67 protein-coding genes and 1 tRNA gene (2 of these 68 only partly in view) are annotated in these 56140 nt (G+C 40.4%); 40 read left to right on the top strand and 28 right to left on the bottom strand.

The window, feature by feature from the left end:
* The 4 genes in view from OFO00_RS05090 to OFO00_RS05075 are tightly spaced (each overlapping or abutting the next) and all read right to left on the bottom strand, a layout consistent with a single transcriptional unit that may run on beyond the window.
* Positions 1-1345 carry the 5' portion of a tetratricopeptide repeat protein gene (locus tag OFO00_RS05090; protein WP_270865143.1) on the bottom strand. It extends 89 nt beyond the left edge of the window, so the window shows 1345 of its 1434 coding nt (coding positions 1-1345); its start codon is at positions 1343-1345; its stop codon lies beyond the left edge, outside the window.
* Positions 1324-1683, bottom strand: a complete 360-nt coding sequence (locus OFO00_RS05085) for a YkgJ family cysteine cluster protein (RefSeq protein WP_442867908.1) — start codon at positions 1681-1683, stop codon at positions 1324-1326. Before OFO00_RS05085 ends, OFO00_RS05090 begins: the two co-directional genes overlap by 22 nt.
* On the bottom strand, positions 1676-2386 hold the full coding sequence (locus OFO00_RS05080) for a tRNA1(Val) (adenine(37)-N6)-methyltransferase (RefSeq protein ID WP_270865141.1): 711 nt from the start codon (positions 2384-2386) through the stop codon (positions 1676-1678). The genes OFO00_RS05085 and OFO00_RS05080 overlap by 8 nt, the downstream gene beginning before the upstream one ends.
* A complete protein-coding gene (locus OFO00_RS05075; RefSeq protein WP_270865140.1) occupies positions 2383-3333 on the bottom strand; it encodes an NAD(P)-binding domain-containing protein in 951 nt (316 codons plus the stop codon). Before OFO00_RS05075 ends, OFO00_RS05080 begins: the two co-directional genes overlap by 4 nt.
* A 162-nt stretch (positions 3334-3495) precedes the next feature.
* Between OFO00_RS05075 and tsaD the strand changes: the two genes are divergently transcribed.
* Positions 3496-4503 (top strand): tRNA (adenosine(37)-N6)-threonylcarbamoyltransferase complex transferase subunit TsaD, encoded by a 1008-nt coding sequence (gene tsaD / locus OFO00_RS05070; RefSeq protein WP_270865139.1) that lies wholly within the window; start codon positions 3496-3498, stop codon positions 4501-4503.
* A gap of 190 nt (positions 4504-4693) precedes the next feature.
* On the opposite strand, the gene OFO00_RS05065 is transcribed toward tsaD, so the two are convergent.
* The 3 genes from OFO00_RS05065 to gltX are packed head-to-tail and all read right to left on the bottom strand — an operon-like array spanning position 4694 to position 7930.
* A complete protein-coding gene (locus OFO00_RS05065; protein ID WP_270865138.1) occupies positions 4694-6352 on the bottom strand; it encodes a transglycosylase SLT domain-containing protein in 1659 nt (552 codons plus the stop codon).
* Positions 6349-6636: a YggT family protein gene (locus OFO00_RS05060; protein WP_270865137.1), complete on the bottom strand. Its 288-nt coding sequence runs from the start codon at positions 6634-6636 to the stop codon at positions 6349-6351. Before OFO00_RS05060 ends, OFO00_RS05065 begins: the two co-directional genes overlap by 4 nt.
* Entirely contained in the window at positions 6623-7930 is a 1308-nt protein-coding gene (gltX, locus tag OFO00_RS05055; RefSeq protein WP_270865136.1) for a glutamate--tRNA ligase, read from the bottom strand. The genes OFO00_RS05060 and gltX overlap by 14 nt, the downstream gene beginning before the upstream one ends.
* Positions 7931-8054: 124 nt before the next feature.
* Between gltX and mscL the strand changes: the two genes are divergently transcribed.
* From mscL to OFO00_RS05025, 6 genes are all read left to right on the top strand, one after another.
* A complete protein-coding gene (gene mscL, locus OFO00_RS05050; RefSeq protein ID WP_270858204.1) occupies positions 8055-8453 on the top strand; it encodes a large-conductance mechanosensitive channel protein MscL in 399 nt (132 codons plus the stop codon).
* 1 nt (position 8454) lies between these two features.
* On the top strand, positions 8455-9093 hold the full coding sequence (locus OFO00_RS05045; RefSeq protein ID WP_270865135.1) for a Crp/Fnr family transcriptional regulator: 639 nt from the start codon (positions 8455-8457) through the stop codon (positions 9091-9093).
* Positions 9094-9105: 12 nt separating this feature from the next.
* Positions 9106-10230, top strand: coding sequence for a metallophosphoesterase (locus tag OFO00_RS05040; protein WP_270865134.1), 1125 nt, complete (start codon positions 9106-9108; stop codon positions 10228-10230).
* Positions 10230-11135: an archaetidylserine decarboxylase gene (gene asd / locus OFO00_RS05035; protein ID WP_270865133.1), complete on the top strand. Its 906-nt coding sequence runs from the start codon at positions 10230-10232 to the stop codon at positions 11133-11135. Before OFO00_RS05040 ends, asd begins: the two co-directional genes overlap by 1 nt.
* 63 nt (positions 11136-11198) lie before the next feature.
* Positions 11199-11645 (top strand): type II secretion system protein, encoded by a 447-nt coding sequence (locus OFO00_RS05030; RefSeq protein WP_270865132.1) that lies wholly within the window; start codon positions 11199-11201, stop codon positions 11643-11645.
* Positions 11633-13507 carry a primosomal protein N' gene (locus OFO00_RS05025; RefSeq protein WP_442867909.1) on the top strand — a complete coding sequence of 625 codons (1875 nt, stop codon included), beginning with the start codon at positions 11633-11635 and terminating at the stop codon, positions 13505-13507. Before OFO00_RS05030 ends, OFO00_RS05025 begins: the two co-directional genes overlap by 13 nt.
* Here the strand turns inward: OFO00_RS05025 and ybeY are convergent.
* Positions 13504-13923 (bottom strand): rRNA maturation RNase YbeY, encoded by a 420-nt coding sequence (gene ybeY, locus OFO00_RS05020; RefSeq protein ID WP_270865130.1) that lies wholly within the window; start codon positions 13921-13923, stop codon positions 13504-13506. The genes OFO00_RS05025 and ybeY overlap by 4 nt on opposite strands.
* Positions 13924-13978: 55 nt before the next feature.
* Here ybeY and queC point away from each other — a divergent pair, with 55 nt between their 5' ends.
* Positions 13979-14656 (top strand): 7-cyano-7-deazaguanine synthase QueC, encoded by a 678-nt coding sequence (queC, locus tag OFO00_RS05015; protein ID WP_270865129.1) that lies wholly within the window; start codon positions 13979-13981, stop codon positions 14654-14656.
* Between the two features lie 45 nt (positions 14657-14701).
* Here queC and ypfJ read toward each other — a convergent pair whose 3' ends face one another.
* Positions 14702-15583, bottom strand: a complete 882-nt coding sequence (ypfJ, locus tag OFO00_RS05010) for a KPN_02809 family neutral zinc metallopeptidase (RefSeq protein ID WP_270865128.1) — start codon at positions 15581-15583, stop codon at positions 14702-14704.
* Between the two features lie 71 nt (positions 15584-15654).
* Positions 15655-16173, bottom strand: coding sequence for a hypothetical protein (locus OFO00_RS05005; protein WP_270865127.1), 519 nt, complete (start codon positions 16171-16173; stop codon positions 15655-15657).
* A 90-nt stretch (positions 16174-16263) separates the two neighbouring features.
* Between OFO00_RS05005 and mobB the strand changes: the two genes are divergently transcribed.
* The 4 genes from mobB to OFO00_RS04985 are packed head-to-tail and all read left to right on the top strand — an operon-like array spanning position 16264 to position 18454.
* Positions 16264-16752 carry a molybdopterin-guanine dinucleotide biosynthesis protein B gene (gene mobB, locus OFO00_RS05000; protein ID WP_270865126.1) on the top strand — a complete coding sequence of 163 codons (489 nt, stop codon included), beginning with the start codon at positions 16264-16266 and terminating at the stop codon, positions 16750-16752.
* Between the two features lie 12 nt (positions 16753-16764).
* A complete protein-coding gene (locus OFO00_RS04995; protein ID WP_270865125.1) occupies positions 16765-17616 on the top strand; it encodes a class 1 fructose-bisphosphatase in 852 nt (283 codons plus the stop codon).
* Positions 17616-17819 (top strand): hypothetical protein, encoded by a 204-nt coding sequence (locus tag OFO00_RS04990; protein ID WP_270858212.1) that lies wholly within the window; start codon positions 17616-17618, stop codon positions 17817-17819. The genes OFO00_RS04995 and OFO00_RS04990 overlap by 1 nt, the downstream gene beginning before the upstream one ends.
* A gap of 35 nt (positions 17820-17854) precedes the next feature.
* Positions 17855-18454: a LysE family translocator gene (locus OFO00_RS04985; RefSeq protein ID WP_270865124.1), complete on the top strand. Its 600-nt coding sequence runs from the start codon at positions 17855-17857 to the stop codon at positions 18452-18454.
* 26 nt (positions 18455-18480) lie between these two features.
* Here OFO00_RS04985 and OFO00_RS04980 read toward each other — a convergent pair whose 3' ends face one another.
* Entirely contained in the window at positions 18481-19359 is an 879-nt protein-coding gene (locus OFO00_RS04980; RefSeq protein WP_270862003.1) for a hypothetical protein, read from the bottom strand.
* Complete coding sequence (locus OFO00_RS04975) at positions 19352-20164, bottom strand: M23 family metallopeptidase (RefSeq protein ID WP_270865123.1); 813 nt, start codon at positions 20162-20164, stop codon at positions 19352-19354. The genes OFO00_RS04980 and OFO00_RS04975 overlap by 8 nt, the downstream gene beginning before the upstream one ends.
* Positions 20165-20274: 110 nt before the next feature.
* Between OFO00_RS04975 and OFO00_RS04970 the strand changes: the two genes are divergently transcribed.
* The 4 genes from OFO00_RS04970 to OFO00_RS04955 all read left to right on the top strand — a co-directional run bounded on the left by OFO00_RS04970 (position 20275) and on the right by OFO00_RS04955 (position 23470).
* Positions 20275-21084, top strand: a complete 810-nt coding sequence (locus OFO00_RS04970) for a lipid-binding SYLF domain-containing protein (protein WP_270865122.1) — start codon at positions 20275-20277, stop codon at positions 21082-21084.
* 165 nt (positions 21085-21249) lie between these two features.
* A tRNA-Lys gene (locus OFO00_RS04965) sits at positions 21250-21325 on the top strand.
* A gap of 198 nt (positions 21326-21523) precedes the next feature.
* Positions 21524-22243, top strand: a complete 720-nt coding sequence (locus OFO00_RS04960; protein ID WP_270865121.1) for a metallophosphoesterase family protein — start codon at positions 21524-21526, stop codon at positions 22241-22243.
* A 177-nt stretch (positions 22244-22420) separates the two neighbouring features.
* Complete coding sequence (locus tag OFO00_RS04955) at positions 22421-23470, top strand: cytochrome-c peroxidase (RefSeq protein ID WP_270858218.1); 1050 nt, start codon at positions 22421-22423, stop codon at positions 23468-23470.
* A 120-nt stretch (positions 23471-23590) separates the two neighbouring features.
* On the opposite strand, the gene OFO00_RS04950 is transcribed toward OFO00_RS04955, so the two are convergent.
* The 13 genes from OFO00_RS04950 to OFO00_RS04890 form a co-directional block, all read right to left on the bottom strand.
* Positions 23591-24229, bottom strand: coding sequence for a YiiX/YebB-like N1pC/P60 family cysteine hydrolase (locus tag OFO00_RS04950; protein ID WP_270865120.1), 639 nt, complete (start codon positions 24227-24229; stop codon positions 23591-23593).
* Between the two features lie 3 nt (positions 24230-24232).
* Positions 24233-24625 carry a DUF4878 domain-containing protein gene (locus tag OFO00_RS04945; protein ID WP_270865119.1) on the bottom strand — a complete coding sequence of 131 codons (393 nt, stop codon included), beginning with the start codon at positions 24623-24625 and terminating at the stop codon, positions 24233-24235.
* Between the two features lie 19 nt (positions 24626-24644).
* Positions 24645-25034, bottom strand: a complete 390-nt coding sequence (locus tag OFO00_RS04940; RefSeq protein WP_270865118.1) for a DUF4878 domain-containing protein — start codon at positions 25032-25034, stop codon at positions 24645-24647.
* A gap of 20 nt (positions 25035-25054) precedes the next feature.
* The gene (glyS, locus tag OFO00_RS04935; protein WP_270865117.1) at positions 25055-27076 is read right to left on the bottom strand and encodes a glycine--tRNA ligase subunit beta; all 2022 of its coding nucleotides are present in this window, start codon (positions 27074-27076) and stop codon (positions 25055-25057) included.
* Positions 27060-27194 carry a hypothetical protein gene (locus OFO00_RS04930; protein WP_270858223.1) on the bottom strand — a complete coding sequence of 45 codons (135 nt, stop codon included), beginning with the start codon at positions 27192-27194 and terminating at the stop codon, positions 27060-27062. The genes glyS and OFO00_RS04930 overlap by 17 nt, the downstream gene beginning before the upstream one ends.
* Positions 27191-28537, bottom strand: a complete 1347-nt coding sequence (locus OFO00_RS04925; protein WP_270865116.1) for an endonuclease/exonuclease/phosphatase family protein — start codon at positions 28535-28537, stop codon at positions 27191-27193. The genes OFO00_RS04930 and OFO00_RS04925 overlap by 4 nt, the downstream gene beginning before the upstream one ends.
* A complete protein-coding gene (locus tag OFO00_RS04920; RefSeq protein WP_270865115.1) occupies positions 28525-29013 on the bottom strand; it encodes a tRNA (cytidine(34)-2'-O)-methyltransferase in 489 nt (162 codons plus the stop codon). Before OFO00_RS04920 ends, OFO00_RS04925 begins: the two co-directional genes overlap by 13 nt.
* Positions 29014-29291: 278 nt before the next feature.
* Positions 29292-30287, bottom strand: a complete 996-nt coding sequence (locus tag OFO00_RS04915; RefSeq protein WP_270865114.1) for a hypothetical protein — start codon at positions 30285-30287, stop codon at positions 29292-29294.
* Positions 30288-30388: 101 nt separating this feature from the next.
* Positions 30389-31492, bottom strand: a complete 1104-nt coding sequence (locus OFO00_RS04910) for a CCA tRNA nucleotidyltransferase (protein WP_270865113.1) — start codon at positions 31490-31492, stop codon at positions 30389-30391.
* The gene (locus OFO00_RS04905) at positions 31473-31883 is read right to left on the bottom strand and encodes a CiaD-like domain-containing protein (protein ID WP_270865112.1); all 411 of its coding nucleotides are present in this window, start codon (positions 31881-31883) and stop codon (positions 31473-31475) included. Before OFO00_RS04905 ends, OFO00_RS04910 begins: the two co-directional genes overlap by 20 nt.
* On the bottom strand, positions 31873-32118 hold the full coding sequence (locus OFO00_RS04900; RefSeq protein WP_270858229.1) for a hypothetical protein: 246 nt from the start codon (positions 32116-32118) through the stop codon (positions 31873-31875). The genes OFO00_RS04905 and OFO00_RS04900 overlap by 11 nt, the downstream gene beginning before the upstream one ends.
* 12 nt (positions 32119-32130) lie before the next feature.
* Positions 32131-33201, bottom strand: coding sequence for a 3-isopropylmalate dehydrogenase (gene leuB, locus OFO00_RS04895; protein WP_270862017.1), 1071 nt, complete (start codon positions 33199-33201; stop codon positions 32131-32133).
* A gap of 12 nt (positions 33202-33213) precedes the next feature.
* Positions 33214-33693 carry a 3-isopropylmalate dehydratase small subunit gene (locus OFO00_RS04890; protein WP_270858231.1) on the bottom strand — a complete coding sequence of 160 codons (480 nt, stop codon included), beginning with the start codon at positions 33691-33693 and terminating at the stop codon, positions 33214-33216.
* A gap of 231 nt (positions 33694-33924) precedes the next feature.
* Here OFO00_RS04890 and rpoD point away from each other — a divergent pair, with 231 nt between their 5' ends.
* The 10 genes from rpoD (at position 33925) to OFO00_RS04840 (ending at position 44339) form a co-directional block, all read left to right on the top strand.
* On the top strand, positions 33925-35802 hold the full coding sequence (gene rpoD, locus OFO00_RS04885; protein WP_270865111.1) for an RNA polymerase sigma factor RpoD: 1878 nt from the start codon (positions 33925-33927) through the stop codon (positions 35800-35802).
* A 43-nt stretch (positions 35803-35845) separates the two neighbouring features.
* Positions 35846-36553 (top strand): AzlC family ABC transporter permease, encoded by a 708-nt coding sequence (locus OFO00_RS04880; protein WP_270858233.1) that lies wholly within the window; start codon positions 35846-35848, stop codon positions 36551-36553.
* Between the two features lie 2 nt (positions 36554-36555).
* Positions 36556-36894, top strand: a complete 339-nt coding sequence (locus tag OFO00_RS04875) for an AzlD domain-containing protein (protein WP_270865110.1) — start codon at positions 36556-36558, stop codon at positions 36892-36894.
* A gap of 64 nt (positions 36895-36958) precedes the next feature.
* The gene (locus OFO00_RS04870; RefSeq protein ID WP_270865109.1) at positions 36959-38293 is read left to right on the top strand and encodes a coproporphyrinogen III oxidase family protein; all 1335 of its coding nucleotides are present in this window, start codon (positions 36959-36961) and stop codon (positions 38291-38293) included.
* Between the two features lie 78 nt (positions 38294-38371).
* On the top strand, positions 38372-39055 hold the full coding sequence (locus OFO00_RS04865; protein WP_270858236.1) for a F0F1 ATP synthase subunit A: 684 nt from the start codon (positions 38372-38374) through the stop codon (positions 39053-39055).
* Complete coding sequence (locus OFO00_RS04860; protein WP_270865108.1) at positions 39045-39266, top strand: hypothetical protein; 222 nt, start codon at positions 39045-39047, stop codon at positions 39264-39266. Before OFO00_RS04865 ends, OFO00_RS04860 begins: the two co-directional genes overlap by 11 nt.
* A gap of 108 nt (positions 39267-39374) precedes the next feature.
* Positions 39375-40793 (top strand): Asp-tRNA(Asn)/Glu-tRNA(Gln) amidotransferase subunit GatB, encoded by a 1419-nt coding sequence (gene gatB, locus OFO00_RS04855; RefSeq protein ID WP_270865107.1) that lies wholly within the window; start codon positions 39375-39377, stop codon positions 40791-40793.
* 50 nt (positions 40794-40843) lie between these two features.
* Positions 40844-42280 carry an MBOAT family O-acyltransferase gene (locus OFO00_RS04850; protein ID WP_270865106.1) on the top strand — a complete coding sequence of 479 codons (1437 nt, stop codon included), beginning with the start codon at positions 40844-40846 and terminating at the stop codon, positions 42278-42280.
* Positions 42281-42289: 9 nt separating this feature from the next.
* Positions 42290-43405, top strand: coding sequence for a hypothetical protein (locus tag OFO00_RS04845; protein ID WP_270865105.1), 1116 nt, complete (start codon positions 42290-42292; stop codon positions 43403-43405).
* 43 nt (positions 43406-43448) lie between these two features.
* Positions 43449-44339, top strand: a complete 891-nt coding sequence (locus OFO00_RS04840; RefSeq protein WP_270865104.1) for an NAD(P)H-dependent glycerol-3-phosphate dehydrogenase — start codon at positions 43449-43451, stop codon at positions 44337-44339.
* Positions 44340-44510: 171 nt separating this feature from the next.
* On the opposite strand, the gene OFO00_RS04835 is transcribed toward OFO00_RS04840, so the two are convergent.
* The 3 genes from OFO00_RS04835 to OFO00_RS04825 all read right to left on the bottom strand — a co-directional run bounded on the left by OFO00_RS04835 (position 44511) and on the right by OFO00_RS04825 (position 46360).
* Positions 44511-45098, bottom strand: coding sequence for a DUF3137 domain-containing protein (locus OFO00_RS04835; RefSeq protein WP_270865103.1), 588 nt, complete (start codon positions 45096-45098; stop codon positions 44511-44513).
* 122 nt (positions 45099-45220) lie between these two features.
* The gene (locus tag OFO00_RS04830; protein ID WP_270865102.1) at positions 45221-45559 is read right to left on the bottom strand and encodes a hypothetical protein; all 339 of its coding nucleotides are present in this window, start codon (positions 45557-45559) and stop codon (positions 45221-45223) included.
* Between the two features lie 15 nt (positions 45560-45574).
* On the bottom strand, positions 45575-46360 hold the full coding sequence (locus OFO00_RS04825; RefSeq protein ID WP_270865101.1) for a histidinol-phosphatase: 786 nt from the start codon (positions 46358-46360) through the stop codon (positions 45575-45577).
* A gap of 72 nt (positions 46361-46432) precedes the next feature.
* On the opposite strand from OFO00_RS04825, the gene OFO00_RS04820 reads away from it, so the two are divergent.
* The 14 genes from OFO00_RS04820 to OFO00_RS04755 all read left to right on the top strand — a co-directional run.
* Positions 46433-47695: a peptidase U32 family protein gene (locus tag OFO00_RS04820; RefSeq protein ID WP_270865100.1), complete on the top strand. Its 1263-nt coding sequence runs from the start codon at positions 46433-46435 to the stop codon at positions 47693-47695.
* A complete protein-coding gene (purE, locus tag OFO00_RS04815) occupies positions 47692-48186 on the top strand; it encodes a 5-(carboxyamino)imidazole ribonucleotide mutase (RefSeq protein ID WP_270865099.1) in 495 nt (164 codons plus the stop codon). Before OFO00_RS04820 ends, purE begins: the two co-directional genes overlap by 4 nt.
* A 9-nt stretch (positions 48187-48195) precedes the next feature.
* Positions 48196-49068, top strand: coding sequence for a glycine--tRNA ligase subunit alpha (gene glyQ / locus OFO00_RS04810; protein WP_270865098.1), 873 nt, complete (start codon positions 48196-48198; stop codon positions 49066-49068).
* Positions 49065-49787 (top strand): Nif3-like dinuclear metal center hexameric protein, encoded by a 723-nt coding sequence (locus OFO00_RS04805; protein WP_270858247.1) that lies wholly within the window; start codon positions 49065-49067, stop codon positions 49785-49787. The genes glyQ and OFO00_RS04805 overlap by 4 nt, the downstream gene beginning before the upstream one ends.
* A gap of 10 nt (positions 49788-49797) precedes the next feature.
* Positions 49798-50505, top strand: a complete 708-nt coding sequence (locus tag OFO00_RS04800) for a zinc ribbon domain-containing protein (protein WP_270865097.1) — start codon at positions 49798-49800, stop codon at positions 50503-50505.
* The gene (waaA, locus tag OFO00_RS04795) at positions 50502-51665 is read left to right on the top strand and encodes a lipid IV(A) 3-deoxy-D-manno-octulosonic acid transferase (RefSeq protein ID WP_270865096.1); all 1164 of its coding nucleotides are present in this window, start codon (positions 50502-50504) and stop codon (positions 51663-51665) included. Before OFO00_RS04800 ends, waaA begins: the two co-directional genes overlap by 4 nt.
* On the top strand, positions 51646-52401 hold the full coding sequence (locus OFO00_RS04790; RefSeq protein WP_270865095.1) for an RluA family pseudouridine synthase: 756 nt from the start codon (positions 51646-51648) through the stop codon (positions 52399-52401). Before waaA ends, OFO00_RS04790 begins: the two co-directional genes overlap by 20 nt.
* A 61-nt stretch (positions 52402-52462) precedes the next feature.
* Positions 52463-53794: a signal recognition particle protein gene (ffh, locus tag OFO00_RS04785; RefSeq protein WP_270865094.1), complete on the top strand. Its 1332-nt coding sequence runs from the start codon at positions 52463-52465 to the stop codon at positions 53792-53794.
* 80 nt (positions 53795-53874) lie between these two features.
* Positions 53875-54105: a 30S ribosomal protein S16 gene (gene rpsP, locus OFO00_RS04780; protein ID WP_270858252.1), complete on the top strand. Its 231-nt coding sequence runs from the start codon at positions 53875-53877 to the stop codon at positions 54103-54105.
* A gap of 2 nt (positions 54106-54107) precedes the next feature.
* Complete coding sequence (locus OFO00_RS04775; protein ID WP_270858253.1) at positions 54108-54350, top strand: KH domain-containing protein; 243 nt, start codon at positions 54108-54110, stop codon at positions 54348-54350.
* The gene (gene rimM, locus OFO00_RS04770) at positions 54343-54873 is read left to right on the top strand and encodes a ribosome maturation factor RimM (protein WP_270858254.1); all 531 of its coding nucleotides are present in this window, start codon (positions 54343-54345) and stop codon (positions 54871-54873) included. The genes OFO00_RS04775 and rimM overlap by 8 nt, the downstream gene beginning before the upstream one ends.
* Positions 54870-55559 (top strand): tRNA (guanosine(37)-N1)-methyltransferase TrmD, encoded by a 690-nt coding sequence (trmD, locus tag OFO00_RS04765; protein WP_270865093.1) that lies wholly within the window; start codon positions 54870-54872, stop codon positions 55557-55559. The genes rimM and trmD overlap by 4 nt, the downstream gene beginning before the upstream one ends.
* Before the next feature lie 10 nt (positions 55560-55569).
* A complete protein-coding gene (rplS, locus tag OFO00_RS04760) occupies positions 55570-55926 on the top strand; it encodes a 50S ribosomal protein L19 (protein WP_270858256.1) in 357 nt (118 codons plus the stop codon).
* A gap of 186 nt (positions 55927-56112) precedes the next feature.
* On the top strand, positions 56113-56140 hold the beginning of the coding sequence (locus OFO00_RS04755; RefSeq protein WP_270865092.1) for an acyl-CoA dehydratase activase. The gene runs 2912 nt beyond the window's last position; the window shows 28 of its 2940 coding nt (coding positions 1-28); its start codon is at positions 56113-56115; its stop codon lies beyond the right edge, outside the window.

Raw genomic sequence — 56140 nt, 5'->3', positions numbered from 1 at the left:
CCTTGCCCTCGTCGCTAGCGTAAAACTCATCGTCTTTTATCTTGTCCATCCACTCTTTGGCTTTTTCGCACTCGCCAAGTTTGTAAAACCCCCATGCTAGCGAGTCTATGTAATAAACCGAATTTGGCTCGTCTTTTAGGGCGCGCTCGACATAATCAATGCCCTTTTTGATATCCAAATCATGATCGATTAAAATGTATCCGTAGTAATTCAAATGCACCGGATCTTTTAGCTTGCTAGCTATGTTTTCAAATTTCGCCACGACTTCGTTAATCTGAGCAGCTGTTTTTTTATCGCCAAAAGATTCATACAGATAAATCGCCTCGTTCGCCAAATAATCGTAATTTTCGGTTTTCGAAAACTCCTCACGCGCTAATCTCATAGCTGTGGCGAAGTCCTTTTTCTGGGCGTAAGCGTCAATTATGAGATCTTTTTTATAATCGTATTTTTGCAAAATTTCGATGATTTTATCAAATTCCTTCATATAATAATAAATCCCAATCATATCGTCTAAAAATTTCGTATTTTTTTTGCTCTCATACAGCGCCTCATCGAGTTTGGCGACCTCAAAGTATTTTTTTTGCATGCGATACACATCAGCCAAAACCTCGCACACCATACCGCTAGCGCAGCCATAAATTCGCCTATGTGTCTCCATGATACGCACCGCAGCGTCGCTATCACCCAGCTTGTTTAAAAGCACATCGCTAAGGCGGATTAAATTTTCCTCTGATTTTTCCAGCTCATAGGCCTTTTCGAAATACTGCTTGGCTAGGGCGAAATTATCCATAGCATAATATGTCGCGCCCAAAATCGAGTAATTTCGCGAATTTACCTCTAAATTTGCTAAATGAAGCGCGGTAGTGTTGGCTTTGAGTATTTCGCCCTGCCCCATATAATACCCCACTTTTACGCGCAAATACTCGCTATCATCAGCCAAAATTTTATCGCCCAAAGCTAGGTAGCGCGCGGTTGCTTTGCTATCTTTTAAGAAAAACGCAAGCTTTAAGGCTTCTAACAAATACACCTGCGAATTTGTCTTTAAAAAAGCTTTTTCGTAAAGCTTCATCGCGCTTTGCGGGTCTTTGTTGGCTAGTTCTAGCGCAGTTAGCAGATCGAAATTTAGCTCAGCCTCATCATAAGCCTTCATCGCCTCTTTTAGCTTTTGCGGTGTGGTGGCCTTTTGCGCTACATTTTCGCTAGCGTTTTTCTCAGGTACCGGCGCAGTATTTGTGATAACCGAGCTTTTATTCATATCTTTTATCGCGTCGCTTTTGGTTTCACTAGCACCCAAATTTAGGGCACCAAGAGCCAAAAAAGCGGTTAAAATTTTACCCCAATACATTCTTTCTCCAATTCATCTTTATGCTCTTTGAAATAATCCCAAAATGGAAAGGTTCGACATTGATTTGGTCTGTATTCATAAATCCCGCAGTTTCGGTGCTTTTCGTCGAAAAACACACACGCCATACCGTCAAGATATGGTTTTTCTTTTATGCTAAATTTATTCCCAACTCGCTCTAAAAATACGCGGATAAAATTTGCCTTATCTATCCCCATAAATTCGCTGAGTTTCTCGATTTCTGCGTCATTTATCCAAATATATCCGCTCTCGCCCGTGCAACACTTGCCGCCGCAGCTTTCGCAGGCGCTACTATCGAAGGTATAGTCAAACTCACTCAATATCGACACTTTCTAAACCAGCTTTTTCATAAATTTTAGCCGTTATTTTACTTTTTTCACCATTAAGAAATGTATAAATCGGCGCACAAATTTCACAAAGTGAGCGCGAACTTTTTTGCGCCAAAAAAAGTGCGAGTTTAGCGGGCTTGTTTTCGTTTGGATAGACAAAGGCGAGTTTGGTCAAATTTAGCTTATAGCTTTGCAAAATTTCGCAAATTTGCGAGATTTTGCCCGCCTCGTAGCAAAAAATCAGCGCACCTTTTGGCTTTAAATGAGTATTGCTAACACGCACGAAATCGCTAAGGCTTAGGCTTGTGGCGCTTTTGCTTAGCGCGATGTGCAAATTTTGGCTAGTTAGGATTTTTTCCCTATAAAATGGCGGATTTGAAACGATTAAATCAAATCTTTGCTCGCTTTTAAAATTTGCAAAATTTTCGTGCAAAATTTGAGCCTGTAATGAATTTTGTTCGCAATTTTTACGCAAAATTTCTAAATTTTGCTCTTGGATTTCAAGCAAGCTTAAATCTAAATTTGGAAAATCCCGCTTCAACATCAGCCCCAAAATCCCGCATCCTGCCCCAACATCTAAAATTTTAAGAGAATTTGTGGCGCGAGAGTTAAGCCAGTTTTCGCAGATAAAATTCCATAAAAAAATGGTATCGCTGGTGTAGCGATACCCACTTTTTAGCTGGAAAAGTCTCATAAATGCAGATTTTCTACGATTGTGTGAGCGTGGTTGAAGGCTACGACGATTGAACCGCCGTTTCTAGTGATCAAATCTCCACCCACAAAAAGCCCTTTTGTGCTAGTTTCGCATTTTTCATCTACGAACGGCACGCCGTTTTCGTCGAATTCCACGCCACATTTTTTAAGGAAATCCACAGGGCTTGTGCCACCGATTGCATAGATTATGCGATCATAAACTAACTCCATGCCGTTTGTGAATTTCACTAGCACCTTGCCACTTTCGTTTTCTAGCGCTTCGATATCAAGGCCAAGGCGCAGGATAATGTCGCCGTTTCTGGCCTCTTTTTTGATATCTTCTTCGTTGATTTCATTTAGCCTAGTAAAGCTCTCTTTGCGGTAGCATAGGGTAACGGTGTTTGTTTTGCATAGCGAGAGCGCGTATTCGGCGGCTGAGTTGCCACCGCCCACGACTAGGACTTTTTCATTGACGCTACATTTATCGAGGTTGAAATTTACCCTTTGTGTGATTGATGGCGGGATTTTGTAGCTTGGTTTGTTTGGTTTGCCCATACGGCCGATTGAGATGATGACATTGTGTGCGCGAAATCCAGACGAGGCTGTGGTGATATAAAATGGTTCGCCGTCCTTTTTCTCGACCTTTTCGACCTCACTGTTGAAGTAAATATCGATATCGCCGTGATCTAGCAAGCTATCGAAATAATCAAGCACGCTCTCTTTCGTGCCAGTCTCGAAGCTAATCGTGCCTTTTGTTTCGCTATCCATGCCTTTGTATTCTTTATCTACGCGTTTTTTGTCTTTGTAAAATTGTCTGATTGTTTGAGAGTGATTATCGCCTTTTTCTAGCAAAAGCACCTTGGCTACGCCTTTTCTTTTGGCCTCGACCACGGCCGCGATTCCGCAAGGACCGCCACCGATGACAACTACATCATAAACATTTATCATTTTTTTCCTTTGTGTTAAATTTTACAACCTTTGATTATAATCAAAATTTATTTATAAATGGTAAAAATTATTAAAATTTTAAAGATTTAATTAGTCTGTTTTATTTTTACCCAAAACTTAGCCCAAAAATGCTAAATTTAGAAAAAAATTTAAAGGAAAATAATGATTTTAGCCATTGAAAGTAGCTGTGATGACAGCTCGGTAGCGGTTTTAAACAGCTCGAATTTCAAATTAGAATTTTACGAAAAAATCTCCCAAGAACTCGAACACTCCAAATACGGCGGTGTCGTGCCAGAACTAGCCGCGCGTCTTCACACAGAAGCACTGCCTCGCATTTTAGAGCGCGCAAAGCCCTTTTTTGGCTCTCTTAAAGCCGTCGCCGTAACGCACGCACCGGGCCTTAGCGTGAGTTTAATAGGGGGCGTGAATATGGCAAAAACTCTTAGCCTTGCGCTAAATTTGCCACTAATTGGCGTAAATCACCTAATCGGGCATATTTATTCGCTATTTTTGGACAAAGAAGCAGAATTTCCGCTTGGGGTTTTGCTAGTAAGTGGCGGGCACACGATGATTCTTGATATTGACGCCAGAGGCGCAATCAGCGTGCTTGCAAGCACTAGCGATGATAGCTTTGGTGAGACATTTGACAAATGCGCCAAAATGCTAGGACTTGGCTATCCGGGTGGCGCGATAATCGAAAATTTAGCCAAAAATGGCAAGCCAAAATTTAGCTTCCCAGTGCCTTTAAAGGGCGACAAACGCCTACAATACAGCTTCTCAGGCCTTAAAAATGCCGTTCGAGTGCAAATCGAAAAACTATCGCAAAACGGCGAACTAGCAGGGCAAGATAAGTGCGATATCGCCTACGCCTTTCAAAAAAGTGCTTGCGCGCATATCATGGATAAACTCTCGCGGGTCTTTGATGAGCGCAAATTTAAGCGTTTTGGCGTCGTGGGCGGGGCTAGTGCAAATCTCTATTTGAGGCAAAATTTGGCAAATTTATGCGACGCGCACGAGTGCGAACTTTTATTTGCGCCACTAAAATTTTGCTCGGATAATGCCGCGATGATAGCGCGCGCAGGCTTGGAGAAATACCGCAAACAAAACTTTATCGCACCGCAAAATTTGCAAATAATCCCAAGTTTAAATCTAAACTCCGCATTTGAGTGAAATTTAAAATTTAGCCTAAAATTTAAAAATCGTTCAATGCTAAATTTGGATTGAATTTTGAATTTAAATTTCTCTGGATTGCTTCGCTCATTGCACTCGCTCGCAATGACAGCGAATTTACACGCTTTAAATTTTATACTCGTAGATTGCCTCGAAACGGCTTACGCCGTTTCTTGCAATGACAATAAATTTAGCGGATTTTATCACTCTTGCTTGGGATTAAGAGCTTATCTAGCTCATCACGCACGCTTACCTTTGAATTTGGGTTTAAAATATGCGAATAAATCACATAATTTGCCAAAACCTTCTTGCCATAATCCCTACTTTCAGCAAATGTTACTAGCTCCATTGACAAAAATGGCTCGTATTTTCCCCTCTTAAACAAATCCGCTCGTTTTAGAAGTTTGCTCGTAAATCCCAGTCCGCCATTGTATGCATAAGCGATAAAAACAGGGCTAAGTAGCTTGGTTTCGAGTGTGTCAATGTGAATATTGGCGAATTTATAGGCGATTTTTGGATCAAACATCATATCTTGATCCCAGCCCTCGATACTAATTTGCTTTTTGGCGATATCGTTTGCCACAAATGGCATAAACTGCATCATACCAAGCGCATACGAGGTCGAAACAGCGCTTGGGATAAAGCGTGATTCTTGGCGGCCAAGAGCTAAAATCAGCGCTTGGCGGTGCAAATCAGTAGTGCCGATATGTTCCATAAATGGCGTTAGATAGTAATTATCGCGCCCGCCATTAGCCTTATTCATTATATACGCCCACTCGCCAAGGCTCTCTTTGGTGTCGAATTTCTTCGCAAACTCCAAAAGCTCTGCTTTGCCCATTTTATCGGCTTTGGTCTTGGTGCAAACCCAGTTAAATGGGTTTTTGATATCATAGTTTGAAATTTTATCGCGCGCTGGGGTTGGATTTATGATATTTAGGCTTTTATCGCCCAAAATTTCCTTTGCGTAGAGCGAATATAGGCTATAATAATTGCTCTTGGCAAGCTCGCGCAAGATATTTTCATCTTTGCTTAGCAAATAGACCCAAAATTTCGCATTGTGCGAGTTATGCACGCTCTCTATCGTAGCTGCTGCGCGCCCAAAATACGCCAAAGCCTGCGCCTCATCGCCATAAGTTAGAGCATTTACGCCGAGCAAAAACGCGATTTCTTTATCCACTTTTTGCGGATCAATTCCTAGCATAGATTGGCGCAAATTTGGATATTTGCGCTTGATTACAGCATCTTCAAGCACGCTTTTAAAGCCAGAGAGTTGCGCCATATCTGTGATGAAAGCGGGGCTTGCGTTTATGTTTAGCAAGCTCTCATCGCCTTTGAATTGATAATATGCAAAATAATTTTGCGCATGACCGCTCTCTTTAAAATACTGCGCCGGCGAGCCTGAATTGAAGCCTTTTAGTAAATTTATCGCGCTCATCGCACCCAAATTTCCACTATTTTCAAATTTGCTAATTAACGCCAAACGAGTTTTAGGGCTTAGCTTTGCCACAAATGCTGGATAGCTTCTAGCCTTTTGGCAGGTTAAATTCGCATCTAGTATATTCGCACTCGTTACACCTGCGCACTTATCTGGCTTTGGCAGAGCTTTAAACGCGCCTAAAATTTTATCAAGTTCCTTTTTTATTTTGCCACGATAGCGGTAAATTCCAGCCTTTCTAAGGGCTTTTAGCTCGTTTTTGTCGTATTTGGTTTCTGTGGCTAGGCGGTAAATGTAATAATCTTTCGCCAAAGATTTTGGCTCGTTTTTTATCTCTTCGTAGCTTTTGACATTTGCTACGGCAAAACTCGCGCAAAGTGCCACCGCTAGGCTAAATTTAAATAAAATTTTCAAAAAACACTCCTTTGTAAGGCATAAATTATCGCATTATCAATCACGCTAAGGCCGATTAAAATCACAAGCGGGGCGAAATCAAACCCGCCAAGCGTGGTTGGGATATACCTGCGCACGAGCTTGAAAGCCGGGGTTGTAAGCTTGTAGATCGCTTGGACAAATTTATTAAACGGATTTGGGCGTATGAAGCTAAGCACGCAGGCGACAAACACAAGCAAAATGTAGGCTTGTATGGCGTAGTGCAGAGTGATGAAAACGCCGTAAATTAGGCTATTTGCTAGCATTTAGGATTTCCTTGATTGATGATTTTATGAGTGGGTAAAGTTCATTTAACTCTGGTCCGTGAGGCGCGCCTGTAAGAAGCAATCTAAGTGGCATAAAAAACGCCTTGCCTTTGAGAGCGGTTTTTTCCATAAGGATTGTTTTTAACTCATTAAATTCGGCTGGAATTTGGGTTAAATTTAAAATTTCATTTCGCAAAATTTCGGCGTTTTGGCTAAATTCGCTTGGAATTTCTTTTTGGCTAAAAATTGCGCTAATTTTTGCTTTGATTTCTGGGATTAGGCTGGATTCTTGGGTGTAAAATTTCACTAACTCTACCTTGCTCTCATCTACGCCAAAAAGCTCGCAAATGCGCTTAGCGCTTGCCCTTTTGATATGTTCGCGGTTGATAAATGCAAGCTTGTCGATGTCAAATTTCGCCGGAGCCTTTGAAATTTTAGCGATATCGAAAAACTCCACCGCTTCTTCGATACTAAAAACCTCGCACGGGGTTTTATTTCCAAGCAAAACCAAATAATTCGCAATCGCCTCAGGCAAAAATCCAGTATCTAGCATCCATTTTACGCTACTTGCGTCGTCGCGTTTGGACATTTTCTTGCCATCAGGCCCCAAAATAATCGGCAAATGCGCGTATGAAATCTCGTCTGTGTATCCCAAACACTCCCTAATCCAGTTTTGTTTCGGGGTATTACTGACATGATCCTCGCCCCTGATTACGAAGGTAACGCCTTCTAGCATATCATCAGTGGCGCAAGCGAAATTATATGTCGGGGTCTTATCCGCGCGCATGATGACGAAACTATCGATATTTTCAGGCTCGAAGCTAATCTCGCCTTTGATAGCGTCTGTGAATTTCAAAACTCTGGTTGGTTTTTTAAGTCTAATTGTAAATGGCTTTGGATTGTCTATGACCTCAGCATCACTTAAATGCTCGCAAGTCCCGTCGTAGCGATATGCTACGCCCTTTTCTTTGGCTTTTTCTTTTTTGGCGGCAAGCTCTTCTTCGCTACAAAAGCAGCAAAACGCCTTGCCCTCTTGGAGCAGTTTAGCGGCGAATTCTTGGTGAAATTTTAAATTTTTGCTTTGATAATAAAGTGTTTGCCATTTGATACCAAAAAGGGTTAAAATTTCCATTATATCTTTGTCTTTGCCCTCGATATTGCGGGCAGTATCGGTATCCTCGATACGCAAAATAAATCCACTTTTATCTTGAAGCGAGCGGATATAGTTAAAAATCGCGGCGCGTAAGTTTCCAATGTGCATATCGCCTGTGGGTGATGGCGCAAATCTATACATAAATTTTCCTTTTCTTTATTAAATTTCAAAATTTGCCATTATACTTTTTTCTACCTAATAAAAAGCAAAAAGTAAGCAAAATTAGGTTATTATCTATCCTTTTATTTCCCAAAGGAGGCTTTTAATGAGCTTTATTCAAGAATTCAAAGAATTCGCAATGAAAGGCAATGTCATCGATATGGCAGTGGGTGTGGTCATCGGTGGAGCCTTTGGCAAGATCGTAACTTCACTAGTTGGCGATGTCATTATGCCAATCGTCGGAGTTATCACAGGTGGTATGAATTTTACCGATTTAAAAATCGTTTTAAAAGAAGCTGTGGGCGAAACACCAGCCGTGACGATAAATTACGGCTCGTTTATCCAAACAGCGGTTGATTTTATCATTATCGCATTTTGTATTTTTTGCGCAATCAAAGCAATCAATAAGCTTAAAAAAGAAAAACCAGCCGAGCCTGAGGCGCCAGCTGAGCCTAGCGAAGATATCAAACTTCTAAGCGAAATCAGGGATTTACTAAAAAAATAATATGGAAATTTTGAAATTTATCCCTTTTTTTAAGGGGCTTGATGAGGCCAAAATCGAGCGATTAGCGCAGATTAGTAGCAAAAAGGCTTTTAAAAAGGGAGAAATTTTATTTTATGAGGGTGATACAAGCTCTCATTTAATCATCTTGCTTAAAGGCACAATCGAGATTTACAAAACAGCCCCTAGTGGCAAGGAGATCTATATTCACGAAATCCGCCCGATGTCTTTCGTGGCTGAGGCTGTAAATTTTGAAAATATCCCCTATCCAGCCAGCGCGCGCTTTGCTAGCGGTGGCGAGGTTTTAAAAATCGATTATGAAAAATTTGTCGAAGAGTTTTTGAGCGAGCCTGAGATTTGCATTAGCATTATAAAATCAATTTCGGCGAAGCTTAGGGCGCTAGAATTTGCGTTTGAAAACAGCGTCGTGCTACCCAGCGAGGCAAAAATATCAAAATTTATCATCGAAAATTTTGATATTTTTACCAGCTCAAAACACATTAAAATCGCTAAAATTTTAAATATCACCCCAGAGACATTTTCTCGCACGATTACGAAATTTAAAAAATCTGGCGCGCTTTTGGTCGATAAAGACGGCGAAATTTCGGGTTTTGATAGAGAAAAATTAGAAAAATTTATCTGATTTGGAGTAAGAGTGAAAATCCCATATATTTTTCCGATTGTAGCGACGACGCTCTTTGTTTTTTTGAATTTATACATTTACAAATCAATCTTAGCTAGGTTTGAAATTTACGATAAATTCAAAAAAATCAAGCCGTTTTTGATAGTTTTTTGCCTATTTTTGGTGATTTTCGAGGGTATGTTTTTTACTAGAAGCGTTTTTGCCGGCGCGCTAAAAGATGAAATTTTATACAAAATTTGCGTCGTTTGCGTGGCTAGTAGCTTTTCGCTTTTCTTTTTGTGCCTAGCCTATGATATTTTAAATGTGAGCGCAAAATTTGCCAAATTTAGCGAGAGCAGGCGCAAATTTATTAAAATTTGCGTAGATGTAACCTTCGTAATAATGGCGTTTAGCTACCTTTTTAAGGGCTTTTATAATGCTTTAAAAACTCCAAAAATAAATATTGTTGATATAAAAATTAAAAATTTGAGCAAAGAGTTAAATTTGGCAGTGGTTAGCGATATACACTTGGGCGAATTTTTAAAAAAAGATTTTTTAGAAGTCATAGTGGCACAAATAAACGCCACTAGCCACGATGCTGTGTGTATCGTGGGCGATATGTTTGATTTGCGTTCTCACGAACTTGGCGATATTTTAGAACCCTTGCGCGAACTAAAAAAGCCTGTGTTTTTCGTGACAGGAAATCACGAGTATTACAGAGGCGCGAAAGGGTTAATCGAGGCCTTGGAGCGCGAGGGCGTGAGGGTTTTGCAAAACGAGAGCGTGGAGTTTATGGGGATAAATCTGCTTGGCACGCACGATTTAAGCGGTGTGAGATTTAATGAATTAGAGCCGAATTTTAGGGCAGCCCTAAAAATAGCAGATCCAAATAAACCTAAAATTTTGCTCGCTCATCAGCCAAAATTTATAAATTTACATGTAAAAGATGAGGTGGATCTGTGTATTTGCGGGCACACGCACGGCGGGCAAATTTTCCCATTTAGCCTGCTTGTAGCGCTCGATCAAAAATATGTCCATGGGCTATATAATGACGGAGCGAAGCAAATTTATGTGAGCAGTGGGGCTGGATTTTGGGGCCCTCCGATGAGGATTTTTGCCGACGCAGAAATCGCGCTACTAAGACTAAGGAGAGAGTGATGAAAAAGCTAATTTCACGCTGTTTTGGGGCTGTGGCTGGGGTAAAATTTCCGCGCCCTGTGCAGAAGTTTATAAATCAAAAATACATTGACGCTTTTGAGATTGATATGAGCGAATTTTTAGGCGCAGGTGATTACGATAGCCTAAATGCGCTATTTACGAGGCGTTTGGTGAGGGAGCGTGAAATTTGCGCCGAACCTAGCGCGTTTTTGAGCCCGAGTGATGGCGTGATTTTTGAGTGTGGGGCTACTAGTGATTTTAGCGCGTTTAGCATAAAGGGGCATAAATACGATATTTGGGAGCTTTTGGGGCTTAAATCTTGGGCTGGGGATTTGCAAAAGCAAAATTCCGAAATTTTTATTAGTTTGCTAAATTTAGATGATATGAAAACTTCCAGAGATTTTAAAATGTCGGCGGATTTGACATACGCAAACATCTACCTAAGCCCAAAAGACTATCATCACTATCACGCTCCATGCGATCTTAGCGTCATTGGTGCGCTATATATCCCGGGCGAGCTTCACAGCGTGGCAAAAAAATATCTGCTAAAAGTGCCAAATCTCTATGCCAAAAATGAGCGCGTGGTACTGCTGTGCAAAATGAGCAATGGCGGGCTTTTGTGGCTGGTTTTTGTGGGAGCGCTAAATGTAGGCAAAATGAAATTTGACTTTGATAGCAGGATTCAAACTAATGCCAAGGCTAACGATAAGGCTAGGGAAATTTTGCATTTTGATTATAATAAATTCGATTATGGCGAGGGCGTGAGCTTTAAAAAGGGCGAACATATCGGGAATTTCGAGCTTGGCTCTACGATAGTGATGATTGCCGAGAAGGAATTTTTGGAGTTTGAAATTTCGCAGGGGCAGAGGGTAAAATTTGCGCAAAAAATCGCTAGCTTAAAATAATTTAAAGCTAGCTTAATTTTATTTTGGCTATACTTAAATCTATTTTAAATCAAAGGATTTAATATGAAAAACGCATTTACTATGATTGAGTTGGTTTTTGTTATCGTCGTTCTTGGCATTTTAGCAGGTGTCGCTGTGCCTAGACTAGCTATGACCAGAGATGACGCAATGGCTGCAAAAATAAGAGGCGATGTAGCGGCTATCAGAAGTGGTATTTCGCTAAAAAAAGCTGAAATGCAGTTAGAAGGCAATGCTAGTTGGCCTGTATTAGAAGGCACTGGCGCAGGGTTGTTTGACAATGTTTTGCAAAATGATATTTCTGATGCAGGTAAAGATCTTAGAAATGGTTGGCATCGTAATGAAGACGGAACTTATCAAGCATGTGTGGCTAAGAATTGCACAACATTTACATATTATCGAACAAAAGCAGAAGCTGACGCTAAGGGTGTCAAGGTTGGCACTTTTGATTGCGTTCATACAGATAAAACCTGCCAAACATTAGCAGAATAAGCTTGTATTATTATGAAATCGCGGTTTTAGGGGCAAGACTAAAACCGCTTACCTATTTTTCAAATTCCAAAATTTCACTGTATCAGATTGTCCAAATTCCCGTAAAAAACGCCCAAAAACGCGGTGTAGTTTTACGCGAAGTGCCAAAACCCGAGTTTTGCACGAAAGAAATCAGCGAAATTTTGCCCCTAAATTTCACGCCGTTTCAGGTGGAGTTGGCGCAGTTTATTTCGCATTTTTATATCTGCGAAATCGGCGTGGCATTTGGGGTTTTTGAGCCAAATTTGGGCATAAATTGCGCGCCTTGCGAAAAGCCAAATTTCACAAAAACGCCAAATTTGACCCTAGAGCAGACAAAAGCTCTAAATTTTGCCAAGCAAAATGCCGTTTCGCTGATTTTTGGCGATACGGGAAGTGGCAAAAGCGAGGTTTATATCTCGCTCATAGCAGAAATTTTAAACTCTGGCAAACAAGCACTATTTTTAATGCCAGAAATCTCGCTCACACCGCAAATGACGAAGCGCTTGCAAGGGTATTTCGGCGAGGCTCTTGGCGTGTGGCACTCCAAAATCACCCCCGCTAAAAAACGCCAAATTTTAGCCGATTTTTTCGCAGGCAAAATTCGCCTTATCGCAGGCGCGCGCTCGGCGCTGTTTTTGCCGTTTCATAATCTTGGCGCAATCATTGTCGATGAGGAGCACGATGATAGCTACAAATCAGCCTCCGCTCCACGCATAAATGCCCGAGATCTCGCGATTTTCGCCGCGCACAAATGTGGCGTTAAAACCGTGCTTGGCTCAGCCACGCCCTCTCTTACGAGCTTTGCGAAACAGCCAAATTTCAGGCTCAAAGGCACCTATCACGCCACGCACAAACGCTACATTTACGACGAGAGCGAAACTTCCCTCACGCCAAAAATAAAAAAAGAAATCAGCGCAAGTCTAGGCGCAAATCGCCAAATAGTGGTGTTTTTGCCCACACGCGCAAATTTCAAATATATGGTTTGCAAGAGTTGTGGCGAGATTATCAAATGCCCGTTTTGCTCGGTGGGTATGAGCTATCACGAAAAGGAAAAGGCGCTAAAATGCCATTATTGCGGATACAGCGCATTTTACAAACAGCCTTGCGCTAAATGTGGCAAAAGCGTAAGCGAGGCCAAAAAAATGGGCACTAGCGAGCTTTTAAAGGAGCTAAAAGCAAATTTCCCTGAGGCAAAAATCGCTAAATTTGACCGCGATGAGATTACAACCCAAAGAAAGCTAGAAACCCTACTAAACGACTTTAACGCCCATAAAATCGACATTTTGGTAGGCACGCAAATGCTTAGCAAGGGGCATGATTACCATGGCGTGGATTTGGCGGTGATTATGGGGATTGATGAGCATTTGAACTACCCTGATTTTAGGGCGCGCGAAAAGACCCTAGCCCTTGGCATGCAAGTAGCAGGTAGAGCCGGCAGGAAGGGCGAAGGCAGGGTCGTGATACAGACTCTGCAAAGGGCGTTTTTCGAGGATTTTTTGCAGGATTATGACGCGTTTTTAGAAGAAGAAAGCGAGGATCGAGATCCGCTATATCCGCCATACACTAGGCTTTTGCGCGTTTTAATCTCACATAAAAACGAGGTAGAGGCGGCTAAAATTTGCGCTAGCGGGCTTGAAATTTTACACAGCGCGCTAAAAGCCAAAAAACTAAATGGTTTGCAAATCATAGGGCACGGCAAAGCTGGAATTGCGCTGATTGCGGGCAAATTTCGCTATGAGATACTGCTTCGAGCTACCACGCACACACCACTTTTAAAGGCTGGCGCACTTTTAGCGCATTTGCCCGTTGAGATCGATATGGATCCGATTAATTTTTCTTAAATTTCATCTGTGCGCACGATTAGGCTTTTTGGAAGGTTAAATTTAGCGATGATTTCGCACTCTTTTTCGCGCATTTGCCCGTTATCGATTTCGTGATCAAAGCCTAAGATATGAAGCAGTCCGTGCGTAAATAAAAGCGCGATTTCATCGCTATTTGAGTGCGAAAATTCTAACGCTTTTTGCTCTACTAAATCCAAATTTATCACAACAGAGCCTATCGGGGCAGTATTCGCACCACCTGGCACAATTTCGAGCGGAAAACTAAGCACATCGGTGGTTTTATCGACCCCCCGCGCGCTTTTGTTGATTTCGCGCATTTCCTCGCTTCGCACGAAGACTAGTTCGACCGCACCCGCGCTAAGCGTAGTTAAAATTTCGTCCAAAATTTTTGGGTAATTTTCTTCACAAAGTATCAATTTCAAGCCCTTTAAATCAAAATTTGCCTATAATTCTACCAAAAAAGGATTAAATTTGAAAAAAGCTTTATGTATCATCAGTGGCGGTATGGATAGCGCGACTTGCGCGTATATCGCTAAAAATTCAGGCTATGAGGTCATTGGAGTGCATTTTGATTATGCTCAGCGCACGCAAGATAAAGAGCGCGAGTGTTTCGAGAGAATTTGCGATGATTTAGGCGCACAGAGGCGATACACGCTGGATGCTAGATTTATCGCACAAATCGGCGCAAACTCGCTAACTGATACGAGCCTTAGTGTGCGAAAGGGCGCAAACATCGACAAAAACGAGATCCCAAACACCTATGTGCCGTTTCGAAACGGCGTGTTTTTGAGTATCGCGGGCGCGCTTGCTGAGCGTGAGGGGTGTGAGGCGATTTTCATCGGCGTGGTGCAGGAGGATAGTAGCGGATATCCTGATTGTAGCGCAGAATTTATTGCAAAAATGCAAAGCGCGATAAATGCGGGCACTTCGCCAAATTTTAGCGTGGAGATTAAAACGCCTTTGGTGCATTTAAACAAGGGTGAGATTGTGGCGCGTGCGCTTGAAAACGGCGTAAATTTGGGGCTTACTTGGAGCTGTTACACAAACTCGCACAAGGCTTGTGGTGTGTGCGATAGCTGTCAATTGCGCCTAAATGGCTTTGCAAAAGCCGGGGTAAAAGATCCAATCGAGTATGAAATCGAAATTTGATTTACAGCATGTTTGGCGATACTGCCCCGAATTTCGCCAAATTCACTAACTTTCCAATCCGCTTTTGCACGCTTCTAGCGAACCGCTTTTAAAGCCTTTATAAAACCACTCTTTTCTTTGTGCGCCACTTCCATGCGTGAAAGAATCCGGCACCACATACCCACGCGCCTTTTTTTGCAAGGTATCATCGCCTATCATCGTAGCGGCATTTAGCGCCTCTTCCAAGTCGCCATCTTCTAAAATTTTGTATTGATGATGTCCCCAAATACCCGCCAAACAATCGGCTTGAAGCTCCACTCTAACCTGAATCGCGTTTGCCCCAGCTTCGTTTGTTCTAGCCTTTAATTTATCGGCGTTGGATAAAATTCCTAGCAGGTTTTGCACATGGTGTCCCACTTCGTGCGCGATGACATAGCCTTGCGCGAAATCGCCCGCTGCGTGGTGTTTTTTCGCCAAATCAGAGAAAAAATCCGTATCCAAATAAATCCTAGTATCAGCCGGGCAGTAAAACGGCCCAACTTGCGAGCTAGCATACCCGCACCCGCTTCTTGTCGCGCCGTGGAATAAAAGCAGTCTTGGCTCAGAGTATTTCGCGCCGTATTTCGCAAAAATCGCGCCCCAAACATCTTCGGTTTGCCTTAGCACGGTAGAGACGAAATCCTTGGCTTCCTGCGCCGCTTCGTTGTTTTCAAATTTACTAGCCTCAGCTCCACCGCCAGCAGAGGTGAAATTTAGCAAATTTAGCGGATTATAACCCATAAACGCCGCTACCACGCCAAGGGCTAGGACGATTCTGCCAAATTTCGTTTTTACCAAAAATTTCACCACAGGAATCAAAAGCGCGAGATTTACTCCGCCTCCGCCACCACCGCTACTAGCCCTCATATCGTCGATATTTGAGCTTTTATTTCCGCCACGCCATTTCATTTTTTATCCTTCAAATTTGAATTTTTAAAATTTTATCACAAATTTCATTTCTAGCAAAATTTGCGCCCACTCTAATCATCGAGTTTGAGCTTAGGGTGCCAATACATCGACTTTGAGACCTTGCGAAATTTCACGCTCGCATTTAGGTCGTTCGAGGTCGTAAAGCTAAGCACAAGATCATCTTTTTGCGTTTTTGGCGCGCTGATTTTGTAGCGATTAGACCACGCGATTTTAAAAACCTCTTTGCTAGCTAGTTCGCTCTCATCGGCGATTAGCTCCACGCTGACATTTTCGTCGCTTCCATTTACACGCACATTTTTAATCTCAATCTCTTTTGGATACGAGGTTAGCAAGAAAAACTCATCTTCTCTTTCGTTGCGAATTTCAGGCATTGTGGGGTTTAGATAGGTCGCCACGCCCAGGTATCTATCGCCCTCTTTGACGCTTTCGAATTTTTGCGTATATGCCATAAACTCGTTTTTGACCGGGTCGTGAGGGACTTTTTCTTTGTTAGCACACGAGCAAATTCCTAGCGCAAACAGCCCTAAAATCAGAGTGCGCGCAAATTTTGAAATAGTTAAATTTTGCATTTTTCTTCCTTTAAATTTTGGCGTATATTATCAAATTTTGCTTTTTAAAAGGCTAAATTTGATACAATCAAGATTTTTTAAGGGAGAGAGATGAAAAGACTAGCCATTGCGTTTTCAGGTCCGTCAAACACCGGCAAAACAACGCTAATTTGCAAGGTAGCGCAAATTTTTATCGAGCAAAATTTAAAGGTCGCTATCGTCAAACACGACCCCAAAGACAAGGCCAAATTTGATACCGAGGGCAAGGACAGCGCGAAATTTAGCGCAGTTGGCGCAGATGTGGCGGTCGTAAGCCCTACGCGCACGACATATTTTTTGAAACAAATGCGAAATTTAGACGAGATTATCGCTGGATTTGGTGATTTTGATATTTTGATTGTGGAGGGTCTAAAAACACTGCCCCTGCCACGAATCAGCCTATTTAGGGACAAAATCGACGAGGCATATTTGCCATTTTCGCAAGCCATTGCGACAAATTTACCAAGAGCGCAAATGGATAAAGCCTGCCCCGTAAATTTCGACATAAACGACGCGCAAAGTATCGCAAAATGGATACTTAATAATGCTAAAAAAGTTTAAAAAGGAGAGAGTATGCAAGAAATCGTAAAAAAAATAGAAAAAATCGCCGTTTTAATCAGTGAAGAGCTAAAATACGCTGATTTCGGCTACGCTAGCACGCAAAATTCCACCGGAGATACACAGCTTAAACTCGATGTGCTAAGCGATATGATAATCGAGCGCGAATTTCGCGGCGTAGAGTGCGTAAAGGCGCTAATTAGCGAAGAAAAAGAGGAAATGCTAAGCATTAATGAAAATGGCAAATTTATAGTAGCTTACGATCCGCTCGACGGATCTAGCCTAGTAGATGTAAATTTCGCCGTAGGCTCGATTTTTGCGATTTATGAGGGCGAAATTTCACCAAGCTCATTGCGCGGGGCAGTGTATAGCGTGTATGGCCCTAGAATCGAGCTTTGCGTATGTTTAGGCGATACTCCGAAGCTATACAGGCTTGGCAGGGACGGCAAATTTGCCTTCGCAAAAGAGTTAGTTTTAAACGAAAAAGGCAAACTAAACGCCACAGGAGCGACGCAAAAAGGTTGGAGCGATACGCACAGAGTCCTCGTAAGAGCGCTATTTGACGAGGGTTATCGCCTCAGATACTCAGGAGCTATGGTCAGCGACCTGCACCAAATTTTGCTAAAAGGCGGTGGGCTTTTTAGCTACCCAGCCACGAGCGATCACCCGCAGGGCAAGCTTCGCATGGCGTTTGAAGTGTTGCCGTTTGCCTATATCTATGAGCACGCAAATGGCGCTACTAGCGACGGAAAAAACAATTCTCTTTTAGAGCTTGAAATTTCAAAAATTCACCAAACCACACCGTGTTTTTTCGGCTCAAAATATGAAATTTCCAAAATGCACGAAATTTATCAAAGCGAAAAATAATGTCAGAAAATAACCAAGAACGCGATATTTTCGAGCAAATTTTAGACAAAAATTTAGCCATTTTGCAAGATTGCCAAGCGCAAAATGGCTTGCAAAGTTGTAGCCAGTGCGAAAAAATCCTAGACTGCCAAACACGCGATAAGTATGTCAAGGCCGTGTTTGAGAGCATGTCCAAAGGTAGCACTGGCGATTTTGAATTTTAAATTTTAATTTCACACTAAAAATTTAAAGGAATTTGATGAACGCCTTTATAAACGGCATTTTAATGGGCTTTGGCGTGAGTGTGCCAATCGGTCCGATTAATGTTTTGATTATGTCTTATGCGCTGCAAAGTTACACAAAAGCCCTTTGTTTGGGGCTTGGCGCAATGAGTGTGGATATGCTTTATCTCGCCCTTAGCGCATTTGGGATTTCGCAACTTGCCAAAATTCCGCTTGTATTTGCGATTATTTCGGTGTTTGGGGCGTGTTTTTTACTATACATTGCCTATGGAATTTACAAAAGCGCGCGCAACACACCTGAAATCAAAAGCGTCGAGCTTGGCTCTCACGCCAAAATTTACTCAAAAGGCTTTTTTCTAAATTTGCTAAATCCTTATGTAATTATGTTTTGGCTCAGTGTCTCTGCTAGCGTGAGTAGCGAAAATTTCACTCTCTCACTGCTGGGGCTTTTTGTAGCGATTTTATCGTGGATTACGCTTTTTCCGCTTGTAGTCTATAAAAACAGAGCGCGCCTGCCAGATAGCGTAGTTAGGGCGTTTGCTTACATTTCTACGGCGATTTTGGTGTTTTATGCTGCAAAACTTCTTTGGGGAGTGGTGAAAAATTTAATCGCTTAAATTTAAGCGATTAAATTTTGAAGCGGTTATCTATCTGTCTTTAAAATATCGACCAAAACACCGTCAAATTCGTCTTGTTTATACATTTTTATCTCTTTGACGACGCTAGCGTTATCGTCTGTGATGACGCGGTTATTTACCAAAGTATCCTCGATGAGTTTGAATACAAAGGCGTGGTTGCTGATATCTGCCATTTGGCTTTTAAAGCCCATAGATAGGCACACAGGGCCTTCTATGCGCACGCCACGCAAATCTTTGGCGACATACAAATTTGCGATTGTGCGAACCATTTTTTTCGCCATTTGCGCGTGTTCAGATGAGTTTATGACATCATTTAATCCGAAATTTTCCATTAAAAGCGGAATTTTCACCCTAGCTAGGATTCCTAATTTTTCGTCACTGCAACTTTTGCGCAAAAACGAAATTCTCACCTTGCACGGGATTTTTGTGTTTTTCTTGCGCACGGCTACTGGCGTGAAATACTGCGCGCTTTTGCTCTGCGACTTAGCGGCAGCTGTTTTCGAGCCCTCGTAAATTTCTTGCAATGTTTTATTTTTAGACGCTAGGTTAAATTTTGGCTTGCTTTTGACCGATTTTTTTGTAGCGCTTTGCAAATCCTGCTCCATACTAGCCTCGCCAGTGATTCCGGCACTCGCGGCTGGTTTTGCTCCCTCGCGCAAAATAGATAAGAAATTTGCCTTGATTTTTTCGATTTGCTCTGGGCTTAGGCTCATTTTGTCATTAAGGCTCTCTACGCCAAATTGTCTTGGGAGGAAATTTATGATTTTTTTATCTCGCCCTACTATGCGCACGCGCCCTTTTACCGAGTCTTTGAGCGTATATTCGCTACCTTCGATTAACTCTTTTATCAACTCTTTTGGGGTTAATTTTTTGTTTTCACTCATTTTCAAACACCACTTTATTAAATTTATTTATAAAATCCAAAGGATTCACACTCACACCATTTATAGCGATCCCAAAGTGCAAATGTGGCCCACTCACGCGCCCGCTAGCACCGCTTAGCCCTAGCTTATCGCCACCGCCTATTTTATCACCTACTTTTACCAAAATTTTACTTAAATGATAATACTGCGAATACACGCCAGCACCATGGTCTATCACCACAGAACCACCAGCATAATATCTGTCCTTTGCTATCACGACCACGCCCTCGCCCACGCTATGCACATCTGTGCCCATAGCAGCGCGGTAATCCGTGCCCGAGTGGTAGCTTTTCAGCTCGCCATTAAAGGTACGCGCATTGCCAAATGCGGATGTAATTTTAGCATTTGAAGGTAATAAAAAAGGTTTTTGTAATAAAATTTTTGGCGTAGTTTTAGCGTAAATTTTGTTTGCTTCGGCTAGTTCGCGCTCTATACGAGCTTTGGCCTCTTTTGGCGGTTTTACCTTAGACGGAGCGACAGAAAATGCCTCGCTTTTGTAATCGCCTTTGATTAAATTTATAATCTCGGTTGTGGTTTTGCCATCTTGGGTGATTTTGAGTTTGATATCGTTTTTGGCTCTGTAATTTGCAGCGATGATTGCAATTTTTTCATCACTACCCAGTGAATTTACGAGGGGAATTTTTTTGCCATTTGCTAAAATTTCACTCGTGTTTTTGTTAAATTTCAAAACAATTGCTTCGCCATTTACTATCGATAAAGCAAAAATTTTAACCGCGCATAATGCTAAAATCGCCAAAATTTTCATTATTTTCCCAAAAATTTGTTATTTTTCATCAATTTTTTGTTAAAAATTAGCTAAAAAAAATGAAATTGCTGTTATAATAACTAAATTTCTATTTTAAAAGGATTAAACATATGAAAAAATTTTTATTAATTGCTTCATTTGTAGTTTCTAGTTTTTTGCACGCTGATGTCGTAGCAAATCAAGAAGTCATCGCAGCGACTAATGTTATGAGATCATTTGGCGCATCTAGCGGTTTCCATGTAGATCAAAAATATCTACAAGGCGCAAAAGCAGTAGCGATCCTAACAGATGTCAAACGCCTAGCAGCTGGCGCTTCTATCCAATACGGCGATGGAATTTTTAGCGTAAAAAATGCTGATGGCACATGGAGTGCTCCGATTTTCATCAAATACAAAGGCTTTGGCGTAGGTATCCAAGCAGGATACGAGACAAGCGATGTTGTGCTACTTTTCCACACAACTAAATCTTACCAAGATGTATTCACAGGCGCTGATACACTAGAAGTAAGCGCTGGTGCAGCATTTGGCGGACACGGTGCGAAAGCTGGTCGCGCTACTGATTTACCTGATATTTCAGCATGGATTGCAACCCCAGGCGAGCAAACAGGCTTGTATGCTGGCGTAACAATCGATAGCGGTCGCATCACAATCGATGATCAACTAACAAACGATTATTATGAGAGAATTTACGCTTACGAGGATATTTTAAACGATTCTCCACGCAATACAGAACACACTAAAAACCTAAAAAATGTTCTTTATAAATACCTAACAATGGGCAATGTTGCCTCAGCTAAAAATGTAGGCGCAAATTATGAGTTTGCAAAAATCGAGAAAAAATACGCTGATGGCAAACCAATCGTTTCTGACCGCCCTTACAAAAAAGGCGCAAAAGCAAACAAAACTCAAACAAAAAAATAATTTCTCAAATTTAGGCTCTCGCTAAGGGAGCCTAAAATTTATCCATTAAATTTATCTATGAAATTTCACTCTCAATAATAAATCGTTTAAATTTAATCGAATTTTCGAAAATTCTGCCGAATTTAACCTATTTTTTATATATATATGAATAAAATACAAGTTCGTGTCTCGTTAGCTCAGTTGGTAGAGCATCTGACTCTTAATCAGAGGGCCGCAGGTTCGAAGCCTGCACGGGACACCACCAAATTTTCTTTTGAGCTTTATTTCGTTTCCGATAAAATACAAAAATTTCAATTTTATAGTTGTAATCGTTTTTTGGGTCAGTATTTTGGTAAATACAAAATTTGAAAAATAATGAAAATTCCATAAATTTTGGATTTTGCACATAAAATAAATATCGCAAAAGCAAAAATCAAACAAAAATTTAAAAAGGCAGGCAATGAATAGAGTTTTTATCACAGGCGATACACACGGCGGCTGGCGCGGGTTTAGCGGCGAAATGGCGCGATTTAAGAAATTCGAAAAATTCGAAAGCGGGCTTTGCAAAGATAATTTTTTAATCATCGCTGGGGATTTTGGCTTTGTTTGGAATATGTTTCAAAGCGACGCACGCGAGGAGCAGTGGCTAAAATACTTCAATGAGCGTAAATTTACCACGCTTTTCATCGACGGCAACCACGAAAATTTCGACCGATTAAACACCTATGAAATCAGCGAATTTGCTGGCGGCAAAGTGCATAAAATCAGCCAGAGCGTGTATCATTTAATGAGGGGGCAAGTCTATGAAATCGCAGGGCGCAAAATTTTCACCATGGGTGGCGCGCTTAGTATCGACCGAGATAGACGAGAGCTTGGGGTCTCGTGGTGGGAGGGCGAAATGATAAGCCAGGCCGATATCTGCGAAGCGAACGCAAACCTCGCAAAACACGGCTTTAATGTCGATATCATCATCACGCACACCTGCCCCAGATTTGTCATACCGCGCGTGATAAAACTATCAATGGCGGCGAAAATTGATGATGTAAATTCGAAAATTTTGCAGGATTTTTACGACAAAACCCAGTTCAAAAAGTGGTATTTTGGGCATTTTCACGAGGATTTTAAAATCGATGATAAATTTCGGGTGATTTATCAAGAAATCGAAGAAATTCGGCTTTAAATTTAAAAAAAACTTAAATTAATAAAATTTTGTAATTTTTTTATGTTCTAGCACCTTTTTGCGATAAATTATATCTTTTTTTTTTTTAAGAATTTTTATTATTTCGCTTAAATTTTTAAGTAACTTTTTATTTAATAAATTTTAAAATCCATTTACATTTTTTTAAAGGAGAGGAAAATGAAAGTTAAGTTTTTATTACTTAGTTCAGTAGTTGTTGCTAGCTCAGTATTCGCAGCTGACGATTTGGCAAAACTTGCAAAAGATAGTGGCTTACAAGCACTACCTAAAACTGCTGCTGAAATCGCAAAACTTGCAGAGAGTGCAGCACCAGATGCAAAAGATTTCCCAACAACCGACAAAAGAGTTGAACTTGGTAAAAAATTATATTTTGACCCAAGAATTTCAAGAAGTGGAATCATCAGCTGTAATACCTGCCACAACCTAGCAATCGGCGGAACTGACGGCGTTCCAGCTTCAACAGGTCACAAATGGACTCCAAACCCACACCATATCAATGCGCCTACAACACTAAACTCAGTGTTCAACTCAGCGCAATTCTGGGATGGTCGTGCAGCTCACCTAGCTGAGCAAGCAGCAGGTCCAGCAACAGCTGCTCCTGAAATGGCTGCAACTCCTGAGAGCGTAGAAAAACTACTTAACTCAATCCCTGGCTATGTTAAAGAATTCCAAGATGCTTATGGCAAAGATACAAAAATCACTTTCGATCTATTCGCTACAACAGTAGGAATTTTTGAAAGAACACTTGTAACTCCATCAAGATATGATGAGTTCTTAAACGGCGACTCAAAAGCCCTAACTGACGCCGAAAAAGAGGGTCTAAAAACATTTATCGATAAAGGTTGTGTATCTTGCCACAACGGAATCAACCTAGGCGGCACAATGCAACCGTTCGAAGTAGCAGGCAAATACGAATTCGCTAATGTTGGCGATTTCAAAGGCGATGCTAACGGTATGGTTAAAGCACCAGTTCTAAGAAATATTGTTGATACAGCTCCATATTTCCACAATGGCGCAATCTGGTCACTAAAAGACGCTGTTAAAGCAATGGGTAGCGTTCAACTTGGTATCGAAATCAGCGATGATGAAGCAAACAAAATCGTTACTTTCTTCAACGCTCTAAGCGGAAAACTACCTGATGCAGCTCTAAAATACCCAGTATTGCCAGCTAGAACAGATGCTACTCCAAAACCAGAGTTAGATTACTAAGGTTTTATAAAATTCTCGTCGGACACACAAAGCTTGCCAAATTTGGCAAGCTTTTTTTATGCCCGAATTTTCTCACTAAATTTCACAGCTAAATTTCATAGCTAAATTCATGGCGAAATTTCACTCGCTCTCGTAAATCATTTCGGTGCCATTAAATTCAGCAAGTGCGCGTGGAAATAGATACTTGCCACGAAAAAACGGCGCGTCAATATAGGTGTAAGCGGGGGCGAAATTTGGATAAATTTGCGCGATTTCATGCTCTATTAGCGTGGTGCAATACAAATTTGGCTCAGTCGATTTTGCCAAAACAAACTCCTCACCCACGCGTAAATTTAGCGAATTTATCAAATTTCGCTTCTCTTGTGCGCTTAAAAAATTTATCCTTGCTACGCCAAATTTACGCGCACGAGATACAAACTCATCTAGCGAGCTTATCACAACGCCGTTTTGAGCGTATCGCTTGTCGCTGATTGCGTGCAGGATTTGTGTCGGCGCAGTATCTATCACTACCCCCACATGTGAATACTTCCACTCGCTCATTTGCGCGATTAGCGCGCTATCAAACTCATCGCCTAGGCGAAAAACCAGATCGCTGGGCGCCAAATTTGGCAAATTTGTTAAATTTTGCAAATTTAGGGTTTGAAATTTTAAGCTTTTATCTTGGAAAAATTGCGGTAAATTTTGGCGGATTTGCGGGATTTGCACCGCCAAAAAAAGCGCAAATCCCAAAAAAATAAAAAGCGAAAATTTAAATTTCATAAACTATCGCCATACTACCTTCCAATCGCCTTGATGATTTTTGCGCACCCTGGCGTCAAGTTCTTCGGTAGTGCCGTCGCCAAAGGTTATTTTGACCTTCATTCTGCCAGCGTCTTTGCCGATATTTTTATCGGTGATTTCGATTGTTTTGCACCCTCCGCGCCTCATAGCGTCTCTTGTGGTGGTGCCTGACATCGAGTCTAGCTTGCTCTCTACCTTGCGCTTTGTGGCTTCATCTTTCATTTGGCTTTCGCTTAGATACACTAGGCTCGCGCCTTTTTCGATATCTCCTTTGCACCCTACCGAATCGACATAGCTTTTCACCACTTCCTCAGGGCTTTGCCCACAACCTGCTAGAAAAACCATTGCGATAGCTGATAAAAATACTTTTTTCATTTTTTCCCCTTAAATTTCGTTAGTTAAGCAAAATTCGCCATTGTCCTTTGTGATTTTTGCGTAAGCTAGTAGGCTCCATTTTGGTGGTTCCGTCTTTGAAAGCGACCTCGATATCGACCTTTGCGACATCTGCGCCGACATTTTTATCGACAATTTTAATGCTTTTTACACCGCCGTGCTTTTTAGCCCTATCCATAGCACCCGCAATTCCCATACCAAGCTTGCCTTCTAGCATCGGTTTTATGCTTTCATCTTTCATCTCTGCTTCGCTTAGATAGATCAGGCTAACGACCTTTTGTGTATCGCCTTTATATATAGCCTCTACGCATGCTTTGGCCGTATCTTCGGCACCGCCACCACAACCGATTAGAAAAAACATAGCAAAAAACGCTAAAATTAACCTTTTCATTTTTACTCCTTTATTAAAATTTAAAAACTAATCTCTTTGATATCAGCCACACGCAAAAACGCATTGTAAATTTGACCGATATTTGCGATACGATTTGCCCTGATAGCCTTATCATCTACATTTATCATTACTTTTTCAAAAAACATATCGATTTTATCTTTTAAGCCAAAAAGCGCATTTAGGTAAGCCTCAGGCTCGTTTTGGCTCACACTAATCGCCTTAAACGCCGAATTTAGCTCGCCCTCAGCTTCGTTTTGGAAAAGCGCTTCATCGACAGCACCGATTTTTTCATCTTTTATGATATTTGATAGGCGTTTGAAGGTGTCGAAATTATCCTTAAATTTCTCATCTTTTGAAATTTTATCCAGCGCCATAATCGCGCTACCAAGAGCCTTTATATCATCTTCGCCGCTGTTTAGGCACGCTTTTATAATAGATGGATTGACATCGTAAATAGCATAAAGTCTATCTTTGATAAAATCCAACAATTTATCGCTATCAAGCCCAGAATATTGCACCGCTATATTTTCAACCAACGCCCCCAAATCCAAATTTAGCCCCAAATTTTGCACGATTTTGATAATTCCAGCGGCCGCGCGGCGCAGTGCGTAAGGATCTTTGTTTCCGCTTGGAATTTTATTTATGCTAAATAGACCTGCTAGGCTTTCAAATTTCGTAGCAACCCCCACGAGCGACGAAAACACGCCAGTAGGAAGCTCGCTGTCCTCGGAATTTGGCAGGTATTGCTCATAAATCGCGCGAGAGATTAGCTTGCCTTTGCCCGCATGCGCAGCGTAGTAGCTTCCCATAATGCCTTGAAGCTCGCTAAATTCGCCCACCATAGTGCTAACCAAATCCGCCTTGCTAAGCATTATCGCCTCTTCTAGCGCGCTAGTATAATCCCCGCCAAACTCGGCTCTTAGCTCTTTATCCCAAAATTTAGCAATCTCTTTTGCGACAGAGATTTCACGGACTTGCTTATCATAAATCGAGCCAAGCCCGCTTAGATACGAAACGCTTTTTAGTTTTTCTGGATTTAGCCCTGATTTTAGATCGCTTTGCCAAAAAAACATCGCATCACTTAATCTTGCGCGCAAAACTTTCTCGTTTCCACGCACGATTAGGCTGTTATCATCGGTGATTGCGTTGCTTGCGACGACAAAATGATTGCTTAGCTTGCCCTCTTTGAAAACTGGGAAATAGCGTTGATTTTCCTTCATCGAAGTGATGATTACCTCTTTTGGCACTGCCAAAAACTCAGCCTCGAAACTGCCAAGTAGCGCGGTTGGGTGCTCGGTAATGGCGACAACCTCGCTTAGCAAATCCTCGTCGATTTCGATTGTAACGCCATTTGCGCTCTCGATTTCTTTAAATTCGGCTAGAATTTTTTCTTTGCGTTTTTGCGCGCTTAAAATCACGCCGTGTTTTTCTAAAAGCGCAAAGTATTCCTCTGCGCTAGTAAATTTGACCTTTTCATAACCAAAGCTTCTGTGTGGGAAAAACGCTAGCTCGCTTTTTACGCCGTAAATTTCAAACTCCACGCTATCATTTCCTAGCAAGCAAGCCACACTTCGAAGCGGTCGGATAAACTCGAATTTGCCCTCGCCCCAGCGCATAGCTCTACCGAAATTTAAACTACCCAAAAACTCCTCAATCATCGCACCTAGCACGCTTTTGCTAGGCTCGCCTTTTTGCACGCTCTCAAAATACAGCACCTCTTTGCCATCAATTTCTTTGAATTTCAATTCACTCTCGCTAATTCCACATTTGCTAGCAAAGCTTAGCGCAGCCTTGCTCCACGCGCCGTCTTTTAGGGCGACTGATTTTGGCGCGCCAGTTTGCACGATTAAGCTGTCGCTTTGTGTGCTAGCGAAATTTTCGTGGCAGATGACAAATCTGCGAGGGGTAAATTCAAAGCTAAATTCGCTTTGCAGGCGGTATTTTTCCAAAACCGCACTCCATTTTGGCGCAATGTTTTTGTATTCCTTCAAAAACGGGATTGCTGGGAGTTCTTCGACTCCAATTTCAATAAGTAATTTCATTTTTCTCTTCCTTTTCTTGATTTCGTTTATTATTTTTTTCTATCATTTGTTTGTTAAAGCCGATGACCAAAAACGCCATAAACAGCACAAATGCGGTCATCATAAGCAGATGTATCATTGAACTATAAACTCCTTTTGCTCATCATAAATCGTAAAATACGCATTGTTAAATTTTGCGTTTTTTTGATTTTTGATTTTGCCTTTTTTGGAATAAATTTTATATTTTCGCCCATTTACCACGATTTGCCCGTCCGTTACATCGCCCCAAATTTGTGCTACGACATCGCCCGGAGAGATGGTGTGGTAGTTAATCTCTTTTAGCGTGTATTTTTCGATACTGCCGATATTTCCGTGGTTTTTGAGGATTTTTACCTCGCTAAGCTCGAATTTTTTCCTATAAATTTTAGCTTTTTGCACGGCAAGATCTAGCCTATCGCCCACGCTAACGCCACTTAGCCCATACACAAACACGCCCTTGCTGCCTTGTGAAATCGCGCTTCCGTGCTTGTCGGTGTAGGTTACGACTGCGTTTTTTAGGATAAATGGGGCAGAATTTACATCGCCGTAAATTTCAGAAATTTGCACCTCTTTTAACTCTAAATTTGGGTTTTGCACGGCTAAGCTTTTGGGTTTGTTTAGCGAAATTTTTTCACTGCTTAAAATAAAGCTAAGCGCGATATGATCGGAGCTTTGTGCCACGCTTTCGGCCTTAAACGAGCCTTTTTTATAGCCAAATTTTGCCTTGCCAAAAAAATCATCGCTAAGCAAAATATGATCTAGCAAAGCCCCACTATCGTGGGATTTGCACGCGATTAGTTTATTTGCGAAGCAGACATTATCGCTCCACAAATCGACAAATTTGCCCTCGCCCAAAATTTCGTTTAAAAGCGAATTTTTGCCAATGCCGGTGTTAAAATCGCCCAAAATCACGCTGTTTTTTTTGTTTTTTATGACACTTGCTAAAAAATCAAAACTCTTTTTTCTATCCCCGATAGGATTGCGCTGGGAAAGCATGTGCAGGGCATAGACGCTAAATCTCGCCCCCTCAAACTCGAAATCCGCTCTTAATATATCACGAGTTTTGACACTACTCATACGGTAATACTCGCTCGAAATTATCGGGATTTTTGATAGCACCGCCACGCCAGCTGGGGCTGATTTGGGGTTTGAAAATTTATAAAATTTATACTGCGTTTTGTTTGCCAAAGCCTTTAAAACGCCTTCGTTTTCAATCTCTTGAAGTGCGATTATATCGGCGTTTATCTCTAAAATTTCGCTCGCAATTTTATTTAATTTTTCTTTATATTTTGCCTTGTTCCATTTGCCAGATTCCAAACGGAAATCCTCGTATTCGTTGCCGTTGTTTTCGCCGTCAAAGAGGTTTTCGACATTGTAAGTGGCGATTTTCAGCTCTGCGCCAAAGAGTGCGAGTGCGACGAAAAGAAGGGCTAAAATTCGCAAATCTCGCTCCTAAAATCAAATTCGCCCAAATTTTGGCGAATCGCCTCGTAGGTGATAATCCCAACGCTTGTGGCTAAATTTAGGCTTCGCCCAAGCGCAGTCATGGGAATTGTTATACAATTTTCACGATTTATTCTCATTATATCAAGTGGCAAACCATGACCTTCTGCGCCAAAAAATATAAAATCATTTTTTTGAAATTTTGCCTCGTAATACAGCTTGTTTGTCTTGGTCGTAGCGAAGAAAAATCGCTCTTTGTGCGCCTCGTTTGCCGCGTAAAATTCGTCCCAGCTCTCCCAAACTCTCAAATCCAAATTCGCCCAATAATCAAGGCCGGCTCTGCGCAAATGCTTATCATCAATGACAAAACCAAGCGGTTTGATTAGGTGCAAGCGACACCCACAATTCACACACATGCGCCCAATCGAGCCTGTGTTTGTGTGGATTTCGGGATTTACTAAAACGATATTAAACATCAAGCCTTCCTTATTAATTCAAACCGATGATTCTACTAAAAACTCTCTAAATTTACGCTTTTTTGCGGGAATTTTATTTGAATTTAGCGCGAAATTTAATCAAATTTTGCCTTCAAAATTTCTCTTATCTCATCTTTTTGACAGCGCCAGATTTCATTTGCGATTTCTTTGCCCTTAAATCCGTCATTTATAACGGCTTTGCTTTTTATTTTTGAAACAAATTTGCGCTCATATAATTAATCATTATGGCGGCAAGGATATCACTCTACAATACTTTTTTATCTTTCCATCATAAATATTTCCCACAAATCTTGCGGAATAAGTTCTCCTAGCGTTTTTTCATCTGGCACATCAACATGTCCCCAACGCCCACGCCATACTTCCCAAGTTAGAATAAAGATTGTATAGGGAAATTTATATGTTTTGGGATTTTTGGAAAGGGTGATTTTATTTATATAGTTATTTCTATCTATTTCATCTATCTCTTTAATTATTTCTGGTGAGCATTGTTTTTTAACCTCTTCCGGAAAGCGGTCTTTATCTGTATATACTCGAATGCCGTATTTTGCAATCGCTTCTTTGCACGATAATGACGGTTCATAATTAAAATAATTTCCATGAGCCAAATAATAGCTTACAATTTTATTGATTTGTTCTTCATTTAAAAAATAAGCGGTTAGATTGCCTTCCAGCAAAATAGGTTTTTGTGGATTTTTAACATCATATAAATCGCAATCATTAATTCCGTAACCTTTAAGACAAGATAAAAAGTATTTGTCATCACCGTGATTAAAATATCTTGAATAAATTCCCATACCTTCAATAATTGGTATATTTTCTCGGTCTAATAAAACCGCTTTTTTTGGATTGGTAATATCATAAATTTTGCAATAATCAACCATATTTCCATCTTCCATAACGCAAACTTGGAAATATTGTTTGTTGTTTTTACTAAAATATTTGTAATTTTGACTGAAATAATAGCGATAGTTATCTTTATATTTGTAATCGTATGCAATCGACTGACGAATATCTTGCTTCTGACAGTCTTCCATATCGCTTTCGTTACCAAAAGCGTAATTACAAAATAAATTTTCTAACTCTTTATTTAGTGCGGGTAGATTAGTTTGCACAAATTCGACATCATAGTCTTTTTCATGCTTATAACTTACTACTTTGGCTTCTAATGGGTTATTTATAGAAGCATTTTCTGCCATTGCCAATATAGGGGTAGATAAGCATAAAACTACGCTTAATAAATATTTTGTTTTCATTTAAAACCTTTCCAAATTAATATATAGTGAGTAATTGCACATATTTTTGTTTTATCAAATTTATCATTTTCTATACCTTACTTAACCTAAATTTATAAAATTTACAAATTAAAACTTGCCAAATATTTTTTTATTTCATCTCTTTGGCGGCGTTTGATTTCATTTGCGATTTCTTTGCCCTTAAATCCGTCATTTATAACGGCTTCGCTTCCTACTTTTGAAATAAATTTTTTCTCATAAATTCCAAGTTTTTTAGCGCGATTTATACGAGTTTGATTATACGCACCCAGCCACGAATTTATCGGCATTTGCAGTGAAATTTGCATTAGTTTTTCATCATTAATTTTTTTATAAAAAGGCTCGATTAAAATGCGCTTAAAATGCGAATTTAGCTTTAAATTTTCTAAAATTTGCTTTTTGTCTAAATTTAGCAAATTTAAAACTGCATATAAAAAAAATGCCTCATTTTTTATAAATTTTCGCCCATTATCGATAAAATTTGCGATTTTTGCGCACCGCTCCCGCGAAATTTGCACGCCAAAAATTTTTTCAAACAGCCCCAAATCGTGCAAGATTACTAGCCCCAAACCCTGAAATTTAGCCCTAAAAAGCTTGATTAGCTCAGCGCAAATCCGCTCCACACTCAAATCAGAAGTATCGATTTGGCGCATTAATTCCAAACTTTTTGGCTCGATATCGAAGCCAAACCGCGCCGCAAACTGCACCCCGCGATACACTCTTAGGCTATCTTCGACGAAGCTTTTTTCATCGACAACGCGCAAAATTCGGGCCCTTAAATCATTTAACCCGCCGTAAAAATCTAGCACCTCGCCACTAAAAATATTTATCATCATCGAATTTATCGTAAAATCCCTGCGCCTAGCACCGATTTTTTCGTCATTTGCAAGGGTTACTTCAAAGGCTTTGTGCCCCACTCCGACCTTGTTTTCGGTGCGAGGCAGAGCAATGTCGAAATTGTGAAATTTATAGACGAAAAACTGCTTTCCAGTCCCAAGTGCGCCAAGCTTGCCCATAATTTCGCTAAATTTTTGTGGATTTATATCATAAACTTCGATGTCGATGTCGCCACTTTCGCGCCCTAAGAAAAAATCGCGCACGAAACCGCCGACGAAATACGCTCTTTTTGTATATTTTTTAAGAAGGTCAAAAATAGCGATAAAATCGCTATTTTGATAGATTTTCAAGTCTGTTTTCGATACTCGCAAGTAAAAATTCCATAAATTTCAAATTCAGCTCGACCCTAGCCTCGATATCTGCGCTATCGAAGGAATTTAGCCCCTCAAAAAGCACCAATATCCGCTCTCTAACCGCGCTTAAAAACGCCACCTCATCGCTATTTGCGCCAGCCTTGCTTTTAGGCGCATTAAAATTCATCTCGCTAAAATTCAAGCTATCATCATCGCCTAAATTTTGCGCAATCTCGTCGCTGTCTAAATCAGCACTCAATTCATCGTTTGAGTGCTCGATAAACTCAGCAAAACTCACCGCGCTAGCAGAATTTTGCGCCTGTTTTTGCGCTTTGATTTCGCTTTTTACAGCGTTGATGATATCGTTAAATTCGTTCTCATAATCCATTTATTAGCCACCTTTTAAGCTCACGATTTTTATGTCCGCCAGGACTTAGGAAAATCTCGCTCATTTGCATATTTACACCGCTTTTTATCCTGTGATTTAATCTCACTCTGGCAAATGCCACCCTAGCGTCGCTGTCGTTTGGATCTACGCGCAAGAGCGTGCGAGCAAGTGCCAGAGCGCCGTAAAAATCGCCCTCGCGCTCCATTTTTAGGATTTCTTCTATCGCTTCGCCCATTTTGCGCCCAGATTAAAATTTATGCGTATAATCGCTGATAATAGAGCCAATTTCGCTTGTCGAGCAGATCTCTTTGGCGTCAAATTTCGCTATATCTTTGGTGCGGTATCCATCGCGCAAGACCGATTTCACGGCATTTTCGATACACTGTGCCGCTTCGACCTCATTAAATGCGTATCGTAGCATCATCGCAGCACTCATTATGGTTGCGATCGGATTTGCGATTCCTTGACCTGCGATATCAGGCGCAGAGCCGTGAATCGGCTCGTAGATTCCTACCTTGCCACCGATACTTGCACTTGGCAAAAGTCCAATCGAGCCACAAATCATACTCGCCTCATCGCTTAAAATATCGCCGAATAAATTCTCAGTTAGTAGCACATCGAACTGCTTAGGATCGCGCACGAGTTGCATTGCAGCGTTATCGACATACATTTGCTCGACCGAAACTTCTGGGTATGATTTTGCCACCTCCGCGACTACTTCGCGCCAAAGCTGGCTTGTTTCTAGCACATTTGCCTTATCGACTAGGGTGATTTTTTTGCCCCGTTTCATCGCCGCTTCAAAGGCGATTTTCGATACTCGCTCGATCTCTTCGTAGCTATAAACCATAGTGTTAAATGCGCTTTTTTCGTGTTTTTCGCGTGGTTGTCCGAAGTAAATTCCGCCCGTTAGCTCGCGCACGACCAAGATATCCACGCCTTTGACGGTTTCTGGTTTTAGAGTGGAAGCGTTGATTAATTCATCAAAAATGATTGCCGGGCGCAGGTTTGCAAACGCACCAAGCTCTTTTCTAAGTTTTAAAAGTCCGCTTTCAGGGCGCAAATGTCGCGCTAAATTGTCCCATTTAGCCCCGCCAATCGCACCAAAAAGCACAGCGTCGCTTGCTTTGGCGGCATTTAGTGTCTCATCAGGGAGCGGAACGCCGAAAATATCGACAGCGCAACCACCCATTAAATGGTAGTCGAAATTTAACTCAAAGCCAAATTTATGGCTCACACTATCTAAAACCTTAACCGCTTCTTCCACGATTTCAGGGCCGATTCCATCGCCTTTTATGACGCAAACATTATAAGTTTTCATAAATTTCCTTAATTATTTCATTTGAGATTTCGCATAATTTATCGCGCCACCTGCATTTAGCAGTTTTTGCATAAATGGTGGAATTGCGCCGAATTTATACTGCGTATTTTGGGTCAAATTTTGAATTATTCCATTATCTAAATCGATTTTTAGCTCATCGCCTTCGCCAATTTCATCAGTTTGGTCGCACTCTAAAATCAAAAGCCCCATATTGAAGCTGTTGCGATAAAAAATCCTAGCGAAATTTTTCGCGATTACGCACGAAATACCTGCCGCTTTTAGCGCCATTGGAGCGTGCTCTCTACTGCTACCGCAACCAAAATTTTTACCAGCTACGATAATATCGCCTTGCGAAATTTTGTTATAAAAATCCTTGTCAGCGTCCTCCATAATGTGCTTTGCAAGCACATCTGCATCAGATGTATTCAAATATCTAGCCGCGATGATGATGTCCGTGTCGATATTGTCTGCAAACTTCCATACTTTTGCCATAATTTTCACCTTTTCAGTTTTAAAATAAACTTTTGATTTTAGCAAAACTTAGATTAAATTTAAATCAATTTAGCCAAAAAACAGCGTATGAATTTTGCAAAATTTTAAAAATTCAGCCAAATTTTAAATTTTGAAATTTTGCCCTAAATTTGGGAATTTTTTATAAATTTAAGTTTTGCTTTATAAAATTTGGGTATAATTAAAGGTTATTTTTGCAGACAAGGAGATTTGATGGCAGTATCAGCAAAAGAACTTAACTCTACGCTTGAACAATTTTTTGAAGAAAACCAAAAAAGCTACATAACCTTTGAAAGATTGATTAAATTTTTCGATATAGCTCCAAAGACAGCTGTCGTAAAAAAAATCGAAACTCTTATCAAAAAATACGATGTGGAGCTTATTTCGGCTGCTGAAATTTCAAAAATCCGAAATATCGAGGACGCAAAATTAAAAGAAGCTACCCAAAAAAGGCTACTTGACGAGGGCTGGGACGATGATTTTGATATCTCAAATGATGTCGAGCTTTTGGAGTGGTCGCGTTCTGATAGCCCAGTGCGTATGTATCTGCGCGAAATGGGGCAAATCCCGCTTCTAACCAAAGACGGCGAAATAGAAATCAGCAAAAAAATCGAGCTTGGCGAGGATATCATCATCGATGCGTTTTGCTCTGTGCCATACCTAATCGACTTTATTTTGGATTACAAAGAGCCTTTAATCAACCGCGAACGCCGTGTAAAAGAGCTTTTTAAAAGCTTTGATGATAGCGACGAAGAGGGAGCTGAGGACGAGGAAATCGACGATGATTTTAGCGATGATGAGAGCGAGGGCGAAGATGAGGAAAAAGAGGTCAAAAAAGCCCCTAAGAAAAACGACAAACGCACTCTAAAAGTCATCGAAAGCTTCAAAGCCTTAGACAAAGCCAAAAGAGAGTGGATGAGATTTGCCGAAAAAAACGCTGAACAAATCAAAGATAGCAACGACACACTATCTAAGCTAAATTTGGCATTTAAAAAGAAAATTTTAAAAGAAAAACTTATGGATTTGGGTCCAACTAGCAAGCTAATTACCGAAATCGTAAAATCAATGGAAACAGCCCTTAAAAGCGACGCAGGGTTTGACAAAGAGCTAAAACGCCTAGAATACAAGCTTCCAATGTTTAGCCAAGAGCTTCGTGAAAACCACGAAAAAATCCTAAAAGACATAACAAAACTAAGCAAAGAAGATATCATCGCCCGTGTGCCAGAAGCCACTATGGTATCGACTTATGTGGATATCAAAAAGCTATTTTTGACAAAAGAGGCAAGCAAAAAAAGCTTCAACTTAGAACCAGAAAGATTAAAAGAAATTTTAGAGCAAATCAAGCGTGGCAAACGCATAAGCGACAACGCAAAAGCGCGCATGGCAAAGTCAAATTTGCGCCTTGTCGTCAGTATCGCCAAACGCTACACAAACCGCGGTTTGCCGTTTTTGGATCTAATCCAAGAGGGAAATATCGGACTTATGAAGGCTGTGGATAAATTCGAGTATCGCAGAGGATACAAATTTTCCACATACGCCACATGGTGGATACGCCAAGCCATATCGCGCGCAATCGCCGATCAAGCCCGCACAATCCGTATCCCAATCCACATGATTGAAACGATCAATCGCATAAACAAAATCACACGCAAATATATCCAAGAAGGCGGTAAAGAACCAGATATCAATGTCATCGCCGAGGAAGTGGGACTTAGCGTGGATAAGGTCAAGCAAGTCATCAAAATCACAAAAGAGCCAATCAGCCTAGAAGCGCCAATCGGCAACGAAGACGACGGCAAATTCGGCGATTTTGTCGAGGATAAAAACTCAATCTCGCCAATCGAGCAAATCCTAAAATCAGATTTAAAAGAGCAAATCGACGATATTTTAGAGCAGTTAAATGATCGCGAGCGCACGGTGATTCGCATGAGATTTGGGTTATTGGACGATGAGAGTGACCGCACCTTAGAGGAAATCGGCAAAGAGCTAAATATCACCAGAGAGCGCGTGCGCCAAATCGAAAGTTCTGCGATCAAAAAGCTAAAACACCCAAAAATCGGTCGCAAACTCAAAACATACATTGAATCTTAAAATTTAAATTTCGCCCTTTTTGGGCGAAATTTTACTCCGTCTTATGAGCAAATTCGAAATTTTCAAATCCACAATACCGGTTATGTTAGGCTATATTCCGCTTGGAATCGCGTTTGGAATTTACGGCATTTCGCAGGGATTGGAGTTTTGGGTGATGATGATAACTAGCGTGCTAGTCTATGCAGGGAGCGTGGAGTTTGTGCTGGTGGCGTTTATCGTAACTGGCGCCTCGCTGATAGATACCTTTATCATCTCGTTTTTGCTAAATTTTCGCCATTTTTTCTACACAATGTCGCTCATCGACGAACTGCGCGCAATCCCACGCAAAATTTATCCCATTTATGCGCTTACTGATGAGACATTTGCCCTGCTTAAAACTCGCGTTTTTTTAAGCGATGATGAGCGCAAAAATGGCATTAGCGAGCAAAGAGCGCGCGAGCTAGGGCTGATTTATAATCTCACGGCTGTTTTTAACCACTCGTATTGGATTAGCGGTGTGGCGATTGGATCAATCCTTGGAGCTAGTTTAAATGTCGATTTTAGCGGGGTTGAATTTAGCCTTGTGGCACTTTTTGCAATGCTAAGTTACGAAATGTTTAAATCAAACCCACAGCATAAAATTTTGATTTTTAGCCTTATTTGTGCGTTTGCGGGGCTGTTTGTATTCCCTGTGAAATACTATCTTTTTGGCACACTGCTTTGCGCGATTTTTGCGCTTTTAGCATTTCGCAAATTTTTCGAAAGGCCCTAGCAATGGAGATTTTCGCATATATCGCAATGGCTAGCATAGCTACCGTGCTTACGAGGTTTTTGCCGTTTTGGCTCTTTAAAAAAAAGAGCAAAAACCCCACGCTCGTGTATCTGCAAAAAAACTCTGGGCTTGTGATTATGATAGTGCTTATGATTTATGCACTAAAAACTATGATTCCAAAATTTAGCGAAAATGGCGAAAATACCACATTTTTCGCCACTATTTGCGGGCTTGTGTTTTGCTTAGCGCTCTCGTTTTTGGCGCACGCTAAATTTAGAAATTCGCTGATTACAATCGCAGTTCCGACGCTTTTATACACGATTTTTCTGCGATTTATATGAATTTTAAGATAAATTTCGCTAAATTTAAAAGTTAATTTTTTATTTTAAAGAAGGTTTAAGCTCTATGCAAATAATCACAAATTTTATCCAAAATTTTGCCAAAAAATATGCTAGTAAAACAATGCAAAATTCACTTTATAATTCCCTTAGAATCGACATTTCTGACCAAAATATAGAAAAAATCCCCAATCCAGCGAAAAACTACATGCTCTACATGCATGTGCCGTTTTGCCACACATTTTGTCCGTATTGCTCGTTTCACAAATACGCCTATGACAAAGACGCCTGCAAAGCCTATTTTAGCGCACTTAGAACAGAAATGCGTCGCACGAAAGAGGCAGGATATGATTTCAAAACACTTTATGTCGGAGGCGGCACAACCTTAATCGACGAGGACGAGCTTTTACGCACATTGAAGCTTGCAAAATCGCTTTTTAATATCGAGGAAATTTCATGCGAAAGCGACCCTAACCACATCGACCCTGCCTCGCTAGCAAGGTTTCGTGGGCTAATCGATAGATTAAGCGTGGGCGTGCAAAGTTTCGATGATGAAATTTTGCGCAAGGCTGCGAGATATGAGAAATTCGGCAGTGGCGAGGTTTTGCGCGAAAAACTAAGCAAAGCGGTTGGGGTGTTGCCGATTTTAAGCCTTGATTTGATTTTTAATTTCCCATTTCAAACAAAAGAGAATTTACTCCGCGACATCGCTATGGCAAAATCCGTAAATCCAGAGCAAATCACCATGTATCCGCTAATGAAATCGCCTCTAATGCGCGATCAAATCGCGCGAAATTTAGGCATAAGCAGTGTGGATAACGAAGAGGAATTTTACAAAATAATCTGCGATGAATTTAGCTCGTGGCACAAAAATAACTCATGGGCATTTGCGAGGGAAAGCTCAAATATCGCCGATGAGTATGTGGGCGCAAACCACGAATATTTGGGCATTGGAAGCGGTGCGTTTAGCTTTTTGGACGGCAGACTTTTGATAAACGCTTTCAACCTAAGCGATTATTCAAATCGCATCAAAGAGGGCAAAAGCACAGTGATTGCCACATGCGATTTTAGCGATAGCGAGAGGGCAAAATATATATTTTTGACCGAGCTTTTTAACGGCGAGATTGACATAGCAAAATTCCAAAGCGCAAACGGCATAAATTTACGCAAAGAGCTAGGGCGCGAAATCTCGCTACTTAGGCTTTCAAACGCAATCCGCGTAGAAGGCGGCAAAATCACCACTACGCAGTTTGGAAAATATCTTTGCGTGATTTTGATGAAGGAGTTCTACACCGGCATGGATAAGGTCAGAGCGACCTTCAAAGATGACGCTAAAATCAAGCGTGCAAAGCATATCGCGATTATGGAAGAAGAAGTGCAAAATGCGCAACAAATTGCTTAAATTCCCTCAAATTTTAAACCAAATTTAACGATTAAAAAGGTAAAATGTGCGCAAAATTTTAATCCCAAAAGGTAATTTATGTTAAAAGACATATTCTTGTTCGCTGGTAGTTTATTTACTTACGACCACACTTTTATTTATCTATTTTATTTCTTTTTAGTAGTTGCTATCATTATAGCTATTGCGATTTTTTCTACTCGCTCACTTCAACTCGTCCCACACGGTATGCAAAATATCGCTGAGGCTTATGTCGGCGGTGTTTTATCTATCGGCAAGGACACAATGGGTAGCGAAGAAAGAGCCAAAAAATATCTCCCACTTGTAGCAACTCTTGGTTTGGTTGTATTTTTAAGCAATATTATCGGTCTAATTCCTGGTTTTGAATCCCCTACTTCTAGCCTAAATTTGACACTTTCTTTGACACTTTGTGTGTGGTTTTATTACCATTTCGAGGGTATTAGAGAGCACGGCGTCGTAGGATATTTCAAACACTTCATGGGTCCAGTAAAGGCTCTTGCGCCATTTATGTTTATCGTCGAGCTTATCTCACACTTCGCGCGCGTTGTGTCGTTATCTTTCCGTCTTTTCGGAAATATCAAAGGCGATGATATGTTCCTTTTGGTTATGCTTACGCTATTCCCTGCGCTCGTGCCTATGGTGCCTTATGCGTTACTAACCTTTATGGCGATTTTGCAAACTTTCATTTTTATGGTTCTTAGCTATGTTTATCTAGCTGGTGCCGTAGTAGTTGATGAGCATTAATCTTAAACGAAATCTCTTATACTTTTTGGTAGGCGCATCGTTCGGACTGATTTTCGTCGGTGCGTTTATCTTTTTTTCATATCCTGCATTTTATTTTTTAGGTCTTAAATTTCTGCTAATCTGCACAGCTCCCGGGGTCGTGTGTGTCATCATCACCTGCCTTTTAGTCGATTTGCTCGATTTAAAAGAGCAATTAGAAAACAAAAAGTAAAATTTAGCCTCAAATTTTGCCAAATTTTGGGCTGAAATTTCAAAATTTAACCGATTTCAAATTTAATTAGTAGTAAAATCACAGAATTTTGTTTTAAAGGTAAAATTTATGTTTGAAACCATAATCGGACTTGAAGTTCATTGTCAATTAAATACAAAAACCAAGATTTTTTGCTCATGCGCCACTAGCTTCGGAGATAAGGCAAACACCCATGTTTGCCCTACTTGCCTAGCCCTGCCGGGCGCACTTCCTGTGCTAAATAAAGCAGCTGTTATCAAGGCCATAAGCTTTGGCACCGCGGTCAATGCGACCATAAATCGCAAGTCGATTTTCGATAGAAAAAACTATTTCTACCCTGATTTGCCAAAAGCGTATCAAATTTCACAATTTACAATCCCTATCGTCGAAAACGGCGAGCTTTTTATCAATATTGACGGAGCGCAAAAGCGCATAGGTATCACACGAGCGCACCTAGAAGAAGACGCGGGTAAAAACAGCCACGAAAATGGCAGAAGCCTAGTCGATCTAAACCGCACTGGCACACCGCTACTTGAAATCGTAAGCGAGCCTGATATGCGAAGTAGTGATGAAGCTGTGGCTTACCTGAAAAAACTGCACTCGATTTTGCGCTTTTTAAATATCAGCGACGCAAATATGCAAGAGGGCTCTTTCCGCTGCGATGTCAATGTCAGCATTCGTCCAAAGGGCGATGACAAGCTCTACACTCGCGTTGAAATTAAAAATTTAAATTCATTTAAATTTATCCAAAAAGCCATAGAATATGAAGTCCAGCGCCAAATTTCAGCTTGGGAAGATGGCAAATACGACGAGCTAGTTTATCAAGAAACTAGACTTTTTGATACGAATAAATTTGTAACCAAATCAATGAGAAGCAAGGAAGATAGCGCAGAATATCGCTATTTCCCTGATCCTGATTTGCTAACTGTGATAGTCGATGATGAGATGATGAAAGAGGGGCAAAATATCCCTGAACTGCCTGATGAGAAAAAAGTTCGCTATGTCGAAAAGCTTGGTATCAAACCAAAGGACGCAGAAGTTATCATCTCAACCTATGAAAATGCGAAGTATTTCGAGGATTTGATTAACGCAGGGCGCGAGCCAAAACTATGCGTAACATGGCTAAATGTCGAGCTAAACGGCCGCCTTAAAAACGGCGTAACTATCGAAAATAGCCCTGTTGATAGCGCGAAAATGAACGAGCTTTTAACCCGCATTGAAGACGGCACAATCAGCCAAAAAGCAGCAAAAGAGGTGCTTGATTTCTTAATGGAAAATGATGAAAGCGTCGATAGCGTAATCGAAAAACTTGGCTTAAAACAAGTTAGCGATGACGGCGCAATCGTAGCGATAATAGACGCGGTTTTAGGCGCAAATGCCGACAAAGTCGCAGAATACAAAAGCGGAAAAGACAAGCTTTTTGGCTTTTTTGTAGGTCAGGTGATGAAAGAAGGCAAGGGAGCGTTTAATCCAGCAAAAGTAAATGAGCTTTTGAAGCAAAAGCTTTAACAATATTTTTCAAATTTTGAGCATTTTTTAAATAATTTAAAGGATTAAATTTGCTATTTAACAGCCCAGTTTTTATCTTTGCATTTTTGCCGATAACATTTTTTGTATATTTTTGGCTTAATCACAAAAGATTAAGCGAAGCAGCAAAAGCGTTTTTGGTCGTGGCTAGTCTATTTTTTTATGGCTGGTGGAATCCCGCTTATTTGCCACTCATTTTAGTTTCTATGGTTTTTAATTTTACGATTGGTTCGTATTTATCAAGGAATTTTGGCAACACAAATTTAAAAAAACAAATCTCACCAAAAGCGCTTCTTATCATCGGAATTTGCGCTAATGTCGCACTTTTGGGCTATTTTAAATACGCAGATTTTTTCATACTAAATGCAAATTTTATTTTTGGGGCTAAATTTGAGTTTTTAAAACTTACTTTGCCACTGGCAATTTCATTTTTCACATTTCAACAAATCGCCTACCTAGTCGATAGCTATAAAGGCGAAACAAAAGAGTATGATTTTTTATCTTACGCTCTGTTTGTGTCGTTTTTCCCGCAACTCATAGCAGGTCCGATTGTCCATCATAAGGAAATGATGCCGCAGTTTGCCAAAATTCGCAACAAAGTCAAAAATTATGGTAACATTTTGCTAGGGCTTTTTATCTTTTCAATGGGGCTTTTTAAAAAAGTTGTTATCGCCGATACTTTCGCCGTTTATGCCACGCATGGCTTTGATAAAATGGAGGTTTTAGAGTTTTTTACGGCGTGGCAGACTTCGTTATCTTATACTTTTCAGCTTTATTTTGATTTTAGTGGTTATTGCGATATGGCGATAGGTGCTGCACTTTTATTTAATATACGACTTCCTATAAATTTCAACTCGCCTTATAAAGCTACTGACATACAGGACTTTTGGCGTAGGTGGCATATCACTTTGGGGCGATTTTTGCGTGATTATATCTATATCCCGCTTGGGGGAAATAGGGGGGGGCTTCCTAGAACTTGTGCGAATTTATTTGCCACATTTTTGATAGGCGGAATTTGGCACGGGGCTGGTTGGACATTTGTATTTTGGGGCTTTTTGCACGGCATAGCACTGGTAATACATCGCCTTTGGTCGCTTACAAAAATCAAACTACCGAAAATCCTAGCTTGGATAATCACATTTAATTTTGTAAATTTCGCTTGGGTATTTTTTAGAGCAAATTCGTTCGAAGATGCTATAAAAGTGCTAAAAGGTATGGCGGGATTAAACGGAGTAAAATTTGATAAAATCTTAAATTTAACAGACAAGGCGATAAATTTAAATTTATCTTTTTTAGCTCTTTATCTTATTTTAGCTTTTGTTTTAGTGCTTTGTTTCAAAAATTCGCTTCAAATTTTAGAAAATAAACCAAAAATTTCTAACACAATATATTTTGCTATTATATTTTTAACTGCTCTTTTATCTATGAGTATCAGCAAATATAGCGAATTTATATATTTTAATTTTTAAGGATAAAAAATGCAAAGTAAAAAATTTCTTTTTATTTTTTTTGGTTTTTCATTTTTTATGATTTTTGCATTTTTATCCATTATTTGGTATCGCGATCCACTTCATTTGTATCACAAGCCGTATTTTTGCAAAAATGAAATTTGGGGTAACATGCGATTAGCAAGTGCAGGACTAATCAAACACTATGATTTCGATAGCTTGATTTTTGGCACTTCTATGCTAGAAAATAGTTCCGCCGCAGAAGCAAACGCAAATTTGGGCGGGAAATTTATGAATTTATCGCTTTCATCAAGTGATTTTTATGAAAGGGCATTAATTTTGGATTTTGCGTTTAAACATAAAAATTTGAAAAAAATTATCTATTCGCTTGATACCGATAAATTTTTAACTCAGCGAAAAGGTGATCCAAACTACGCACTTAGTGAATTTAATTTTTTATATGACAAAAATCCATTTAATGACATTAAGGTTTATTTTAATGATGTTTTTTTTCGAAAAATAGTAATTCCAAAATGCAAAAATAGCGATTTCGATCGTCCAAAAGCTTGGTTTAAAAGTAAAAATCATAGCGTCAGGTTTGGTGGTTTTGAAAATTGGGTCAAAAATAAAGATAATTGGCAGATAAAGAATAGCTTCAAAGATATAAAAAATGCTGCAACGAAAATAAATAATAACAAAATTCAAAGCCTTGAAAATTTAGATGAGCAAATTTTAAAATCCAAAAATTATGTCGATGAATATATTTTAAAATTTGTTTCACAAAACCCACAAGCCGAGTTTTATCTCGTCTTGCCGCCGTATTCTCGCATACATAATGCCATAGAATTTCATACTAAAAAGCGAGATTTTTTGGTTACAAAAGAAGTTTTGCGTTATTTGGTAGAGCAAAGCAAAGCACACAAAAATCTAAAAATTTACGCTTGGGGCGATACGGATTATCCTGACGATATTGCAAACTACAAAGATTTAACGCACTATTCGCATAAATTTAACTCACAAATGCTTGAATATTTACGCGATGGCACTGGACTTTTGACGCCACAAAATTTCGATGAGTATTACGCAAAATTCGAGCAAAAATCCCGCGAATTCGACCTTATGCCGTATTATGAAAAAATAAAATAAATTTTGCTAAAATCCTAGCTAAATTTTTCAAAAAAGAGGCAAAATGAAAATAGCAATCATCGGTGCAGGTAAATGGGGAAGTGCGCTTTGTGGCGCGTTAAGCGAAAAAAACGAGTGCGTCATCACCTCACGCACACCGCGAAATTTGCCAAATTTCGTCAGTATCGAAGAAGCCTTGGATTGCGAAATGCTAGTATTTGTCATCGCCGCTCAGCACACGGCGGAGTTTTTGGCCCATAATTTCACAAACAAAAACCAAAAAATCCTAGTCGCCTCAAAGGGCATCGAGGCCAGCAGCGGCAGGTTTTTAAACGAGATTTTCGAGCGCCACACGAGCGCGCAAAACCTCGCCTACCTCTCAGGCCCCTCATTTGCGAGCGAAGTTACGCGCAAACTGCCTTGCGCCCTCGTGGTAAGCTCGACAACCCTCGCCCTCGCCGAAGCGATCGCAGACCTTTTCCCACCATACATGAAAACCTACGCCAGCACCGATGTCATCGGCGCAGAAATCTGTGGCGCGTATAAAAATGTCATCGCCATAGCCAGCGGGATTTGCGACGGGCTGGGGCTCGGCAACAACGCCAGAGCCAGCCTCATCGCGCGTGGAATCGTCGAAATCGCACGATTTGGCAAGTTTTTTGGCGCGCAGAATGACACATTTTTGGGTCTTAGCGGGGTTGGCGATCTGTTTTTGACCGCTTCTAGCGAGCTTTCGCGCAACTACCGCGTGGGGCTAGGCCTAGCTAAAAACAAAAGCTTGGAACAAATTTTAAGCGAGCTTGGAGAGGTCGCAGAGGGCGTATATACTGCGCGCGCAGTCGAAAAAATCGCCAAAGAGCATGGGATTTACACGCCGATTTCAAGCGAAGTGAATAAAATTTTAAATGGCAAAAATGTCAAAGAGAGCCTGCAAGATTTGCTGAAAAAACACTAAAATTTAGTGAAATTTTAAATTTCGCTTCGCAAATTTTAAGATACTGCACCGAAATTTCGCTTTTAAGTGTCATTGCGAGCGAGTGAAACGAGCGTGGCAATCTACAAAGCCCAAAGCACCGACCACTAAAATGGCAAAATCTTGTGAAATTCCGCCAAATTTAGCCAAATTTCACACTTTCCAAATTCTTGTATTTAAATTTAGAGTTTTAACGATTGATAAAAAGTGTGAAAGTTCCCGTTTTATGGTAAAAGCTGGGTTTGCGCGTAAAACGCTTTTATCGATGTCTGGCTCAAAATTATCCTTGCCCGTATCTAAAAATATGTAAATTTTATCTCCCGCAAAACTAACGCTGATTGGGAAATTTAGCCGTCTTTTCAAATCCAAAAGTCGTTTCATAAACGCAGGACTTAAAATATACATTGCATTTTGCAAATCATTTGAATAAACGCTAAATTTAGCATTAAATTCACTATTATCCATTGTGATTTTTTTGAATTTTTTAGCATTATCGCAAACAGTCTCTTTTGATACCACAAAAGTTGTCGAGTTGATATTTTTATTAAAAGTTGCGTGAAAAAATATACCGTAAATTCCGTGATTTCTTTTTTTATCATATATAGTTAAATCATAAAATTCAAATTTGACATTATCTAAATTGCCTAAAATTTTATCATTGCCACACTTTGCATATTCTTCAAATAAATAAATTTTTTTCCAAAATAATTTGCTATTTTCTAAATCAGTAATTTCTACCAAAGCACTACTTTTATAGCTAAAACCAAATTCTGCTACATAAGGCTCTAAAAAATGAATTTTAAATTCTTTTTGATATATTTTTTGTTTTGCTTCCTTTATATGTTTTATAATAATTTTGTATGTTAGAAAGATTGTAATTGGTGTAAAAATGAAAACTGCGATATAAAAAAATCTCGTTGATATAGTGTAAATGCAATTAAAATTACGAGTATAAATTTTATAAATTTTATCTCATCTGGCTCAGAATCGTCAGAATTTTGCGCTATAAATATTAGCATAGGGGAAATTATTATTGTGCAAACACAAGCCATAATACGCTTATCAAGATTATAATCGTTAAGATGTAAAATCAACCAAATCAATATCGGCAATATAAAGGTCCCAAGAATAACTAATGGTTTTGTTTTATCGATTTCTTTTAAAGTATTTTTTCTTAAATTTTCTAGTTCATAAATATTCAAATTCTTGCCTTAAATTTAAAATTTCACTAGCTCTTTATCTCGTGAGCGATACACGGCGACCCTATCCCAGCCAAACGCCCTAGCCTTGCGCGTCAGCTCATCGTATCCAAAGCCCACTTGTGCCACAGCGTGCGCATCGCAACCAAAGCTAATATCCACACCCGCGCTCGCAAACTCAGCCAAAAGCGCGTCGCTTGGGTAAATCTCGCCTACCATTTTGCGAAGTCCAGCGGCGTTTAATTCTAGCGTGATACCGCTTTTTTTCACAGCCCTCACAGCTTCGCGCGCAAGGATTCTAATATCCTTTTTAGGGGTAAATTTAAAAATTTTAATCAAATCAAAATGTCCCAAAATGTCAAATTTACCGCTATCACACAGCGCACAAATCAGCGCGAAATACTCAGCGTAAATATCATCTATATCGCGCTCGCTCCACTGTGCGATAAATTCCTCATTATCAAAGCCCCAATTATCCAAAAAATGCACCGAACCGATTAAGTAATCGCATTTGCGCGATAAAACTCGCTCATCAATAAGCGCGCGATTTCGCATAAAATCCACTTCATAACCGGTTAAAATTTCGATTTTATCCCCAAATTTCGACCTTGCTTCATTTATCATGCGCTCATATTCACTCATCTGCGAAAAGCTCATACGATACTTTTCATCGAAATTCATCGGCGCATGATCAGCAAATCCATAAATATCAAACCCCAGCTCGCACGCTCTTTGCACATACTCGCAAACGCTCCCGCTAGCGTGGTTGCAAAGGGTTGTGTGGTTGTGTAAATCGACCTTCATTTTGCTTCCTTAAAATATTTTTTTGCTAAATTGTAGTAAAATCACGCTTTAAAAAATTTTATAGGATTATTTTTGAAAAAACCAGAACTTCTAAGTCCAGCAGGAAATTTAACTAAACTAAAAATCGCCCTATCTTACGGCGCGGACGCTGTATATGCGAGCACCGGGGCGTTTTCGCTTCGCCAAAGAAGCGCAAAGGAATTTGATAAAACTAGCTTTGAAGAGGGCGTCTGTTTTACCCATAAAATGGGCAAAAAAATCTACGCCACGGTAAATGGATTTCCCACAAATGTCCAAATCGACACTCTCTCGCGCCACCTTGAATACTTGCAAGATTTGCGCGTAGATGGGATTTTGGTCGCGACCCTTGGCGTAGCGCGTTTGGCAAAAAAATTCGCCCCAGATATTCCGTTACATATCTCGACCCAAGCAAATGTCCTAAACTGGCTTGACGCGCAGGTTTGGAGCGAGCTAGGGGCTACGCGCATAGTAGCGGCGCGCGAAATGACGCTAAAAGACGCTGTGCTAATCAAAGAGCATTTGCCAAATTTAGAAATCGAAATTTTCGTGCATGGCTCGATGTGCTTTGCTTACAGCGGGCGTTGCCTAATCAGCGCGGTTCAAAGCGGGCGATTTAGCAACAGAGGCAGTTGCGCGAACGATTGCCGTTTCAAATACGAAATTTATGCCAAAAATAGCGACAATAACGCCCTATTTCGCCTGCAAGAGTGCGAAAACGATGGCACTTACATAATGAACGCAAAAGATCTCAAACTAGCTAGCTACGCCGAAAAAATCCTCCAAACAGGCGCGATTGATAGCTTCAAAATCGAGGGGCGCACCAAAAGCGAATATTATGTCGCATGCGCCACGAACGCTTACAGACGCGCGATTGATGACGCAGCCAGCGGTAAATTTGAGCCTGAAATTTATGAAAGCGAGCTAGCAACGCTGAAAAATCGCGGTTTTAGCGACGGATACCTTATCAAACGCCCTTACGAGCGCGACGATACGCAAAATTTAAACACAAGTATCGAGGAAGGCACACACCAAGTCTGCGCTATTTCAAATGACGGCGAGTTTATCAGCGTCAAAGATAAAATCGCGCTAGGCGAAATTTATGAAATTTTCGCGCCGCATGGGGCGCAAATTAAGCCTTGTCAAAACGAATTTGGCGAAATTTTTGAAAACGGGGGCAAAAAATTTATCAAATTTAGCCGTTTGATTGCCAGAAATAACAAAGAATTTAGCGAAATTCACAGCGGGAATTTAAACGAAATCAAACTTCCTGCAAATTTGCCAGAATTTAGCTTTTTAAGAAAGGAAATAAAGTGAAATTTGTATCGATAATAATGGGTTCGAAAAGCGATTATGAAATCGTAAATGAGTGCGCTAAAATTTTAAAAGAATTTGGCGTGGCTTATGAAATGATAATCAGCTCCGCTCACCGCTCACCAAAACGCACAGCCGAGTATGTCGCAAACGCCGAGAAAAAGGGCGCGCAGGTATTTATCTGCGCCGCTGGTATGGCAGCTCATTTAGCAGGAGCTGTGGCAGCAAACACAACCAAACCTGTGCTTGGAATACCACTTGGTGGAAGCGCGCTAGGGGGTATGGACGCTCTGTATGCCACAGTGCAAATGCCGGGTGGAATACCTGTGGCGACCCTAGCTATCGGCAAAGCAGGAGCGAAAAACGCAGCATTTTTAGCCGTGCAAATCCTAGCCCTAAGCGATGAGAGCTTAGCTGCAAAACTGCTTGCAAACAGAGTGCAGCAGGCAGAAGCATTACAAAAAGATTCACAAAATATCGAAATAATTTTATAAAGGAAAGCTATGACATTTTCACAAATCATCTTAACACTTCAAAACTACTGGCACGAGCAAGGTTGCTTACTTGTCCAGCCTTATGACATGCCAAGTGGAGCTGGCACATACCACCAAGCTACATTTTTGCGCGCTATCGGAAATAAACCGTGGAATGTAGCCTATGTAGCACCGAGCCGCCGTCCAACTGACGGGCGTTATGGCGAGAACCCAAACCGCCTTGGCGCATATTATCAATTTCAAGTGATTTTAAAACCAAGCCCAGATAATATCCAAGAGCTGTATCTAAAAAGCTTGGAGCGTTTGGGGCTAAATCTTAAAGAACACGATATTCGCTTCATCGAGGATAACTGGGAGAGCCCAACTCTTGGCGCTTGGGGGCTAGGCTGGGAGGTTTGGCTAGATGGCATGGAAGTTACGCAATTCACATATTTTCAACAAGTAGGTGGAATCCCTTGCGAGCTAATTAGTGGCGAGATCACTTATGGGCTCGAAAGACTTGCCATGTATCTACAAAACAAGGACAATGTCTATGACATAGCGTGGGACGAAAATGTAACTTATGGCGATGTGCATAAAAGAAGCGAATTTGAGTTTTCTAAATACAATTTCGAAGTCGCAGACGCAGGACGGCTTTTTGCGCAGTTTGAAAACGCCTCAGCCGAGTGCAAATCTACCCTAGCGCAGGGTTTGGCGCTACCAGCGTATGATTATTGCATGCTAGCAGCGCACACCTTCAATGTCCTAGATGCAAGAGGCGCAATCAGCGTAACCCAAAGACAAGACTATATCCTAAAAATCCGTGATATGGCGAAAAACTGCGCGCTTTGCTACGCAGATCCAGAAAAATATTTGCAAAATTTGGCCAAGGAAAATTCGTGAAACTTGGCGAAATTTATGAAATTCTAAATACTCTCGCGCCTTTTGAAGACGCCGAGAGCTGGGATAATAGTGGAATTTTACTAGGCGAAGCAGGAAGCGAGATAGGCGAAGTTTATCTAAGTCTAGATGTTACTAGCGAATTAGTGGAAAAAGCCTGGCCGGGCTCGCTTCTCATCGTTCATCACCCGCTGATTTTTAAGGGGCTAAAATCGCTAAATCCGCTAATTTATCCCTCAAATTTGATTTATCAACTAATCCAAAAAAACATCAGCGTCATTGCCATGCACACGAATTTCGACAAACATCTGCTAAATAAATATGTCGCGCGTGAAATTTTGGGCTATGAAATTTATGAAAGCAGAGAATTTTTGGAATTCATGCGCGTGGATATGAGCTTTTACGAGCTTGTAAGCGACATAAAAGCCAAATTTAACATGCCTATAATCAGGGCTGTAAATGCCAAAGCGCATATCAAAACGATTGCGCTTTGCACAGGAAGTGGAAGCGAGCTAAATGAAAATTTGGGCGTGGATTGCTTCATCACAGGTGATATCAAATATCATAGTGCGATACAAAATTTAGAAAATAAGGTCTGTTTGATAGATATCAATCACTTTGAAAGTGAGCGCTACTTTGGGGCTTGCCTCGCTCCACACTTGCCAAAAGATAAAATAAAAGTTATAATAAACGAACAAAAAAATCCATTTAAATATTACTAAAAGGAAAATCATGAACAAATACCTAAATCAGTTAGTCGAGCTGTGCGAACACGACAAAGAACTAGACAGCTTCAAGCCAAAAATCGAAGCAGCCCAAGCAAGACTAAATTCGAAAGTTAATCAAATCGACAAAGCCAAAAACGAAATCGATGTGCTAAACACTGAAATCGAGGAGCTAAGGGAGCAAATTTCACTTACAAACGCTCAAATCGCAGAACTAAACGCTAAATCAAAAAGTAGCGCGAAAAAATCAGCCTCGCTAAAAACAGAAAAAGAGATCAAAGCCCTTAGCGTCGAGGTCGATATCACAAAAGAGCAGTTAAGTGCTGCAAATGAACAAATCGATAGATTAGAAAAACATGTCGAAACCAAAAAAGCCCTAATCGCTGATTTAGAGACGCAAAAAAGCGCATTTGAAGCCGAACTCGAAGAGATCAAAGCAGAGGTTAGCACCCAAATGGGCGAGGTTGAAGAGAGTAGATCAAAAATTTATTCAGTTCGCGAAAAACTAATCAAATCAATGGATCCAAAAACCGTATCTTTCTACGAAAAAATCCGCAAATGGGCTAGTAACACAGCCGTCGTTCCAGTGCGAAAACAAGCCTGCTATGGCTGTTTCATGAGATTAAATGACAGAGTTTATAGCGCAGTTATCAAAAGCGACGATATCGTAACCTGCCCGTATTGTGGCAGAATTTTATACAAAGAAGCAGAGTGATTTATACACTTTTTTCTTTTCTTATCTGGCTACTTGCACTGCCGTTTTTGGCGGTGCTAGCCCTCAAAAAAAAATATCACAAAAGCCTTCCTGCTAGGTTTTTGCTATTTAAAAATCCGAAATTCAACCCCTGTGATGTGCATTTTCACGCTTGCAGTCTTGGCGAGGTAAATGCGCTTAAAAATCTAATCTCAAATTTCGATAGCCTAGCCCTTACCACGACCACAGACACAGGCTTTGCAGCAGCGAAGCAAATCACGCAAAACTCGCGCTTTTTGCCGTTTGAAAACCTGCTTCCATTTTGGCTAGAAAAGGCCAAGGTTACCGTGATTTTCGAGGCCGAGCTGTGGCTAAATTTAGTGCGAAGCGCGAAAAAAAACGGCTCTTTTGTCGTGCTTTTAAACGCCAGAATTTCAGATAAAAGCTATAAAAACTATCTGCGATTTAAATTTTACTACAACAAAATTTTTGAAAATATTGATTTGGTTTTAGCCCAAAGCGAGCGCGATAAAGCCCGCCTTAGCGAGCTTGGCGCAAAAAATATAATCGTAGCTGGAAATATCAAAAGCGCAAATTCTAGCTCTCCAAGCAAAATTTTGCCAAAATTTCAAAACTGCACCACTATCACGATTGCTAGCACGCACGAGGGCGAAGAGGAACTGATTTTAGCCGGGTTAAAAAATTTCGCGCAAAATAACAAAAATTTCAAATTTATCCTTGCTCCACGCCACCCTGCTCGTTTCGAATACTGCGCCAAAATCGCGAAAATTTGGGCAGATGAGCTAAATTTGAATTTTGAGAAATTTAGCGAAAACAAAAATTTCAAAAGCGATTTTATTTTGCTTGATACAATCGGCGAGCTGATAAATTTCTACGCCATTAGCGATATTGTAATCCTTGGTGGCAGTTTCGTGCCAAATATCGGCGGACACAATCCAATCGAGCCTGCAAGCTTTGGCGCTAAAATCATCAGCGGCAGATATTTTCACAACCAAAACGCGCTGTATAATCTAGTAAAAAATATCAAAATTTGCGAAGCTAGCGAGCTTGGTGACGCGCTAAAAAACCCGCCCCAAAAAAGCGAAATTTTGCAAATTTGCGATTTAGGGCGCATTATAAAAATCATAAAGGACGAAATCAATGCAAGAAAAAGCCTATAAACTTCTAGCAATTCAAGAAAAAATTTCAAACAACGAAGCCAAGGCGCTAATAGACGCTGGACTTGTGAGCGCGCACGGCAAAAAGCTTAGCGTCGCGCGCGAAATGATGAGTGAAAAAACCATTTTCAGCGTCGCAAAAATGGAAAAACCAAAGCTGATTTACGAGGACGAAAACATCATCGCCGTGGATAAACCTGCGTTTTTGGAGTGCGAAAATTTGGAAAAAATTTATCACGCAACTCTCTTAAATCGCCTTGATAAGGGGACAAGTGGCGTGATAATGCTAGCGAAGAACGAAGAATTTCGCCAAAAAGCGATAAATGAATTTAAAGCCATGCGCGTGAAAAAAACATATCTCGCGCTCGTAAATGGCATAGTCAGCGAAGAGATCAAAATCACCGACCCAATCCTCACAATCAAGGGCAAATCCGGCGCGATTTCGAAAATTTCGCCAAACGGCAAAGAGGCGATTACAAATGTTTTTCCGCTCATGGTAAGCGGTAAAAAATCCTTTGTCAAAATCACAATCGAAACTGGTCGCACGCACCAAATCAGGGTGCATTTAGCCGGTATTGCTCATGGAATAATCGGCGATGAAAAATACGCCAAAAGCAAATCAAAGCGTATGTTTTTGCACTCATACCAAACAGAAATTTTAGGGCTTAAATTTATCGCCCCATTAAAGGGCGAATTTAACGAATTTGGCTTTGACATACCAAAAAATATGCAATATTAACAGCTATTTAAGTTAAATTTTGGTAATATCGTAGGTTTAATAATTTTATAAGGGAACGATAGTGTTTGAGATAATCAGTGAATCATTTAAAAATGCGGTTAATAAGCTAAAAACAATCGATGATGAAAAAGCGCTCAAAAATGCGCTTGACACCCTCAAAAAGGCACTTTTGAAGGCAGATGTTCATCACAAAGTAACCAAAGATTTCATAGCATTAGTAGAAGCCGATGTCAAAATCAACGGAATCGGTCAAAAGCAATTTTTAGATTCAATCAAAAACAACCTAACCATGATTTTAACAGCGCCAAAAGGCAGCAATCAAGGCTTTGTTTTTGCTGATACGAACCCTACAATCGTGCTTATGGCAGGTCTTCAAGGTAGCGGTAAATCAACCACGACAGTAAAACTTGCAAATTTCTTAAAACTTAGAAAAAAGAAGGTGCTAATCGCGGCTTGCGACTTGCAACGCTTAGCAGCCGTCGAGCAACTAAAACAACTTTGCGAAGCAAACGAGATCGATCTCTTTGCCCTAGATAACGAAACAAACCCTATCAAAGTCGCAAAAGAGGCCCTTGCAAAGGCAAAAGCTGGATTATATGATGTGCTTTTAGTCGATACTGCTGGACGCCTCGCAATCGACGAAGCACTAATGGAGCAAATTTCAAATATCAAAAAAGAGATTAACCCGCATGAAATTTTCTATGTCGCTGATGCGATGAGCGGTCAAGACGGCGTGAAAACGGCGGCTAAATTTAACGAAGTGCTTGAAATCAGCGGTGTGATTTTGAGCAAATTTGACGCCGATACAAAAGGCGGAATCGCCCTTGGAATCGCACATCAGCTAGGAATTCCACTTAGATTTATAGGAACAGGTGAAAAGGTCGCTGATTTAGAGGGTTTCATACCAGATCGTATCACTAGCCGTATCATGGGAGAGGGCGATTTAGCGACATTGGTCGAAAAAACAGCGGCTGTTTTCGACGAAAAAGAGGCAAAAAAATTAAATAAAAAAATCAAAAAAGGCGAATTTAATTTCAACGACTTTATTTCGCAACTCGAAAGCGTCAAAAAGCTAGGAAATATGAAAAATTTAATCGGCATGATTCCTGGACTTTCTGGCATGGCAAACAAAATCCAAGATATCGACTTGGAAAATTCAAAAGAGATTAGACATATCAAGGCTATGATTGATTCTATGACGCCAAAAGAGCGCGAAAATCCAGATTTATTGAACAACTCTCGCAAACGCAGACTTGCCCAAGGCGCAGGTTTGTCGCAAGTCGAGGTCAATAGATTTTTGAAACAATTCACAAACGCGGCAAAACTTGCTAAAAAATTCTCGTCAAAAGGCGGTATGCAAGGGCTAGCCTCAATTGTGCAAAAACCGAGATAATTCTCGGTTTTAGAGCTTATCAATGCCCAAATTTTGGGTATTTACAAGTTCTAAAACTTTAAAAATTTCAAGGAGAAAAAATGGCAACAGTTGTTAGACTAACAAGATTAGGTAGAAAGAAAAAACCTTTTTATCGTATAGTTGTAACAGATAGCAGAAAAAGACGCGACGGCGGTTTTATCGAGACTATCGGTTATTATAACCCTCTAAAAGACGAAAACAATGTCAAAGTAGATAGCGAAAGACTAGCTTACTGGAAAAGCGTAGGCGCTAAACTAAGCGATAGAGTTGCTCAAATCACAAGCAAATAATCATGGTTGAAAACTTTATAAAAGAATACGCAAAGCTAATCGTAGATCACCCAGACTCGATTTCTACCGAGCTAAAATCTGGCGATAATTTCACAGAGATTATCATCTATGCTGATAAGGCCGATACTGGCAAACTTATCGGCAAAGACGGCAAAATGATTAACGCCATAAAAACGGTCATCATGGGCTATAAGGCCAAGGATCCGAGTAACTACAAAATCACGGTTAAAGCCAAAGATGCCTGAAAACCTGCTCGAAGTCGCTAAGCTCGGCAAAACAGTCGGCCTAAAAGGCGCATTGCGACTTCACGATAAAAGTGATTTCCCAAAACAGTTCAAAAAAGGTGCCAAATTTTACTTACAAGATGGCACCGTTTTGGAAATTTCTGCATTTTTACAATCAAATTCCACTGTGAAATTCGTGGGTTTTGAGAGCATTGAACTAGCCCAAAATTTAGTAAATAAAACCCTTTATCAAACTATCGAAAACACCAGAAAAAACTGCCCACTAAAAAAAGGCGAATTTTTCTATTTTGATATTTTGGGGCTTAGCGTTTGCGAAGATGGCGAAATTTTGGGCGAGGTAAGCGACATAATGGAGAGTGGCAGCGCGTATCTTTTCGAGGTAAAAACAGCGAGTGAGCTTGTAAATTTGGGGCTTGCTAGCACATTTTTTGTGCCATACCTAGATAATTTTGTAGTTCAAATTTCACTTGATGAACGCAAAATTTTGACCAAAAACGCTAAGGCGATTTTAGAAAATTCATGAAATTTACCTTCGTAAGCCTTTTTCCAAATTTAATCCAGCCATATTTTGAGGACTCGATTTTAAAACGAGCCGTTGATAAGGGCATTATCGAGCTAAATTTTTTAAATCCCAGAGAATTTACTGCCAACAAATACAAAAAGGTCGATGATTATATGATAGGCGGAGGCGCAGGTCTTTTAATCGGCACCGAACCCCTAGCTAGGACGCTTGATGAGTTTAAAAAAACTTCCCCAAACGCAAAAATCATCTACCTAACCCCAGTTGGCAAAAAATTTACCCAAAACGACGCAAAACGATTAGCTAAGCAGAGCGAAATTTGCTTTATTTGTGGCAGATACGAAGGGATCGACGAGCGCATAATCGAAGAGTATGTCAGCGAAGTTTTTTGCATAGGGGACTTTGTCTTAACTGGTGGCGAGCTTGGCGCGCTGTGTATGAGCGATGCTATAAGTCGAAATTTAGCCGGTGTTTTGGGAAATACTGCCTCGCTTGATGAAGAGAGCTTCGAAGATGGGCTTTTAGAGGCGCCTTCTTTCACAAAACCTGATATTTTTAAAAATTTATCTATAATTTCAGAGTTTTTAAAGGGTAATCACGCTAAAATGCACAGTTTAAAAAATCAAATGGCGCTAATGAAAACTAGGTACTTTCGGGTGGATATGTACCGAAAAATCGCCAAAAAATAAAGGACATTTTATGAAAAACAAGTATATTCAAGCATTTGAAGATGCTCAAATTGCAAACAAAGTTGTGCCTGATTTTCGTGCTGGCGATACACTAAAAGTCGCTATCAGAATCAAAGAAGGCGACAAAAGCCGTGTTCAAAATTTCGAGGGCGTATGTATCGCTAGACGCGGCGAAGGCGTAAGCGAGACATTTATCATTCGCAAAATCGGTGCTAACAGCGTTGGCGTAGAGAGAATTTTCCCAATTTACAGCGAAAGTATCGAAAACATCGAAGTATTACGCCGTGGTCGTGTCCGCAGATCAAAACTATTTTATCTACGCAACAGACAAGGCAAAGCTGCTAAAATTAAAGAGCTTAGAAAATAATTTTAGCCCAAAATTCAGCGCAAATTTGCGCAAAATAGGATTTTATCTCGCTAATGAGATAAAATCTATCATTATTTTATTTTCGTTTAAAAACAATGTATAAAATCACGAAATTTAAATTTTACATAGCTTATTTTTTTAATAAATTTTGTAAAATTTCAATAAAATTTTCAAGAGTGATGAATTATGATATATCTAGGCATTGATGTTGGTT

Origin of the sequence: Campylobacter sp. VBCF_04 NA7, assembly GCF_027737405.1 — a bacterium.
Lineage (GTDB): Bacteria > Campylobacterota > Campylobacteria > Campylobacterales > Campylobacteraceae > Campylobacter_B.
Note: the sequence above shows the minus strand (reverse complement) of the source record. Positions and strands in the feature narration are given on the sequence as shown.

Excerpts from the sequence above, each read along its gene's own strand:
- OFO00_RS05080 (WP_270865141.1), bottom strand. The coding sequence starts at position 2,386 with ATGAGACTTTTCCAGCTAAAAAGTGGGTATCGCTACACCAGCGATACC.
- OFO00_RS05075 (WP_270865140.1), bottom strand. The coding sequence starts at position 3,333 with ATGATAAATGTTTATGATGTAGTTGTCATCGGTGGCGGTCCTTGCGGA.
- tsaD (WP_270865139.1), top strand. The coding sequence starts at position 3,496 with ATGATTTTAGCCATTGAAAGTAGCTGTGATGACAGCTCGGTAGCGGTT.
- OFO00_RS05060 (WP_270865137.1), bottom strand. The coding sequence starts at position 6,636 with ATGCTAGCAAATAGCCTAATTTACGGCGTTTTCATCACTCTGCACTAC.
- gltX (WP_270865136.1), bottom strand. The coding sequence starts at position 7,930 with ATGTATAGATTTGCGCCATCACCCACAGGCGATATGCACATTGGAAAC.
- mscL (WP_270858204.1), top strand. The coding sequence starts at position 8,055 with ATGAGCTTTATTCAAGAATTCAAAGAATTCGCAATGAAAGGCAATGTC.
- OFO00_RS05045 (WP_270865135.1), top strand. The coding sequence starts at position 8,455 with ATGGAAATTTTGAAATTTATCCCTTTTTTTAAGGGGCTTGATGAGGCC.
- asd (WP_270865133.1), top strand. The coding sequence starts at position 10,230 with ATGAAAAAGCTAATTTCACGCTGTTTTGGGGCTGTGGCTGGGGTAAAA.
- OFO00_RS05030 (WP_270865132.1), top strand. The coding sequence starts at position 11,199 with ATGAAAAACGCATTTACTATGATTGAGTTGGTTTTTGTTATCGTCGTT.
- ypfJ (WP_270865128.1), bottom strand. The coding sequence starts at position 15,583 with ATGAAATGGCGTGGCGGAAATAAAAGCTCAAATATCGACGATATGAGG.
- OFO00_RS05005 (WP_270865127.1), bottom strand. The coding sequence starts at position 16,173 with ATGCAAAATTTAACTATTTCAAAATTTGCGCGCACTCTGATTTTAGGG.
- mobB (WP_270865126.1), top strand. The coding sequence starts at position 16,264 with ATGAAAAGACTAGCCATTGCGTTTTCAGGTCCGTCAAACACCGGCAAA.
- OFO00_RS04995 (WP_270865125.1), top strand. The coding sequence starts at position 16,765 with ATGCAAGAAATCGTAAAAAAAATAGAAAAAATCGCCGTTTTAATCAGT.
- OFO00_RS04990 (WP_270858212.1), top strand. The coding sequence starts at position 17,616 with ATGTCAGAAAATAACCAAGAACGCGATATTTTCGAGCAAATTTTAGAC.
- OFO00_RS04985 (WP_270865124.1), top strand. The coding sequence starts at position 17,855 with ATGAACGCCTTTATAAACGGCATTTTAATGGGCTTTGGCGTGAGTGTG.
- OFO00_RS04980 (WP_270862003.1), bottom strand. The coding sequence starts at position 19,359 with ATGAGTGAAAACAAAAAATTAACCCCAAAAGAGTTGATAAAAGAGTTA.
- OFO00_RS04975 (WP_270865123.1), bottom strand. The coding sequence starts at position 20,164 with ATGAAAATTTTGGCGATTTTAGCATTATGCGCGGTTAAAATTTTTGCT.
- OFO00_RS04970 (WP_270865122.1), top strand. The coding sequence starts at position 20,275 with ATGAAAAAATTTTTATTAATTGCTTCATTTGTAGTTTCTAGTTTTTTG.
- OFO00_RS04960 (WP_270865121.1), top strand. The coding sequence starts at position 21,524 with ATGAATAGAGTTTTTATCACAGGCGATACACACGGCGGCTGGCGCGGG.
- OFO00_RS04955 (WP_270858218.1), top strand. The coding sequence starts at position 22,421 with ATGAAAGTTAAGTTTTTATTACTTAGTTCAGTAGTTGTTGCTAGCTCA.
- OFO00_RS04950 (WP_270865120.1), bottom strand. The coding sequence starts at position 24,229 with ATGAAATTTAAATTTTCGCTTTTTATTTTTTTGGGATTTGCGCTTTTT.
- OFO00_RS04945 (WP_270865119.1), bottom strand. The coding sequence starts at position 24,625 with ATGAAAAAAGTATTTTTATCAGCTATCGCAATGGTTTTTCTAGCAGGT.
- OFO00_RS04940 (WP_270865118.1), bottom strand. The coding sequence starts at position 25,034 with ATGAAAAGGTTAATTTTAGCGTTTTTTGCTATGTTTTTTCTAATCGGT.
- glyS (WP_270865117.1), bottom strand. The coding sequence starts at position 27,076 with ATGAAATTACTTATTGAAATTGGAGTCGAAGAACTCCCAGCAATCCCG.
- OFO00_RS04930 (WP_270858223.1), bottom strand. The coding sequence starts at position 27,194 with ATGATACATCTGCTTATGATGACCGCATTTGTGCTGTTTATGGCGTTT.
- OFO00_RS04920 (WP_270865115.1), bottom strand. The coding sequence starts at position 29,013 with ATGTTTAATATCGTTTTAGTAAATCCCGAAATCCACACAAACACAGGC.
- OFO00_RS04915 (WP_270865114.1), bottom strand. The coding sequence starts at position 30,287 with ATGAAAACAAAATATTTATTAAGCGTAGTTTTATGCTTATCTACCCCT.
- OFO00_RS04905 (WP_270865112.1), bottom strand. The coding sequence starts at position 31,883 with ATGGATTATGAGAACGAATTTAACGATATCATCAACGCTGTAAAAAGC.
- OFO00_RS04900 (WP_270858229.1), bottom strand. The coding sequence starts at position 32,118 with ATGGGCGAAGCGATAGAAGAAATCCTAAAAATGGAGCGCGAGGGCGAT.
- leuB (WP_270862017.1), bottom strand. The coding sequence starts at position 33,201 with ATGAAAACTTATAATGTTTGCGTCATAAAAGGCGATGGAATCGGCCCT.
- OFO00_RS04890 (WP_270858231.1), bottom strand. The coding sequence starts at position 33,693 with ATGGCAAAAGTATGGAAGTTTGCAGACAATATCGACACGGACATCATC.
- rpoD (WP_270865111.1), top strand. The coding sequence starts at position 33,925 with ATGGCAGTATCAGCAAAAGAACTTAACTCTACGCTTGAACAATTTTTT.
- OFO00_RS04880 (WP_270858233.1), top strand. The coding sequence starts at position 35,846 with ATGAGCAAATTCGAAATTTTCAAATCCACAATACCGGTTATGTTAGGC.
- OFO00_RS04875 (WP_270865110.1), top strand. The coding sequence starts at position 36,556 with ATGGAGATTTTCGCATATATCGCAATGGCTAGCATAGCTACCGTGCTT.
- OFO00_RS04870 (WP_270865109.1), top strand. The coding sequence starts at position 36,959 with ATGCAAATAATCACAAATTTTATCCAAAATTTTGCCAAAAAATATGCT.
- OFO00_RS04865 (WP_270858236.1), top strand. The coding sequence starts at position 38,372 with ATGTTAAAAGACATATTCTTGTTCGCTGGTAGTTTATTTACTTACGAC.
- OFO00_RS04860 (WP_270865108.1), top strand. The coding sequence starts at position 39,045 with ATGAGCATTAATCTTAAACGAAATCTCTTATACTTTTTGGTAGGCGCA.
- gatB (WP_270865107.1), top strand. The coding sequence starts at position 39,375 with ATGTTTGAAACCATAATCGGACTTGAAGTTCATTGTCAATTAAATACA.
- OFO00_RS04845 (WP_270865105.1), top strand. The coding sequence starts at position 42,290 with ATGCAAAGTAAAAAATTTCTTTTTATTTTTTTTGGTTTTTCATTTTTT.
- OFO00_RS04840 (WP_270865104.1), top strand. The coding sequence starts at position 43,449 with ATGAAAATAGCAATCATCGGTGCAGGTAAATGGGGAAGTGCGCTTTGT.
- OFO00_RS04825 (WP_270865101.1), bottom strand. The coding sequence starts at position 46,360 with ATGAAGGTCGATTTACACAACCACACAACCCTTTGCAACCACGCTAGC.
- glyQ (WP_270865098.1), top strand. The coding sequence starts at position 48,196 with ATGACATTTTCACAAATCATCTTAACACTTCAAAACTACTGGCACGAG.
- OFO00_RS04800 (WP_270865097.1), top strand. The coding sequence starts at position 49,798 with ATGAACAAATACCTAAATCAGTTAGTCGAGCTGTGCGAACACGACAAA.
- OFO00_RS04790 (WP_270865095.1), top strand. The coding sequence starts at position 51,646 with ATGCAAGAAAAAGCCTATAAACTTCTAGCAATTCAAGAAAAAATTTCA.
- rpsP (WP_270858252.1), top strand. The coding sequence starts at position 53,875 with ATGGCAACAGTTGTTAGACTAACAAGATTAGGTAGAAAGAAAAAACCT.
- OFO00_RS04775 (WP_270858253.1), top strand. The coding sequence starts at position 54,108 with ATGGTTGAAAACTTTATAAAAGAATACGCAAAGCTAATCGTAGATCAC.
- rimM (WP_270858254.1), top strand. The coding sequence starts at position 54,343 with ATGCCTGAAAACCTGCTCGAAGTCGCTAAGCTCGGCAAAACAGTCGGC.
- trmD (WP_270865093.1), top strand. The coding sequence starts at position 54,870 with ATGAAATTTACCTTCGTAAGCCTTTTTCCAAATTTAATCCAGCCATAT.
- rplS (WP_270858256.1), top strand. The coding sequence starts at position 55,570 with ATGAAAAACAAGTATATTCAAGCATTTGAAGATGCTCAAATTGCAAAC.